37 protein-coding genes, 1 tRNA gene, 6 rRNA genes and 9 pseudogenes (1 of these 53 running past the window's edge) are annotated in these 57671 nt (G+C 68.1%); 18 read left to right on the forward strand and 35 right to left on the reverse strand.

Annotation, left to right across the window (positions count from 1 at the left end; translation table 11 throughout):
- Positions 1-4 precede the first annotated feature (4 nt).
- From rrf (JN350_RS00005) to infC, 21 genes and pseudogenes are all read right to left on the reverse strand, one after another.
- A 5S ribosomal RNA gene (gene rrf / locus JN350_RS00005) occupies positions 5-121 on the reverse strand.
- Between the two features lie 148 nt (positions 122-269).
- Positions 270-3396, reverse strand: a 23S ribosomal RNA gene (locus JN350_RS00010).
- A 429-nt stretch (positions 3397-3825) separates the two neighbouring features.
- Positions 3826-5347: ribosomal RNA gene (locus JN350_RS00015) — 16S ribosomal RNA — on the reverse strand.
- A 1646-nt stretch (positions 5348-6993) separates the two neighbouring features.
- Positions 6994-7110, reverse strand: a 5S ribosomal RNA gene (gene rrf, locus JN350_RS00025).
- A gap of 148 nt (positions 7111-7258) precedes the next feature.
- Positions 7259-10385, reverse strand: a 23S ribosomal RNA gene (locus JN350_RS00030).
- A gap of 429 nt (positions 10386-10814) precedes the next feature.
- Positions 10815-12335: ribosomal RNA gene (locus JN350_RS00035) — 16S ribosomal RNA — on the reverse strand.
- The 16S, 23S and 5S rRNA genes sit together here, the layout of an rRNA operon.
- A 534-nt stretch (positions 12336-12869) precedes the next feature.
- Positions 12870-14155 (reverse strand): annotated as a pseudogene (gene tyrS, locus JN350_RS00040) (tyrosine--tRNA ligase).
- Positions 14156-14309: 154 nt separating this feature from the next.
- Positions 14310-15005 carry a DNA-3-methyladenine glycosylase gene (locus JN350_RS00045; protein WP_205463152.1) on the reverse strand — a complete coding sequence of 232 codons (696 nt, stop codon included), beginning with the start codon at positions 15003-15005 and terminating at the stop codon, positions 14310-14312.
- Complete coding sequence (argH, locus tag JN350_RS00050; RefSeq protein WP_111086277.1) at positions 15002-16438, reverse strand: argininosuccinate lyase; 1437 nt, start codon at positions 16436-16438, stop codon at positions 15002-15004. The genes JN350_RS00045 and argH overlap by 4 nt, the downstream gene beginning before the upstream one ends.
- A 20-nt stretch (positions 16439-16458) precedes the next feature.
- Positions 16459-17654, reverse strand: a pseudogene (locus JN350_RS00055) (argininosuccinate synthase).
- Between the two features lie 9 nt (positions 17655-17663).
- A complete protein-coding gene (argF, locus tag JN350_RS00060) occupies positions 17664-18647 on the reverse strand; it encodes an ornithine carbamoyltransferase (protein ID WP_240347442.1) in 984 nt (327 codons plus the stop codon).
- Positions 18644-19827: pseudogene (locus tag JN350_RS00065) on the reverse strand (acetylornithine transaminase). Before JN350_RS00065 ends, argF begins: the two are co-directional and overlap by 4 nt.
- Positions 19828-19877: 50 nt before the next feature.
- Positions 19878-20930, reverse strand: a complete 1053-nt coding sequence (argB, locus tag JN350_RS00070; RefSeq protein ID WP_111086280.1) for an acetylglutamate kinase — start codon at positions 20928-20930, stop codon at positions 19878-19880.
- Positions 20930-22138, reverse strand: coding sequence for a bifunctional glutamate N-acetyltransferase/amino-acid acetyltransferase ArgJ (gene argJ, locus JN350_RS00075; RefSeq protein WP_240347443.1), 1209 nt, complete (start codon positions 22136-22138; stop codon positions 20930-20932). The genes argB and argJ overlap by 1 nt, the downstream gene beginning before the upstream one ends.
- A pseudogene (locus tag JN350_RS00080) lies at positions 22135-23231 on the reverse strand (N-acetyl-gamma-glutamyl-phosphate reductase). The gene argJ and the pseudogene JN350_RS00080 overlap by 4 nt, the downstream one beginning before the upstream one ends.
- 78 nt (positions 23232-23309) lie before the next feature.
- The gene (gene pheT, locus JN350_RS00085) at positions 23310-25802 is read right to left on the reverse strand and encodes a phenylalanine--tRNA ligase subunit beta (RefSeq protein ID WP_205463153.1); all 2493 of its coding nucleotides are present in this window, start codon (positions 25800-25802) and stop codon (positions 23310-23312) included.
- Positions 25802-26842, reverse strand: coding sequence for a phenylalanine--tRNA ligase subunit alpha (pheS, locus tag JN350_RS00090; protein ID WP_111086283.1), 1041 nt, complete (start codon positions 26840-26842; stop codon positions 25802-25804). Before pheS ends, pheT begins: the two co-directional genes overlap by 1 nt.
- Before the next feature lie 92 nt (positions 26843-26934).
- Positions 26935-27799, reverse strand: a pseudogene (locus tag JN350_RS00095) (TrmH family RNA methyltransferase).
- Between the two features lie 65 nt (positions 27800-27864).
- Positions 27865-28248, reverse strand: coding sequence for a 50S ribosomal protein L20 (gene rplT, locus JN350_RS00100; RefSeq protein ID WP_111086285.1), 384 nt, complete (start codon positions 28246-28248; stop codon positions 27865-27867).
- Between the two features lie 27 nt (positions 28249-28275).
- Positions 28276-28470, reverse strand: coding sequence for a 50S ribosomal protein L35 (gene rpmI, locus JN350_RS00105; RefSeq protein ID WP_111086286.1), 195 nt, complete (start codon positions 28468-28470; stop codon positions 28276-28278).
- A gap of 60 nt (positions 28471-28530) precedes the next feature.
- Positions 28531-29213 (reverse strand): annotated as a pseudogene (gene infC / locus JN350_RS00110) (translation initiation factor IF-3).
- A gap of 288 nt (positions 29214-29501) precedes the next feature.
- Here infC and JN350_RS00115 point away from each other — a divergent pair.
- A complete protein-coding gene (locus JN350_RS00115; RefSeq protein WP_173170823.1) occupies positions 29502-29858 on the forward strand; it encodes a DUF1844 domain-containing protein in 357 nt (118 codons plus the stop codon).
- Positions 29859-30033: 175 nt separating this feature from the next.
- Here JN350_RS00115 and JN350_RS18720 read toward each other — a convergent pair whose 3' ends face one another.
- Positions 30034-30339, reverse strand: coding sequence for a hypothetical protein (locus JN350_RS18720; RefSeq protein ID WP_240347444.1), 306 nt, complete (start codon positions 30337-30339; stop codon positions 30034-30036).
- 77 nt (positions 30340-30416) lie between these two features.
- Positions 30417-30740 (reverse strand): annotated as a pseudogene (locus tag JN350_RS20385) (hypothetical protein); the annotation flags it as partial.
- An 898-nt stretch (positions 30741-31638) separates the two neighbouring features.
- Here JN350_RS20385 and JN350_RS00125 point away from each other — a divergent pair.
- The 4 genes from JN350_RS00125 (at position 31639) to JN350_RS00140 (ending at position 36844) form a co-directional block, all read left to right on the forward strand.
- Positions 31639-32973, forward strand: coding sequence for a CHAD domain-containing protein (locus JN350_RS00125; protein ID WP_205463154.1), 1335 nt, complete (start codon positions 31639-31641; stop codon positions 32971-32973).
- A gap of 85 nt (positions 32974-33058) precedes the next feature.
- Entirely contained in the window at positions 33059-33514 is a 456-nt protein-coding gene (locus JN350_RS00130; RefSeq protein ID WP_205463155.1) for a MaoC/PaaZ C-terminal domain-containing protein, read from the forward strand.
- Positions 33515-33600: 86 nt separating this feature from the next.
- Entirely contained in the window at positions 33601-35472 is a 1872-nt protein-coding gene (locus JN350_RS00135; RefSeq protein WP_205463156.1) for a glycoside hydrolase family 2 protein, read from the forward strand.
- A gap of 151 nt (positions 35473-35623) precedes the next feature.
- A complete protein-coding gene (locus JN350_RS00140; protein WP_205463157.1) occupies positions 35624-36844 on the forward strand; it encodes a hypothetical protein in 1221 nt (406 codons plus the stop codon).
- Positions 36845-36905: 61 nt separating this feature from the next.
- Here JN350_RS00140 and JN350_RS00145 read toward each other — a convergent pair whose 3' ends face one another.
- Positions 36906-37979 carry an amidase domain-containing protein gene (locus JN350_RS00145; RefSeq protein ID WP_205463158.1) on the reverse strand — a complete coding sequence of 358 codons (1074 nt, stop codon included), beginning with the start codon at positions 37977-37979 and terminating at the stop codon, positions 36906-36908.
- A 109-nt stretch (positions 37980-38088) separates the two neighbouring features.
- Between JN350_RS00145 and JN350_RS00150 the strand changes: the two genes are divergently transcribed.
- Complete coding sequence (locus JN350_RS00150) at positions 38089-38472, forward strand: hypothetical protein (RefSeq protein ID WP_205463159.1); 384 nt, start codon at positions 38089-38091, stop codon at positions 38470-38472.
- An 87-nt stretch (positions 38473-38559) separates the two neighbouring features.
- Here the strand turns inward: JN350_RS00150 and JN350_RS00155 are convergent, their stop codons facing one another.
- The gene (locus JN350_RS00155; protein WP_205463160.1) at positions 38560-39387 is read right to left on the reverse strand and encodes a glycoside hydrolase family 25 domain-containing protein; all 828 of its coding nucleotides are present in this window, start codon (positions 39385-39387) and stop codon (positions 38560-38562) included.
- Positions 39388-39602: 215 nt separating this feature from the next.
- Here JN350_RS00155 and JN350_RS00160 point away from each other — a divergent pair, with 215 nt between their 5' ends.
- Positions 39603-39935: a PadR family transcriptional regulator gene (locus JN350_RS00160; protein ID WP_205463161.1), complete on the forward strand. Its 333-nt coding sequence runs from the start codon at positions 39603-39605 to the stop codon at positions 39933-39935.
- Positions 39932-40777, forward strand: a complete 846-nt coding sequence (locus tag JN350_RS00165; protein WP_205463162.1) for a permease prefix domain 1-containing protein — start codon at positions 39932-39934, stop codon at positions 40775-40777. The genes JN350_RS00160 and JN350_RS00165 overlap by 4 nt, the downstream gene beginning before the upstream one ends.
- On the opposite strand, the gene JN350_RS00170 is transcribed toward JN350_RS00165, so the two are convergent.
- Positions 40778-41875, reverse strand: coding sequence for a phosphopantetheine-binding protein (locus tag JN350_RS00170; protein WP_205463163.1), 1098 nt, complete (start codon positions 41873-41875; stop codon positions 40778-40780).
- On the opposite strand from JN350_RS00170, the gene JN350_RS00175 reads away from it, so the two are divergent.
- Positions 41864-42004 carry a hypothetical protein gene (locus tag JN350_RS00175; RefSeq protein ID WP_205463164.1) on the forward strand — a complete coding sequence of 47 codons (141 nt, stop codon included), beginning with the start codon at positions 41864-41866 and terminating at the stop codon, positions 42002-42004. The genes JN350_RS00170 and JN350_RS00175 overlap by 12 nt on opposite strands.
- A gap of 135 nt (positions 42005-42139) precedes the next feature.
- Here JN350_RS00175 and JN350_RS00180 read toward each other — a convergent pair.
- The 4 genes from JN350_RS00180 to galU all read right to left on the reverse strand — a co-directional run bounded on the left by JN350_RS00180 (position 42140) and on the right by galU (position 45118).
- Positions 42140-42215, reverse strand: a tRNA-Ala gene (locus tag JN350_RS00180).
- Positions 42216-42284: 69 nt separating this feature from the next.
- Positions 42285-43382: a hypothetical protein gene (locus JN350_RS00185; protein ID WP_205463165.1), complete on the reverse strand. Its 1098-nt coding sequence runs from the start codon at positions 43380-43382 to the stop codon at positions 42285-42287.
- A 99-nt stretch (positions 43383-43481) separates the two neighbouring features.
- Positions 43482-44141, reverse strand: a complete 660-nt coding sequence (locus JN350_RS00190; protein WP_205463166.1) for a GNAT family N-acetyltransferase — start codon at positions 44139-44141, stop codon at positions 43482-43484.
- Positions 44142-44227: 86 nt separating this feature from the next.
- Positions 44228-45118 (reverse strand): UTP--glucose-1-phosphate uridylyltransferase GalU, encoded by an 891-nt coding sequence (gene galU / locus JN350_RS00195; RefSeq protein WP_123340808.1) that lies wholly within the window; start codon positions 45116-45118, stop codon positions 44228-44230.
- Positions 45119-45233: 115 nt separating this feature from the next.
- On the opposite strand from galU, the gene JN350_RS00200 reads away from it, so the two are divergent.
- From JN350_RS00200 to mscL, 3 genes are all read left to right on the forward strand, one after another.
- Positions 45234-45824 (forward strand): 5-formyltetrahydrofolate cyclo-ligase, encoded by a 591-nt coding sequence (locus JN350_RS00200; RefSeq protein WP_205463167.1) that lies wholly within the window; start codon positions 45234-45236, stop codon positions 45822-45824.
- Between the two features lies 1 nt (position 45825).
- A complete protein-coding gene (locus tag JN350_RS00205) occupies positions 45826-46110 on the forward strand; it encodes an FmdB family zinc ribbon protein (protein WP_205463168.1) in 285 nt (94 codons plus the stop codon).
- Positions 46111-46181: 71 nt separating this feature from the next.
- Positions 46182-46682, forward strand: coding sequence for a large conductance mechanosensitive channel protein MscL (gene mscL / locus JN350_RS00210; protein ID WP_205463169.1), 501 nt, complete (start codon positions 46182-46184; stop codon positions 46680-46682).
- A gap of 141 nt (positions 46683-46823) precedes the next feature.
- On the opposite strand, the gene JN350_RS00215 is transcribed toward mscL, so the two are convergent.
- Complete coding sequence (locus tag JN350_RS00215) at positions 46824-47408, reverse strand: CDP-alcohol phosphatidyltransferase family protein (protein WP_205463170.1); 585 nt, start codon at positions 47406-47408, stop codon at positions 46824-46826.
- Between the two features lie 334 nt (positions 47409-47742).
- Positions 47743-51458 (reverse strand): annotated as a pseudogene (locus JN350_RS00220) (AAA family ATPase); the annotation flags it as partial.
- Positions 51459-51756: 298 nt separating this feature from the next.
- On the opposite strand from JN350_RS00220, the gene JN350_RS00225 reads away from it, so the two are divergent.
- The 5 genes from JN350_RS00225 (at position 51757) to JN350_RS00240 (ending at position 55500) form a co-directional block, all read left to right on the forward strand.
- On the forward strand, positions 51757-52629 hold the full coding sequence (locus JN350_RS00225) for an HpcH/HpaI aldolase/citrate lyase family protein (RefSeq protein ID WP_111086303.1): 873 nt from the start codon (positions 51757-51759) through the stop codon (positions 52627-52629).
- Positions 52630-52639: 10 nt separating this feature from the next.
- Complete coding sequence (locus JN350_RS00230) at positions 52640-53107, forward strand: DUF6264 family protein (protein WP_111086304.1); 468 nt, start codon at positions 52640-52642, stop codon at positions 53105-53107.
- A gap of 108 nt (positions 53108-53215) precedes the next feature.
- Complete coding sequence (locus tag JN350_RS19975) at positions 53216-53872, forward strand: FAD-dependent monooxygenase (protein ID WP_275898006.1); 657 nt, start codon at positions 53216-53218, stop codon at positions 53870-53872.
- On the forward strand, positions 53863-54462 hold the full coding sequence (locus JN350_RS19980) for an FAD-dependent monooxygenase (protein ID WP_275898007.1): 600 nt from the start codon (positions 53863-53865) through the stop codon (positions 54460-54462). Before JN350_RS19975 ends, JN350_RS19980 begins: the two co-directional genes overlap by 10 nt.
- Before the next feature lie 159 nt (positions 54463-54621).
- Positions 54622-55500 carry an aldo/keto reductase gene (locus JN350_RS00240; protein ID WP_205463171.1) on the forward strand — a complete coding sequence of 293 codons (879 nt, stop codon included), beginning with the start codon at positions 54622-54624 and terminating at the stop codon, positions 55498-55500.
- Positions 55501-55585: 85 nt separating this feature from the next.
- Here JN350_RS00240 and JN350_RS00245 read toward each other — a convergent pair whose 3' ends face one another.
- Positions 55586-56062, reverse strand: coding sequence for a hypothetical protein (locus JN350_RS00245; RefSeq protein WP_205463172.1), 477 nt, complete (start codon positions 56060-56062; stop codon positions 55586-55588).
- A complete protein-coding gene (locus JN350_RS00250) occupies positions 56062-56529 on the reverse strand; it encodes a hypothetical protein (RefSeq protein WP_205463173.1) in 468 nt (155 codons plus the stop codon). Before JN350_RS00250 ends, JN350_RS00245 begins: the two co-directional genes overlap by 1 nt.
- Positions 56530-56585: 56 nt before the next feature.
- On the opposite strand from JN350_RS00250, the pseudogene JN350_RS00255 reads away from it, so the two are divergent.
- A pseudogene (locus JN350_RS00255) lies at positions 56586-57550 on the forward strand (NAD(P)H-quinone oxidoreductase).
- Here the strand turns inward: JN350_RS00255 and JN350_RS00260 are convergent.
- A protein-coding gene (locus JN350_RS00260; RefSeq protein WP_205463174.1) for an amino acid ABC transporter ATP-binding protein crosses the window boundary here: on the reverse strand, positions 57547-57671 show its 3' portion. 652 nt of this gene lie beyond the right edge of the window; 125 of the gene's 777 nt are visible here — the last part of the coding sequence; its start codon lies beyond the right edge, outside the window — the gene reads right to left on this strand; its stop codon occupies positions 57547-57549. The pseudogene JN350_RS00255 and the gene JN350_RS00260 sit on opposite strands and share 4 nt — an antisense overlap.

Below are 57671 nucleotides of genomic sequence, written 5' to 3' on the forward strand. Positions count from 1 at the left end.
TTAAGTCCGGCGGCGTCCTACTCTCCCACAAGGTCCCCCTTGCAGTACCATCGGCGCTGAGAGGCTTAGCTTCCGGGTTCGGAATGTGACCGGGCGTTTCCCTCTCGCTATGACCACCGGAACACTATCGACCATGATCTGGTCTCAAACATGTTCCGGCTGCTGCCCACGAGTGGGCAGAGCGGTGTATTCAGTTTGATTCCCGATCGTCTGTCGGGAACCACAAAGTGGACGCGAGCCCCACACGCAAAGGTGCGGGAAATCAGTGTGTTATCAAGTCTTCGGCTTATTAGTACCGGTCAGCTCCACGGGTCGTTAGTCCCCGCTTCCACATCCGGCCTATCAACCCAGTAGTCTGCTGGGAGCCTCTCACACTCAAGGTGCATGGAAATCTCATCTCGAAGACGGCTTCCCGCTTAGATGCTTTCAGCGGTTATCCGGTCCGAACATAGCTAATCAGCGGTGCCCTTGGCAGAACAACTGACACACCAGAGGTTCGTCCATCCCGGTCCTCTCGTACTAGGGATAGATCTTCTCAAATTTCCAACGCGCGCAGCGGATAGGGACCGAACTGTCTCACGACGTTCTAAACCCAGCTCGCGTACCGCTTTAATGGGCGAACAGCCCAACCCTTGGGACCTACTCCAGCCCCAGGATGCGACGAGCCGACATCGAGGTGCCAAACCATGCCGTCGATATGGACTCTTGGGCAAGATCAGCCTGTTATCCCCGAGGTACCTTTTATCCGTTGAGCGACAGCGCTTCCACAAGCCACTGCCGGATCACTAGTCCCGACTTTCGTCCCTGCTCGACCTGTCAGTCTCACAGTCAAGCTCCCTTGTGCACTTACACTCGCCACCTGATTGCCAACCAGGTTGAGGGAACCTTTGGGCGCCTCCGTTACTCTTTGGGAGGCAACCGCCCCAGTTAAACTACCCATCAGGCACTGTCCATGAACCCGATCAGGGTCCTACGTTAGACATCCAGAGTGACCAGAGTGGTATTTCAACAATGACTCCACGAACACTAGCGTGCCCGCTTCACAGTCTCCCACCTATCCTACACAAGCCACACCGAACACCAATACCAAACTGTAGTAAAGGTCACGGGGTCTTTCCGTCCTGCTGCGCGTAACGAGCATCTTTACTCGTAGTGCAATTTCGCCGAGTTCGCGGTTGAGACAGCTGGGAAGTCGTTACGCCATTCGTGCAGGTCGGAACTTACCCGACAAGGAATTTCGCTACCTTAGGATGGTTATAGTTACCACCGCCGTTTACTGGGGCTTAAATTCAGAGCTTCGCCCAAAGGCTAACCCTTCCTCTTAACCTTCCAGCACCGGGCAGGCGTCAGTCCGTATACATCGTCTTGCGACTTCGCACGGACCTGTGTTTTTAGTAAACAGTCGCTTCCCACTGGTCTCTGCGGCCTTCAACGCTCACGGAGTAAATCCGGTCACGTGTCCGGCCCCCCTTCTCCCGAAGTTACGGGGGCATTTTGCCGAGTTCCTTAACCACGATTCTCTCGATCTCCTTGGTATTCTCTACCTGACCACCTGAGTCGGTTTCGGGTACGGGCGGCTGCAACCTCGCGTCGATGCTTTTCTCGGCAGCATAGGATCACTGATTTCCCCTTACGGGTACGCGTCGGATCTCAGGCACACAGACGACGGATTTGCCTATCGTCAGCCCTACATCCTTACACCAGGTTCACCTTACGGATACCATCGCCTGGCTCAGCTACCTTCCTGCGTCACACCTGTTCATACGCTAACCGCACCAGCATGGGGTCGAGCGTTAGACCGGCCACCATCACCCCGAAGGGATCCGGTCGTCCGGGTTAGGACTCTTAGCACCACTGGATTAGCTTGGGCGGTTGTTCGCCGGTACGGGAATATCAACCCGTTGTCCATCGACTACGCCTGTCGGCCTCGCCTTAGGTCCCGACTTACCCAGGGCGGATTAACCTGGCCCTGGAACCCTTGGTCTTTCGGAGGACGGGTTTCTCACCCGTCTTTCGCTACTCATGCCTGCATTCTCACTCGTGTAGCGTCCACGGCTGGATCACTCCGCCGCTTCACTCGCCACACGACGCTCTCCTACCACTCCGCACGACTGAACCACGAAGGCTTGTCAATGTGCGAAATCTACAACTTCGGTGGTGTGCTTGAGCCCCGTTACATTGTCGGCGCGGAATCACTTGACCAGTGAGCTATTACGCACTCTTTCAAGGGTGGCTGCTTCTAAGCCAACCTCCTGGTTGTCTATGCAACTCCACATCCTTTCCCACTTAGCACACGCTTAGGGACCTTAGTTGGTAGTCTGGGTTGTTTCCCTCTCGACGATGAAGCTTATCCCCCACCGTCTCACTGCTGCGCTCTCACTCACCGGCATTCGGAGTTTGGCTGACGTCAGTAACCTGTTGAGGCCCATCGGCCATCCAGTAGCTCTACCTCCGGCGAGAAACACGCAACGCTGCACCTAAATGCATTTCGGAGAGAACCAGCTATCACGAAGTTTGATTGGCCTTTCACCCCTATCCACAGCTCATCCCCTCCATTTTCAACTGAAGTGGGTTCGGTCCTCCACGACGTCTTACCGTCGCTTCAACCTGGCCATGGATAGATCACTTCGCTTCGGGTCTAGAACATGCGACTCAAACGCCCTATTCAGACTCGCTTTCGCTACGGCTGCCCCACACGGGTTAACCTCGCCACATATCACTAACTCGCAGGCTCATTCTTCAAAAGGCACGCCGTCACCCCTACTAAGGAGGCTCCGACGGTTTGTAAGCAAACGGTTTCAGGTACTATTTCACTCCCCTCCCGGGGTACTTTTCACCTTTCCCTCACGGTACTTGTCCGCTATCGGTCATCTGGGAGTATTTAGGCTTATCAGGTGGTCCTGACAGATTCACACGGGATTTCTCGGGCCCCGTGCTACTTGGGATACACATCCGGCCATAACACCATTTCGTCTACGGGGCTGGCACCCACTACGGCCCGGCTTTCAAACCGGTTCGACTATGATGCGCTGTAACCGCCCCAGTCCGGCAGAACTGAGTGACGTGTCCCACAACCCCGACCATGCAACGCCCGCCGGCTATCACACATGATCGGTTTAGCCTCATCCGCTTTCGCTCGCCACTACTCACGGAATCACATGTTGTTTTCTCTTCCTGTGGGTACTGAGATGTTTCACTTCCCCACGTTCCCTCTACCCGCCCTATATATTCAGGCGGGAGTCACCAGGTCACAAAAGCGCCCAGCGGGGTTTCCCCATTCGGAAATCCTCGGATCAGGGCTCGATTATCAGCTCCCCGAGGCTTATCGCAGATTTCTACGTCCTTCTTCGGCTCCAGATGCCAAGGCATCCACCGTTTGCTCTTAGAAACTTGACCACAAAGATTAAAATTGCGATCCGTCATCACCCACAACCATCAGTCCGAAGACCCCGGTCGATTGGATGACGCGAATCAAAGATGCTCGCGTCCACTGTGTAGTTCTCAACATACGATCGGCACCACACTCCCCACCATCCAACGACGATGCTTCATGCAGCCCAACGAAGGACCCGCAGGCCCAACCCCCACCAGACACTCTCATGTCAGCAGGAAGCCTGGTCCCTCAGGACCCAACAACGTGCACCAGCCGAACAGCTCCACCCCAACCCGTCCCAACCCTGCAAGCAGAGCGTACTGAGGTCGGAAGCATCACTCCCAACTGCACTGTCAATGTTCCACCCATGAGCTACCGGCAACCACGTTCGGGTTACTCGGCGCCTGGACCACGCCCACCCCGAAGGGCACACGAGGCCAGATGCTCCTTAGAAAGGAGGTGATCCAGCCGCACCTTCCGGTACGGCTACCTTGTTACGACTTAGTCCTAATCACCGATCCCACCTTCGACGGCTCCTTCCACAAGGGTTAGGCCACCGGCTTCGGGTGTTACCGACTTTCATGACTTGACGGGCGGTGTGTACAAGGCCCGGGAACGTATTCACCGCAGCGTTGCTGATCTGCGATTACTAGCGACTCCGACTTCATGAGGTCGAGTTGCAGACCTCAATCCGAACTGAGACCGGCTTTTTGGGATTCGCTCCACCTTACGGTATCGCAGCCCTTTGTACCGGCCATTGTAGCATGCGTGAAGCCCAAGACATAAGGGGCATGATGATTTGACGTCATCCCCACCTTCCTCCGAGTTGACCCCGGCAGTCTCCTATGAGTCCCCGGCATAACCCGCTGGCAACATAGAACGAGGGTTGCGCTCGTTGCGGGACTTAACCCAACATCTCACGACACGAGCTGACGACAACCATGCACCACCTGTACACCGACCACAAGGGGGCGACCATCTCTGGCCGTTTCCGGTGTATGTCAAGCCTTGGTAAGGTTCTTCGCGTTGCATCGAATTAATCCGCATGCTCCGCCGCTTGTGCGGGCCCCCGTCAATTCCTTTGAGTTTTAGCCTTGCGGCCGTACTCCCCAGGCGGGGCGCTTAATGCGTTAGCTACGACACAGAAACCGTGGAAAGGTCCCTACATCTAGCGCCCAACGTTTACGGCATGGACTACCAGGGTATCTAATCCTGTTCGCTCCCCATGCTTTCGCTCCTCAGCGTCAGTTACGGCCCAGAGATCTGCCTTCGCCATCGGTGTTCCTCCTGATATCTGCGCATTCCACCGCTACACCAGGAATTCCAATCTCCCCTACCGCACTCTAGTCTGCCCGTACCCACTGCAAGCCCGAGGTTGAGCCTCGGGATTTCACAGCAGACGCGACAAACCGCCTACGAGCTCTTTACGCCCAATAATTCCGGACAACGCTTGCACCCTACGTATTACCGCGGCTGCTGGCACGTAGTTAGCCGGTGCTTTTTCTGCAGGTACCGTCACTTTCGCTTCTTCCCTACTAAAAGAGGTTTACAACCCGAAGGCCGTCATCCCTCACGCGGCGTTGCTGCATCAGGCTTTCGCCCATTGTGCAATATTCCCCACTGCTGCCTCCCGTAGGAGTCTGGGCCGTGTCTCAGTCCCAGTGTGGCCGGTCACCCTCTCAGGCCGGCTACCCGTCGTCGCCTTGGTGAGCCATTACCTCACCAACAAGCTGATAGGCCGCGAGTCCATCCCCAACCAAAAAATCTTTCCACCACCAGACCATGCGGCCAGTGATCATATCCAGTATTAGACGTCGTTTCCAACGCTTATCCCAGAGTCAGGGGCAGGTTACTCACGTGTTACTCACCCGTTCGCCACTAATCCACCCAGCAAGCTGGGCATCATCGTTCGACTTGCATGTGTTAAGCACGCCGCCAGCGTTCGTCCTGAGCCAGGATCAAACTCTCCGTAAAAAAATACAGACCCAACACCCGAAGGCATCAGACCGAGTTGATTCTGACTGTTGACTGTCAACTGACAATCTTCAATCCAAAAGGAATTGCATCATGACCCAGTCAGCAAGCCGACCAGGCACGAGGTCAATCAATAAATTGGCATTGACAATGTGCACGCTGTTGAGTTCTCAAGGACCAGACGCACTCCCCACTCCACCCGTCGGGCTTCGTCAGAGAGGCTTTCGTCTCGCAACACCCCCGAGCACCACGATCGAGATCGTGAACTCTTGGGTATCGGTTGCCTGAGCAGGACCCCGTCCGGACTGCATCTCCAGGTGGTTCCACCTGGTGACCGTCTCGGCCGTTCCGTTCTCCGCCTCAGCGGCAACGAGTGACAACATTACGGGGAGGTGAACGGGAGCGCCAGCCGGGCCACTTCCCGGGCGTGTCGCAGGGGGAGCCACGCGCGTCGACGTGCGGGCCCGGACGGTTCGACGCCATAACCCCCGTGAGACCGGGACTCCGGGACTCCGGGACTCCGGGACTCCGGGACTCCGGGACTCCGGGACTCCGGGACTCCGGGACTCCGGGACTCCGGGACTCCGGGACTCCGGGACTCCGGGACTCCGGGACTCCGGGACTCCGGGACTCCGGGACTCCGGGACTCCGGGACTCCGGGACTCCGGGACTCCGGGACTCCGGGACTCCGGGACTCCGGGACTCCGGGACTCCGGGACTCCGGGACTCCGGGACTAGCATCCTCCCCAGCAGCCGGCTGCCGAGCGTTGGCCCCGTGCGAACTCTCCCACACAGTGTGACCACCACGACGCGGCGACATCGAGCAATCGCTCTCAGGGCAAGGCGCAACCACTCGTCACATGAACAGCGCCCTCTGGATCAGCGACCGGAGTCCGCATGAGGGATCCACCTCGCGGTGCGCTCCGCCGGCTCATCAAGCTGCCTCGAGTCCGGAGTCCGGCTCGAGGAGTGGTCCACCGCACGCGAACCACTTCGTCCCGAACCGAGTCACACACGGGAGGCCTTCACAGCCGCCGGTCGAAGGGCGCAACCCCGCCTGGGCCCGCGCCACCTGCGAGTCGAGGCTCGACTCTGAGCGCCACCGATGGCGCGGCTGGCGGACCCTCCCACGCCAGCGGCGCACGCGCTCCGCTTCGTGAGCAGGAATGGTCAGGTGGAATCGGCAGAACTCGACCGCTTCTGCTCACGAAGAGTCAGCGCCTTTACGAGGGAACTTCGAGCTCGTCATCGAAAGAGGCCGGTACCAGATCGTGGCTGAGCCGCGCAGCGACGAGCAGCAGGCCTCTGAACCGAGCGGGACGCTTCGTGAGCAGACATGGTCGACTGGAATCGGCAGGAATCGACCGCTTCTGCTCACGAAGAGTCAGCGCCACTCGCGAGGGACCATCGAGCTCGTCATCGAAAGATGCCGGCGCCAGACCGCTGCTGAGCGGCGCAGCGAGGAGCGACAGGGGCTCAGAGCTGGCGGGCGTTTTGTGAGCAGAAATGGTCGGGTCGCACACCGATACTCGACCATTTCTGCTCACGAACGAGCGCCGAAACGGACACCCACTGCGAAGACCCTCGTGAACGCAGAAAACCCCTGACCAGTGCTGGTCAGGGGTTCCCTGGTGTTGCAACGTTAAGTCCGGCGGCGTCCTACTCTCCCACAAGGTCCCCCTTGCAGTACCATCGGCGCTGAGAGGCTTAGCTTCCGGGTTCGGAATGTGACCGGGCGTTTCCCTCTCGCTATGACCACCGGAACACTATCGACCATGATCTGGTCTCAAACATGTTCCGGCTGCTGCCCACGAATGGGCAGAGCGGTGTATTCAGTTTGATTCCCGATCGTCTGTCGGGAACCACAAAGTGGACGCGAGCCCCGCACGCAAAGGTGCGGGAAATCAGTGTGTTATCAAGTCTTCGGCTTATTAGTACCGGTCAGCTCCACGGGTCGTTAGTCCCCGCTTCCACATCCGGCCTATCAACCCAGTAGTCTGCTGGGAGCCTCTCACACTCAAGGTGCATGGAAATCTCATCTCGAAGACGGCTTCCCGCTTAGATGCTTTCAGCGGTTATCCGGTCCGAACATAGCTAATCAGCGGTGCCCTTGGCAGAACAACTGACACACCAGAGGTTCGTCCATCCCGGTCCTCTCGTACTAGGGATAGATCTTCTCAAATTTCCAACGCGCGCAGCGGATAGGGACCGAACTGTCTCACGACGTTCTAAACCCAGCTCGCGTACCGCTTTAATGGGCGAACAGCCCAACCCTTGGGACCTACTCCAGCCCCAGGATGCGACGAGCCGACATCGAGGTGCCAAACCATGCCGTCGATATGGACTCTTGGGCAAGATCAGCCTGTTATCCCCGAGGTACCTTTTATCCGTTGAGCGACAGCGCTTCCACAAGCCACTGCCGGATCACTAGTCCCGACTTTCGTCCCTGCTCGACCTGTCAGTCTCACAGTCAAGCTCCCTTGTGCACTTACACTCGCCACCTGATTGCCAACCAGGTTGAGGGAACCTTTGGGCGCCTCCGTTACTCTTTGGGAGGCAACCGCCCCAGTTAAACTACCCATCAGGCACTGTCCATGAACCCGATCAGGGTCCTACGTTAGACATCCAGAGTGACCAGAGTGGTATTTCAACAATGACTCCACGAACACTAGCGTGCCCGCTTCACAGTCTCCCACCTATCCTACACAAGCCACACCGAACACCAATACCAAACTGTAGTAAAGGTCACGGGGTCTTTCCGTCCTGCTGCGCGTAACGAGCATCTTTACTCGTAGTGCAATTTCGCCGAGTTCGCGGTTGAGACAGCTGGGAAGTCGTTACGCCATTCGTGCAGGTCGGAACTTACCCGACAAGGAATTTCGCTACCTTAGGATGGTTATAGTTACCACCGCCGTTTACTGGGGCTTAAATTCAGAGCTTCGCCCAAAGGCTAACCCTTCCTCTTAACCTTCCAGCACCGGGCAGGCGTCAGTCCGTATACATCGTCTTGCGACTTCGCACGGACCTGTGTTTTTAGTAAACAGTCGCTTCCCACTGGTCTCTGCGGCCTTCAACGCTCACGGAGTAAATCCGGTCACGTGTCCGGCCCCCCTTCTCCCGAAGTTACGGGGGCATTTTGCCGAGTTCCTTAACCACGATTCTCTCGATCTCCTTGGTATTCTCTACCTGACCACCTGAGTCGGTTTCGGGTACGGGCGGCTGCAACCTCGCGTCGATGCTTTTCTCGGCAGCATAGGATCACTGATTTCCCCTTACGGGTACGCGTCGGATCTCAGGCACACAGACGACGGATTTGCCTATCGTCAGCCCTACATCCTTACACCAGGTTCACCTTACGGATACCATCGCCTGGCTCAGCTACCTTCCTGCGTCACACCTGTTCATACGCTAACCGCACCAGCATGGGGTCGAGCGTTAGACCGGCCACCATCACCCCGAAGGGATCCGGTCGTCCGGGTTAGGACTCTTAGCACCACTGGATTAGCTTGGGCGGTTGTTCGCCGGTACGGGAATATCAACCCGTTGTCCATCGACTACGCCTGTCGGCCTCGCCTTAGGTCCCGACTTACCCAGGGCGGATTAACCTGGCCCTGGAACCCTTGGTCTTTCGGAGGACGGGTTTCTCACCCGTCTTTCGCTACTCATGCCTGCATTCTCACTCGTGTAGCGTCCACGGCTGGATCACTCCGCCGCTTCACTCGCCACACGACGCTCTCCTACCACTCCGCACGACTGAACCACGAAGGCTTGTCAATGTGCGAAATCTACAACTTCGGTGGTGTGCTTGAGCCCCGTTACATTGTCGGCGCGGAATCACTTGACCAGTGAGCTATTACGCACTCTTTCAAGGGTGGCTGCTTCTAAGCCAACCTCCTGGTTGTCTATGCAACTCCACATCCTTTCCCACTTAGCACACGCTTAGGGACCTTAGTTGGTAGTCTGGGTTGTTTCCCTCTCGACGATGAAGCTTATCCCCCACCGTCTCACTGCTGCGCTCTCACTCACCGGCATTCGGAGTTTGGCTGACGTCAGTAACCTGTTGAGGCCCATCGGCCATCCAATAGCTCTACCTCCGGCGAGAAACACGCAACGCTGCACCTAAATGCATTTCGGAGAGAACCAGCTATCACGAAGTTTGATTGGCCTTTCACCCCTATCCACAGCTCATCCCCTCCATTTTCAACTGAAGTGGGTTCGGTCCTCCACGACGTCTTACCGTCGCTTCAACCTGGCCATGGATAGATCACTTCGCTTCGGGTCTAGAACATGCGACTCAAACGCCCTATTCAGACTCGCTTTCGCTACGGCTGCCCCACACGGGTTAACCTCGCCACATATCACTAACTCGCAGGCTCATTCTTCAAAAGGCACGCCGTCACCCCTACTAAGGAGGCTCCGACGGTTTGTAAGCAAACGGTTTCAGGTACTATTTCACTCCCCTCCCGGGGTACTTTTCACCTTTCCCTCACGGTACTTGTCCGCTATCGGTCATCTGGGAGTATTTAGGCTTATCAGGTGGTCCTGACAGATTCACACGGGATTTCTCGGGCCCCGTGCTACTTGGGATACACATCCGGCCATAACACCATTTCGTCTACGGGGCTGGCACCCACTACGGCCCGGCTTTCAAACCGGTTCGACTATGATGCGCTGTAACCGCCCCAGTCCGGCAGAACTGAGTGACGTGTCCCACAACCCCGACCATGCAACGCCCGCCGGCTATCACACATGATCGGTTTAGCCTCATCCGCTTTCGCTCGCCACTACTCACGGAATCACATGTTGTTTTCTCTTCCTGTGGGTACTGAGATGTTTCACTTCCCCACGTTCCCTCTACCCGCCCTATATATTCAGGCGGGAGTCACCAGGTCACAAAAGCGCCCAGCGGGGTTTCCCCATTCGGAAATCCTCGGATCAGGGCTCGATTATCAGCTCCCCGAGGCTTATCGCAGATTTCTACGTCCTTCTTCGGCTCCAGATGCCAAGGCATCCACCGTTTGCTCTTAGAAACTTGACCACAAAGATTAAAATTGCGATCCGTCATCACCCACAACCATCAGTCCGAAGACCCCGGTCGATTGGATGACGCGAATCAAAGATGCTCGCGTCCACTGTGTAGTTCTCAACATACGATCGGCACCACACTCCCCACCATCCAACGACGATGCTTCATGCAGCCCAACGAAGGACCCGCAGGCCCAACCCCCACCAGACACTCTCATGTCAGCAGGAAGCCTGGTCCCTCAGGACCCAACAACGTGCACCAGCAGGCAGCTCCACCCCCGACCCGTCCCAACCCTGCAAGCAGAGCGTACTGAGGTCGGAAGCATCACTCCCAACTGCACTGTCAATGTTCCACCCATGAGCTACCGGCAACCACGTTCGGGTTACTCGGCGCCTGGACCACGCCCACCCCGAAGGGCACACGAGGCCAGATGCTCCTTAGAAAGGAGGTGATCCAGCCGCACCTTCCGGTACGGCTACCTTGTTACGACTTAGTCCTAATCACCGATCCCACCTTCGACGGCTCCTTCCACAAGGGTTAGGCCACCGGCTTCGGGTGTTACCGACTTTCATGACTTGACGGGCGGTGTGTACAAGGCCCGGGAACGTATTCACCGCAGCGTTGCTGATCTGCGATTACTAGCGACTCCGACTTCATGAGGTCGAGTTGCAGACCTCAATCCGAACTGAGACCGGCTTTTGGGATTCGCTCCACCTTACGGTATCGCAGCCCTTTGTACCGGCCATTGTAGCATGCGTGAAGCCCAAGACATAAGGGGCATGATGATTTGACGTCATCCCCACCTTCCTCCGAGTTGACCCCGGCAGTCTCCTATGAGTCCCCGGCATAACCCGCTGGCAACATAGAACGAGGGTTGCGCTCGTTGCGGGACTTAACCCAACATCTCACGACACGAGCTGACGACAACCATGCACCACCTGTACACCGACCACAAGGGGGCGACCATCTCTGGCCGTTTCCGGTGTATGTCAAGCCTTGGTAAGGTTCTTCGCGTTGCATCGAATTAATCCGCATGCTCCGCCGCTTGTGCGGGCCCCCGTCAATTCCTTTGAGTTTTAGCCTTGCGGCCGTACTCCCCAGGCGGGGCGCTTAATGCGTTAGCTACGACACAGAAACCGTGGAAAGGTCCCTACATCTAGCGCCCAACGTTTACGGCATGGACTACCAGGGTATCTAATCCTGTTCGCTCCCCATGCTTTCGCTCCTCAGCGTCAGTTACGGCCCAGAGATCTGCCTTCGCCATCGGTGTTCCTCCTGATATCTGCGCATTCCACCGCTACACCAGGAATTCCAATCTCCCCTACCGCACTCTAGTCTGCCCGTACCCACTGCAAGCCCGAGGTTGAGCCTCGGGATTTCACAGCAGACGCGACAAACCGCCTACGAGCTCTTTACGCCCAATAATTCCGGACAACGCTTGCACCCTACGTATTACCGCGGCTGCTGGCACGTAGTTAGCCGGTGCTTTTTCTGCAGGTACCGTCACTTTCGCTTCTTCCCTACTAAAAGAGGTTTACAACCCGAAGGCCGTCATCCCTCACGCGGCGTTGCTGCATCAGGCTTTCGCCCATTGTGCAATATTCCCCACTGCTGCCTCCCGTAGGAGTCTGGGCCGTGTCTCAGTCCCAGTGTGGCCGGTCACCCTCTCAGGCCGGCTACCCGTCGTCGCCTTGGTGAGCCATTACCTCACCAACAAGCTGATAGGCCGCGAGTCCATCCCCAACCAAAAAATCTTTCCACCACCAGACCATGCGGCCAGTGATCATATCCAGTATTAGACGTCGTTTCCAACGCTTATCCCAGAGTCAGGGGCAGGTTACTCACGTGTTACTCACCCGTTCGCCACTAATCCACCCAGCAAGCTGGGCATCATCGTTCGACTTGCATGTGTTAAGCACGCCGCCAGCGTTCGTCCTGAGCCAGGATCAAACTCTCCGTAAAAAAATACAGACCCAACACCCGAAGGCATCAGACCGAGTTGATTCTGACTGTTGACTGTCAACTGACAATCTTCAATCCAAAAGGAATTGCATCATGACCCAGTCAGCAAGCCGACCAGGCACGAGGTCAATCAATAAATTGGCATTGACAATGTGCACGCTGTTGAGTTCTCAAGGACCAGACGCACTCGCTCTTCGGCTCAGGTTCGAGCTCCAGCCACGAGGCTTGTGTACTTGGCTTGCCACCGGTGTGTCGTCGGACCCGGAGGTCCTGTGGCTCATCCCCGAGGGGAGAGAACCGGTGGGCTTGTCATCCTAAGCGTCGAAGCGATCGAGCACAAGGCCAGATCTGATCTTCAGTGGAGGATGGTCCCGCTTGAGGGCCGACGTGCTCTGGGCTTTCGCTCCAGCCGCTCCGCCGCACCTTTGGGGTGACGAGTAGGAACTTTACGCAGGGCTGGGCGAGTGTGCCAAGCCAGGCCCGATCCCGGGCGTGTCGCGTTGTGCAACACGCGTCGCCCGGGTGCCGGCGCGATCAGGCCAGCGTCACACCGGCGAGGGTCTTCTTGCCGCGGCGGAGCACGAGGACTCCCCGGGCAGGGCGAGGTCCGACAGCGGTGCGGTGGCGTCCTCGGCCCGGACGTTGTTCACGTACACGCCGCCCTGGTCGATCGCCCGCCGGGCTTCACCGAGGGACTTCACGAGCTCGGTCTCCACGAGAGCCCGGGCCACGTCGGCGCCGGCCTCGATGGCGACCGAACCCGGCAGCTCCGCGATCGCCGACCGCAGGGTGACCGGGTCGAGGGCCCCGAGGTCGCCGTTGCCGAACAGTGCGGCTGCAGCGTCGATCGCGGCCTGGGTGGCGTCGACCCCGTGCACGAGCGAGGTGACCTCGAACGCGAGGGTCCGCTGCGCTTCGCGTCGGAACGGTTCGTCGGCGACCGCTTGCTCGAGTCGCTCGATCTCGGCACGGGACAGGAACGTGAACTCCCGCAGGCGGGCGATCACGTCGGCATCGGCCGTGTTGAGCCAGAACTGGTACAGCGCGTACGGCGACGTCATCTCGGCGTCGAGCCAGATCGCGTTGCCCTCGCTCTTGCCGAACTTCGTGCCGTCCGAGTTCGTGATCAAGGGTGTCCCGAGCGCGTGCACCGTCGCCCCCTCGGCACGACGGATGAGCTCCGTCCCCGAGGTCAGGTTGCCCCACTGGTCCGAGCCACCCGTCTGCAGCGTGCAGCCGTACTGCCGGAAGAGCTCGCGGTAGTCGAGGCCCTGCAGGATCTGGTAGCTGAACTCGGTGTAGCTGATGCCTGCGTCCGAGTTCAGCCGCGCGGCGACGGCGTCCTTCTTGAGCATCGAGTTCACCCGGAAGTACTTGCCGACGTCGCGCAGGAAGTCGATGGCGGACATCGGTGACGTCCAGTCCAGGTTGTTCACCAGCCGGACGCCGTTGTCACCGTCCGGACTGAGGAACCGCGACACCTGTCCCTGCAGACGCGCCACCCACTCGGCGACGGTCTCGCGGGTGTTCAGCGTGCGCTCCGCCGTCGGACGCGGATCGCCGATGAGCCCCGTGGACCCGCCGACGAGCGCGAGCGGCTTGTGCCCGGCGAGCTGCAACCGACGCATGGTCAGGAGCTGCAGCAGGTTGCCGCAGTGCAACGACGGTGCCGTGGGGTCGAAGCCGCAGTAGTACGTGATCGGATCACCGTCGAGGGCCTCTTGGAGTGCGGTCTCGTCGGTCGAGACCTGCACCAGACCGCGCCAGCGCAGTTCGTCCCACACCGAGGCGAAGGTGGGGTCGTTCTGCTGGCGCGTCAGGACGTCTTGAGCGGTATCACTGGACACCCCGCCATCGTAGCGGCGGCGCACCACCGACAGCGCGCCGTCGACCGGGAGGCCCGTGGTGCGTCTGGGCCCACGCCGCCGGTTCCGGCGCGACGCGCCAGCGGCGGGCCGGCCGTGCCGGTGGGGATCAGTCGAGGGCACCCTTGTGCCGCCGGTACGTCGAGACCGTCGGGTCGCCCGTCAACCAGAAGCGCCAGGGGTACCGCGCACCGCCGGCGATGCCGCCGACACCGGTGCGCGGTCCGCGCGAGATGCGCGGGACCGGACCCGTCCCACCGGGGCCGGGTGTGGTCTCGGTCAGGAGTTCCTCGACGACGCGGGCCGGCGGGGCGGAGGCGAGCCGCGCCTCCAGGCCGGGTGGCAACGTGAGCACGAACGGACCGGACCCGTCGAGCAGCGAGGTGCCGTCGTCCTGTCCGAGCACCGCGCCGAGGGCACCACCGAGGTTGCCGGGGCCACGCGCCAACGCGACGTCGGCGACCGACGGTCCACGTCGTTCGCGTGCGGTGTCGGCGCCCTCGATCACCTGCGCACCGCGGAGCAGGGAACCGGAGGAGGTGCCGGCCGGCGCGCTCACGACGTTGACGCAGGTGTGGATGCCGTACGAGCGGTACGCGTACAGGGTGCCCGGCGACCCGAACAGGTGGCGGTTGCGCTCGGTCGGGCCGCGGTGGCCGTGCGAGCCGGGGTCGGTGGGGCCGAAGTAGGCCTCGACCTCGGTGATGCGCAGGGTCACTCCACGGCCCGTGATCGTCGCACCGAGCAGCGCCGGGGCGATGCGCGGCGCCGGCTCGGTGAGCATCGCGAGCAGCCCCTCGGTCATCGCGTGAAGGGTGCGCCCTCGGCCAGGTCGTGGACGCGACGCGTGACGGACGCCAGCTGCTCGGCCACTCGGTCTGGAGCGGTCCCGCCGACACCCGAGCGGGACGCGACGCTGCCCTCGATCGTGAGCACGGCTCGGACCCCGGGGGTCAGGTGCTCGGAGACGGACCGGTACTCGTCGTCGGTCGGGTCGTCGAGCTCGATGCCCCGCTGCTCGCAGTACCGGACCAGCGCGCCGGACACCTCGTGCGCATCGCGGAACGGGACACCCTGACGGACCAGCCACTCGGCCACGTCGGTCGCGAGCGAGAAGCCCTGCGGCGCGAGCTCGGCCATCCGGTCCGTGTCGAACGTGAGCGTCGCGATCATCCCGGTGAAGGCGGGCAGCAGGACCTCGAGCGTGGCGACCGAGTCGAAGACGGGCTCCTTGTCCTCCTGCAGGTCGCGGTTGTAGGCGAGCGGCAGGCCCTTCAGGGTCGCGAGCAGGCCCGTCAGGTTGCCGATCAGACGACCAGACTTGCCGCGCGCGAGCTCGGCGATGTCCGGGTTCTTCTTCTGCGGCATGATGCTCGAGCCGGTCGAGAACGCGTCGTGGAGCCGGACGAAGCCGAACTCCTTCGTGTTCCAGAGGATGACCTCCTCCGACAGCCGCGAGACGTCGATGCCGATCTGTGCGAGCACGAACGCGAACTCGGCGACGACGTCGCGGGCGGCCGTGGCGTCGATCGAGTTGTCGGCCGGGCGGTCGAACCCGAGCTCCGCGGCGATCGCGGCGGGGTCGAGGCCGAGCGAGCTGCCGGCGAGCGCACCGGCGCCGTACGGGCTCACGCTCGCGCGGCCCGCCCAGTCGCGGAGGCGCTCGAGGTCGCGGACCAACGGCCACGCGTGCGCCAGCAGGTGGTGCGCGAGGAGGACGGGCTGAGCGTGCTGCAGGTGCGTGCGACCCGGCATGATCGCGGCCGGGTGCTCGTTGGCCTGCTGGGTGATCGCGTCGACCAGGTCGATCACGAGTCGGCCGATGCGCCGCCCGTGGTCGAGCATGTGCATCCGCCCGAGCGTCGCGATCTGGTCGTTGCGGCTGCGGCCGGCGCGGAGCTTGCCGCCGAGTTCCGGACCGAGGTCGGCGATGAGGAGGCGCTCGAGGGCGCCGTGGACGTCCTCGTCGGACTCATCGGGCTGCAGCGTGCCGTCGGCGTGGGCGGCCTCGAGCCGGTCGAGTCCGGCGAGCATGCGCTCGAGCTCGTCCGCCGTCAGGTAGCCGGCCGTGTGCAGGGCCCGGGCGTGCGCGCGGGAGCCGGCGATGTCGTACGGGGCGAGCTGCCAGTCGAAGTGCGTCGACTTCGACAGCGCTGCCAGGGCCGCACTCGGGCCGTCGGCGAAGCGGGCGCCCCAGAGGGCTCCGGTGTTGGTGGCGTCGGTCTTCTCGTCGGTCATGTCGTCCTGCGTCGTTGGTGTCAGTTCGCCGCGTCGCGGCGGGCGGAGATCTTGCTGGGGAGCGACCAGAGTTCGGTGAAGCCCTTCGAGAGGGACTGGTCGAACGTGTCGCCGGTGTCGTACGTGGCGAGGTCGAAGTCGTACAGGCTCTGCTCCGAGCGACGGCCGGTGACCGTCGCGCGACCGCCGTGCAGCTGGAGACGGACGTCGCCGGAGACGTGCTGCTGGGTGTGGTCCACGAAGGCGTCGAGGCTGCGCTTCAGCCCGCCGAACCACAGGCCGTCGTAGACCAGGTCGGCCCACTCCGACTCGACACCGCGCTTGTAGCGGTTCACGTCCCGCTCGAGGGTGAGGCGCTCGAGCTCTTCGTGCGCCGTGATGAGCGCGATCGCCGCCGGGGCCTCGTACACCTCGCGCGACTTGATGCCGACGAGACGGTCCTCGACGACGTCGATCCGACCGACGCCGTGTTTGCCGGACACGGCGTTCAGCTCCTGCACGATCCGCAGCACGCTGAAACGCTGCCCGTCGAGCGCCACCGGGACGCCGCGCTCGAACGTGATGGTCACCTCGTCCGGGTCGCGCGGGACGGCGGGGTCCTGGGTGTAGGCGTAGAGGTCCTCGGTCGGGGCGTTCCACGGGTCTTCGAGGAAACCCGTCTCGACCGCGCGGCCCCACACGTTCCGGTCGATCGAGAACGGCGACCGCTGTGACTGCTGGATCGGCAGGGCGTGCTGCTCGGCGTACGCGATCGCCTTGTCACGGGTCAGGGCGAGGTCACGCACCGGAGCCACGCTGCGCAGGTCCGGGGCGATCGCCGCGACCGCTGCCTCGAAGCGGACCTGGTCGTTGCCCTTGCCGGTGCAGCCGTGCGCCACGCTGTCGGCGCCGAGCTGCTTCGCCGTCAGCGCGAGGTGCTTCGCGATCAGCGGGCGGCTCAGCGCCGACACCAGGGGTAGCGCTTCTGGTAGAGCGCGTTGGCCTTGAGGGCCGGCACGATGTACTCGTCGGCGTACTCGTCCTTGGCGTCGACCACGATCGACTCCACGGCCCCGCAGTCGAGCGCGCGCTGTCGGATCGCGTCGAGGTCCTCGCCGCCCTGGCCGACGTCGACCGCCAGCGCCACCACCTCTTTGCCGGTGGCGTCACGCAGCCAGCCGATCCCGACGGAGGTGTCGAGGCCGCCGGAGTAGGCGAGGACGACGCGGTCAGCCATGCGGTGCGCCTACGCGGTCGCCGCGGCGGTCGCGGCGGTCGCGGCGTTCGCGCTGTGCGCGCCGTTCGCGCCGTTCGCGGCGAGGAGCCAGGCCAGCAGCGCCTTCTGGGCGTGCAGACGGTTCTCTGCCTCGTCCCAGATGATGCTGCGCGGCCCGTCGATGACCTCGGCGGTCACCTCGTAGCCACGGTCGGCGGGCAGGCAGTGCATGAACACCGCGTCATCGGCAGCGTGCGCCATCAGCGCGTCGTCCACGCGGTACCCCGAGAAGGTGTCGAGGCGCGACTGCTTCTCGGACTCCTTGCCCATCGAGACCCACGTGTCGGTGACCACGACGTCGGCGCCGGCGACCGCTGCCACCGGGTCGGTGACGACGAGGACGGAGCCGCCGGTCTCGGCCGAACGGTGCTCGGCGTCGGTGACGACCTGCGGGGACGGCGAGAACTCGGCGGGAGCCGCGACGCGGACGTGCATGCCCGCGGTCGCGCCGGCGAGCAGGTACGACTGCGCCATGTTGCTCGCGCCGTCACCGATGAACGCCACGGTCTGGCCCGCCAGCGTGCCGCGGTGCTCGCGGATGGTGAGCAGGTCGGCGAGCAGCTGGCACGGGTGGAAGTCGTCGGACAGCGCGTTGACCACGGGGACGGTCGTGTCGGCGGCCATCTCCTCGAGACCGGCCTGACCGTAGGTGCGCCAGACGATCGCGGACACCATGCGCTCGAGCACGCGGGCGGTGTCCGACGGGGTCTCCTTGCCGCCGAGCTGGCTGTTCGCCGTCGAGATGATGAGCGGGCTGCCGCCCAGGTCGGAGATGCCGACGTGGAACGACACCCGGGTGCGGGTCGACGACTTGTCGAAGATGACCGCGACGCTCTGCGGGCCGGCGAGGGGCTTCGCACCCCAGCGGTCGGCCTTCATCTGGTCGGCGATGTCGAGGATCGCGGACTGCTCGGCCTGGCTGAGGTCGTCGTCCCGGAGGAAGTGGCGGGTCATGCGGAGGTCTCCTGGGTAGCGGTGCCCTGCTCGGCAGCGACGGCCGCGAGGCTCTGGGCGAGGATCGACACGAACTCGTCGATCTCGGCGTCGGACACGATGAGCGGCGGCGCGAGGCGCAGGCTCGACTCGTTCGGGGCGTTGATGATGAGGCCGCGCTCGAGGGCGGCGGCGTTCACCGCGGCCGCGATCGGGCCGGTGAGCCCGACACCGATGAGCAGGCCGGTGCCGCGGACCTCTTCGACGAGCGGCGAACCGATGCCGACGATGCCGGCCCGGATCCGCTCACCCTTGACCACGGCGGCCGCGACGAGGTCGGCACGCTCGATCTCGGCGAGGACCGCGTTCGCCACGCGGGTGCCGAGCGGGTTGCCGCCGAAGGTCGAACCGTGCTGACCGGCCGAGAACAAGTCGGACGCCCACCCGAAGGTCACGAGCGCACCGATCGGGAAGCCGCCGGCGATGCCCTTGGCCACCGTGACGGCGTCGGGGGTGAAGCCGTGGCCCTGGTAGGTGAACCAGTTGCCCGTCCGGCCGACGCCGGTCTGGATCTCGTCGAGGATCAGCAGCGCACCGTGCTCCTCGGTCAGCCGGCGCGCGGCGAGCAGGAACCCCTCGGGCAGGTCGACGACGCCGGCCTCGCCCTTGATCGGCTCGATGACGATCGCTGCGACCGTGTCGTCGATGGACGCCTCGAGCGCTGCGACGGTGGAGTCGATGTGCTCGACCCCGGGATCATCGGCAGGAAGTCCTGCTGCAGCGCGGGCTTGCCGGTGAGCGCGAGTGCACCCATCGTCCGGCCGTGGAACCCCTGCTTCAGCGCGAGGATGCGGGTCTTCTGCCCGTCGGCGCCCTTGTTCAGGCGCGCGAGCTTGAACGCGGCCTCGTTCGCCTCGGCACCGGAGTTGCCGAAGTACACCCGCCCGGCGTCGCCCGCACCGGTGATGCGCTTGAGACGTTCCGCCAGCTCGAGCTGGGGCGGCGTCGCGAAGTAGTTCGACACGTGCACGAGCTTCGCGGCCTGGTCGGCGATCGCCTCGACCAGGACGGGGTGCGCGTGGCCGAGCGAGTTCACGGCGATGCCCGCCAGGAAGTCGAGGTACTCGTTGCCCTCGACGTCCCAGACACGGCAGCCCTGTCCGCGCTCGAGCATGATCTTCGGCGGGGTCAGGGATCGCATGAGCGACGCCCCGAACCGGTCGTTCCAGGTCTCGGTCTGCGTCTCGCTGCTCACGGCTGCTGCCCCTTCTCGGTCGTGCTGGCCACGTGTTGGCCGGTACTGGTGCTCGTCGACGGTGCTGCGACGCGTCGGCCGATCTCGGCGTGGGTCATCTGGTTCTCGGTGCGTCGGCTCGGGTCCGGGATCACCTCGGTGCCCGCACCGCGCAGGGTGAAGACCTCGAGCAGGATCGAGTGCGGGATCCGGCCGTCGATGATCGTCGCCCCGCCGACCCCGCCGACCACGGCGTCGAGGCACGCGGTCATCTTCGGGATCATGCCCGACTCGAGGGACGGCAGGAGCTCGCGGAGCTCCTCGACCGCGATGAGGTCGACGAGCGAGTCGCGGTCCGGCCAGTTGCGGTACAGGCCGGGGACGTCGGTGAGCATGATGAGCTTCGACGCACGCAGCGCGATCGCCAGGGCACCCGCGGCCGCGTCGGCGTTCACGTTGAGCGCCTGGTCCGGATGGGCGTCGTCGATCGCGATGCTCGAGACCACCGGGATGCGGCCGGCCTCGATCGCGGCGAGTACCCCTGACGGGTCGACGTGGGTGATGTCACCGACGTGCCCGAGGTCGTACTCCTGCCCGTCGACGACCACGCCCTTCTGCTCACCGGTGAACAGGGACCCACCGTCGCCGAACACGCCGACGGCCAGGCCTTCGCCGTGCTCGTTCATCAGGTCGACGATCTCGCGGTTGACCTCGCCAGCCAGGACGTCGCGGACGACGGAGATCGCCTCGGTCGTGGTGACGCGGTAACCGCCGCGGAACTCGGACTCGATGCCCTGTTCCTTGAGCGCGGCCGAGATCTGCGGACCCCCGCCGTGCACGACGACGGGGTGCAGCCCGGCGTAGCGGAGGTAGACCATGTCCTCGGCGAACGCACGCTTGAGGTCCTCGTTCACCATCGCGTTGCCGCCGAACTTGACGACGACGACCTTGCCGGAGAACCGCTTGAGCCACGGCAGGGACTCGATCAGGGTCGCGGCCTTGACGGCCGCGAACTCGTGCTCTTCTTCCTTCGTGAGGGGTGTCCCGGCCCCTTCGGTGTCGTTCGCCATCAGCTGGAGTACGCGCTGTTCTCGTGCACGTAGTCGTGCGTGAGGTCGTTGGTCAGGATCGTCGCCGAGTGCGTCCCGACGCCGAGGTCGATGCGCACGCGGGTGTCCCGCGGTGTCAGGTCGACGGTGTCGCTCGGCTGGTCTGGGGCACCGGCGTGGCAGACCCGGACACCGTTCATGCTGACGTCGACCGCGTACGGGTCGAAGTCGGCGTCCGTGGTGCCGATGGCAGCGAGGACCCGACCCCAGTTCGGGTCGTTGCCGAAGACGGCCGCCTTGAACAGGTTGTTGCGCGCCACACTCCGGCCGACGGTGACGGCGTCGTCCTCGGTCGCGGCGTGCACGACCTCGATCGCGATGTCGTGGCTGGCGCCCTCGGCGTCCTGCTGCAGCTGGCGGGCCAGGTCGGCGCAGACCGCGGTCAGGGCTTCCTGGAAGTCGCCGACCTCGGGCGTCACCCCGCTCGCACCCGACGACAGCAGCACGACGGTGTCGTTCGTCGACATGCAGCCGTCCGAGTCGACGCGGTCGAAGGTGATGCGGGTGGCCGCGCGGAGGGCCTGGTCGAGCTGGTCCGGGGTCTGCACGGCGTCGGTGGTGATCACGACGAGCATCGTCGCGAGCCCGGGTGCGAGCATGCCGGCACCCTTCGCCATGCCGCCGACGGTCCAGCCGTCCTCGGTCACCACGGACTGCTTCGCCCTGGTGTCGGTCGTCATGATGGCCGTGGCCGCGTCCGGGCCGCCGTCGGCGCTCAGTGCGGTGCTCGCCAGGTCGACCCCGCGCAGCACGTTGTCGCGGAACGTCTGGTCACCGACCCCGATGAGACCGGTGGAGCAGACGACGACGTCGCCCGCGCCGATGCCGAGGGCGTCGCCCACCGCTTCGGCGGTCAGGTGCGTGGTCTGGAAGCCGAAGGGGCCCGTGAAGCAGTTGGCGCCGCCCGAGTTCAACACGACGGCGCGCGCGACGCCGTCACCGACGACCTGGCGGGACCAGATCACCGGGTGCGCCTGCGCGCGGTTGCTGGTGAAGACGGCGGCCACGGCTGCGTCGGGCCCGTCGTTGACGACGAGTGCCACGTCCGGCTTGCCGCTGGTCTTCAGGCCGGCGGTCACGCCGGCAGCGCGGAAACCCGCTGCCGCGGTGACGCCCTGGAGGCCCGGTTCGCCCTGGGTGGGCTTGCTCACGTCGGTGAGGTCGGTCACGGTGCGACTCCGTCCACGCTGAGGCCCAGGTTCTCCGGCAGACCCAGGGCGATGTTGGTCGACTGGACGGCGGCACCCGCCGTGCCCTTCGCGAGGTTGTCGAGTGCCGTCACGGCGACGACGCGGCCTGCGGCCTCGTCCACCGCGATGCCGACGAGCGCGGTGTTCGCACCGATGGTGTCCGCGACCCGGGGAACTCGCCCTCGGGCAACAGGTGCACGAACGGCTCGTCGGCGTAGGCCTGCTCCCAGGCGAGCCGCACGTCGCGGGCGCTGACACCCGGGGTGATCTTGGCCGTCGTCGTCGCGAGGATGCCCCGCGACATCGGGACGAGCACGGGCGTGAACGAGATCGTCACGTCGGCAGCACCCGCGACGACCAGGTTCTGCTGGATCTCCGGGACGTGCCGGTGCGTGCCACCCACCGCGTAGGCGCTGGCGGAGCCCATGATCTCGGACGCCAGGTAGGTGTTGGCGAGCTTCTTGCCGGCACCGCTCGGGCCGACGCTCAGCACCGCGACGATGTCGTCCGACTCGACGAGCCCGGCCTGGATGCCCGGCTGGATGCCAAGCGTCACCGCGGTGACGTTGCAGCCGGGGACCGCGATCCGCTTGGTGCCGGCCAGGGCCGAACGCTGCTTGCCCTGCGACGCGATGTCCTCGACCTCGCGCCACTCGTCGGCCGAACCCGGGGTCGGGGCGGCGAGCAGGAGCTCCGGCAGGCCGTAGGTCCAGGCGCCGTGGTAGTCGCCACCGTAGAACTGCGCCCAGGCCACGGGGTCCGTCAGACGGTGGTCCGCGCCGCAGTCCACCACGAGTGCGTCGTCGCCGAGCTCCTCGGTGATCGCCCCCGACTGACCGTGCGGCAGCGCCAGGAACACGACGTCGTGCCCTCGGAGCGTCTCGGCCGTCGTCTTCTCGAGGGTCAGGTGCGACAGCGAACGGAGGTGCGGCTGCGTCGCGATCAACGGCTGTCCGGCGTTCGAGAACGCCGTCACCGTCCTGACGTCGAACTCGGGATGGGCGGAGAGCACGCGCAGGAGCTCACCACCCGCGTAGCCGGAGGCTCCCGCCACGGCGACGGATACGGACATGGGATTCCACCTTTGGTCGGACTGGTCGTCGAGAGAGTCGGAGGCGGCGACCCCGGGCGGTGCTGATCCCGTCGTGGGTCAGTCGCGCAGGGTCGCCCCGAATCGCTCGCCGGCACGTCGGACTGCGCCGTCGCGGGCCTCGGTGGCCTCGGCAGCGGTCAGCGTGCGGTCCGTGGCACGGAAGCGCAGGGCGAACGTCAGGGACTTCTGTCCCTCGTCCACGCCGGAGCCCCGGTAGTCATCCACGAGCCGAGCATACTCCAACAGGTCTCCGGCACCAGCGCGGACAGCATCCAACACGTCACCGGCCGGCACCCCGGCGTCGACGACCAGGGACAGGTCCTGCGTCGCTGCGGGGTACGACACGATCGGCGCGACCGCGACGAGGTCGGGGGCTGCGGCCACCATGGCGTCGAGGTCGAGCTCGACCACGGCCACCACGCGGGGCAGCACCGCAGCGGCGGACAGCTCCGGCAGGAGTTCGCCGGCGACGCCCACGACGGTGTTCCCCACGAGCAGCGACGCCGCGCGGCCCGGGTGCAGGGACGGGTGGGTGGTCTGTGCGACGCGCAGTTCCACGCCGACGGCCCACGCGACCTGGCGAGCCGCGTCGATCGCATCGGCGATGCCGTACTGCTCGGCCGCGACGCCCGCCTGCTTGCCGACGCGGTTGCCGGTGAGCAGGGCGGACACGTGGAACGGCTGTGCGGGCAGGGACGCGTCGAGCGCCGCGAGCGTCGCGCGGTCGGGCAGCGCGGCACCGGCCGGGACCTCGTCGGTGCCGAGCGTCACGCCCGTCACCGGCAGGAACACCCGCGAGGTCTCGTAGAGCGCGACGTCGAGCAGGCCGCGCGACACGTTGCGACGGGCCGCGTCCACGAGGGCCGGCACACCGCTGCGGCGGAGCAGGTTCTGCTCGCTGTCGAGGGCGTTGGCGAGGACGACGCTCGGGCCGCCCTCCGGGTCGATCCCCGGGTAGGCGTCCTGCGTCGCGGCGGAGACGAACGGCGCCGTCACCGCTTCGACCAGCCCCGCGGCGGCGAGGGCCGCGGAGACCCGACGGCGCGCCTGCTGGTGCGGAGTGAGTCCGCGTCCGGGCGGGGCGACGGGGAGCACGCTCGGGATGCGGTCGTACCCGACGATCCGCGCGACCTCTTCGACCAACGTGGTGTCGTCGGTGAGGTCCGGACGCCAGGTCGGCGGGGTGACGGCGAGCTGCGAACCGTCGACCTGCACCGTCGCGCCGATCGCACGGAGGGTGTCCACGACCTCGGCGTCGGTGTAGTCCACGCCGATGAGCTCGGCCGGACGCGAGGTCCGCATGGCGACCGTCGCACGGGGCTCGGTGTCGACGAGCGTGGAACCGAGGGCGTCGGCCGTGCCGCCGGCCAGCTCGACGAGGAGGTCGACGGCGCGGTTCGCAGCAGCCTCGGCCACGAGCGGGTCGACGCCGCGCTCGAACCGACGGGAGGCCTCGCTCGGCAGCTTGTGGCGGCGAGCGGTCCGCGCGATCGAGACCTGGTCGAAGCCGGCTGCCTCGATCAGGACGTCGGTCGTGCTCGCCGAGATCTCGGTCCGGGCACCGCCCATCACGCCGGCGAGCCCGACGGGGCCGTCGTCGTCGGTGATGACGAGGTCCTCGGGGTCGAGCTTCCGCACGGCGCCGTCGAGGGTCTCGAGCGTCTCGCCGACAGCCGCACGACGGACACCCAGGCCGCCGCGGACGGTCGACAGGTCGTAGCCGTGCAGCGGCTGGCCGAGCTCGAACATGACGTAGTTCGTGATGTCGACCGGCAGCGAGATCGACCGGACGCCTGCCAGGGCGAGACGCGACACCATCCAAGCCGGTGTCTTCGCCGTGGAGTCGATGCCACGGACGACGCGGGTGACGAAGGTGCTCGCGCCGACGCGACCGCGGATCGGGGCCTGGTCGTCGATCGTGACCGAGAAGCCCTCGGCCGTGCGGGGTGCGACCCGGTCGACGGGGTCGTGGAAGCTCGCGCCGGTGGCGTGGGCGTACTCACGCGCGACACCGCGCATGCTCAGCACGTACCCACGGTCCGGCGTGACGTTGATCTCGACCGCCGCATCGTCGAGGCCGAGGAGCGCGATGGCGTCCTGGCCGACGTCGGGCTCCATGTCGAGGTCGGCGAAGCGGAGGATGCCCTCGTGCTCGTCGCCGAGACCGAGCTCGCGTGCCGAGGCGATCATGCCGTCGGAGACGTGGCCGTAGGTCTTGCGGGCCGCGATCGGGAACGGTCCGGGCAGCACGGCACCGGGCAACGTCACGACGACGAGGTCGCCCACGTCGAAGTTGTGCGCACCGCAGACGATGCCGCGGGGCTCGGGCTCACCGACGTCCACCTGGCACCAGTTGATCGTCTTGCCGTTCTTCTGCGGTTCCGGGACGCGCTCGAGCACCCGGCCGACCACGACGGGGCCGGTCAGGTCGAACGTGTGGACGTCCTCTTCCTCGAAGCCGACCGACACGAGCGCCGCGTGGACGTGCTCGAGGGTGACGTCCTCGGGGAGGTCGACGGACTCGCCGAGCCAGCGGAGTGGGACGCGCATCAGACCACCGTTCCGAACTGCTGCGAGAAGCGGATGTCGCCCTCGAGGAAGTCACGCATGTCGTTCAGGCCGTTGCGGAACTGCAGCGTCCGCTCGATGCCCATGCCGAAGGCGAAGCCCTGGTACTCGTCCGGGTCGATGCCGGCGGCACGCAGGACGTTCGGGTTGACCATGCCGCAGCCGCCCCACTCGACCCACCGGGCGCCGCCCTTGGCGTTCGGCTGCCAGACGTCCATCTCGGCGCTGGGCTCGGTGAACGGGAAGTAGTTCGGGCGCAGACGGATCTGCGCCTCGGCGCCGAAGACCTGGCGGGCGAAGTGCTCGAGCGTGCCGCGCAGGTGTGCCATCGTCAGGCCCTTGTCGATCGCGATGCCCTCGACCTGGGTGAAGACCGGCAGGTGCGTGGCGTCGAGCTCGTCGGCGCGGTACACACGGCCCGGGGCGATGACGTAGAGCGGGAGGTCGCGGGACAGCAGTGACCGCACCTGCACGGGCGACGTGTGGGTGCGCATGACCAGGTGGCGGTCGACGGGCTCGACGAAGATCGTGTCCGCCATGGCCCGGGCCGGGTGGTCCTGGTCGAAGTTCAGGGCGTCGAAGTTGAACCACTCGTGCTCGAGCTCGGGCCCCTCTGCCACTTCCCACCCCATGCCGACGAAGATGTCCGCGACGGCTTCGTTGAGCAGCGAGAGCGGGTGGCGCGAGCCGGTCGGGCGGTGGGTCGGCAACGCGGTGACGTCGACGCGTTCGGCCTCGAGCCGCGCGCGCTCTTCCGCCACGGCGAGGACCGACTCCTGCTCCGCGATCGCCGCGTTCAGCCGCCCGCGGGCCTGACCGACGAGCTTGCCGGCCGCGGCCTTCTGCTCCGGCGGGACGCTGCGCATCGACGCGTTCATCCGAGCCAGCGGCGACTGCTCACCGGTGTGCTCGGCCCTGGCCTGCTTCAGTTCGGCGACCGTCGTCGTGGCGCGGACGGCGGCGAGTGCTGCGTCCACGGCGTCGGCGACGGCCGATTCGCTGATCTCGAGAGGTTCTGACACGAGACCCAAGCCTACCGGCCGACGGGATACCACCCGCCTGCACCGAGCAGACGGTGGATGACCGTCAGTACCGGCAGGCCTGTGGAGGAGCGTCAGCTCCGGAGTGCGAACGCCGACTCGTACAGGCAGACCGAGGCCGCCGTCGCCAGGTTCATCGACTCCGCCTGGCCGTAGATCGGCACCTTCACCGCACGGTCGACGAGCGCGAGGTCCTCGGTGGTGAGCCCACGGGCTTCGTTGCCGAACACCCACGCGGTCGGACCGTCGAGCATGCCCTCGGCCCGGACCACCGGCAGGTCGTCGCCCGAGACGTCGGCCGCGAGCACGGTGTACCCGAGTGCCTTCGCCCGTGCGATCGTGTCGGCCAGGGTCACGCCGACCGACACCGGCACGTGGAACAGCGAGCCCGTGGTCGACCGGACGACCTTCGGGTTGTACGGGTCCACCGACCGACCGGTGAGGACCACCGCGTCGGCGCCGGCGGAGTCGGCGGCGCGGATGATCGTGCCGGCGTTCCCCGGGTCCCGCACCTCTTCGAGGATGGCGACCAGCCCCGGCAACGCGGCCGGCTCGTCGGTGTCCCCGCGGGCCTCCAGGTCGACGGCAGCGGCAGCGTCACCGACGCGATGGTCCGGGAAGACGTCCTTGACCGACGTCGGGAACTGCTGGCAGACGGCGACGACGCCCTGCGGCGTCACGGTGTCGGCCATCGCGTCGAGGACCTGCTCCGTCACGAACCAGGTGTCGACCGGCGCGTCGTCGAGCCCGTAGCGGGCTGCGGCAGTCGGCGTCACGTAGAGCCTCGCGCAGGAGCTCCGGGGCGTACTCGAGTGCTTCACGCACCGCCTGCGGCCCCTCCAGCAGGAAGAGGCCCGTTTCGGCACGGACGTCCTTCTTCGACAGGGCCGCGACGGCCTTCACGCGTCCGGCACGGGGGTTCTCGAGGAGTTCGCTCACGACCCAAGTCTAGGAACGACGAAACCCCCGCCGTGCGGCGGGGGTTTCGCGAGCAGAAGAACTGACTACGCAGCCTTCGGGGCCGAGGTGTCGGCCGGGAGGGCCTTCTTCGCGGTCTCGACGAGCGCGGTGAAGGTCTCGGGGTTGTTCACCGCGAGGTCGGCGAGGATGCGACGGTCGACCTCGACACCGGCCAGACCCAGACCCTGGATCAGACGGTTGTAGGTCAGGCCGTTCGCACGGGACGCAGCGTTGATGCGCTGGATCCACAGGCGACGGAACTCGCCCTTCTTCGCGTGACGGTCGCGGTACGCGTAGACCAGGGAGTGGGTGACCTGCTCCTTGGCCTTGCGGTACAGACGCGAACGCTGGCCGCGGTAACCCTCGGCGCGCTCGAGGATGACGCGGCGCTTCTTGGCGGCGTTGACCGCTCTCTTTACTCGTGCCATTGCACTATTCCTTTACGATCCGGGGGCTCAGTGGCCGAGGAGCTTCTTGACGTTCTTCGCGTCTGCCTTGGAGAGGACCTGGTCCTCGTTCAGGCGGGCCTTGCGCTTGGAGCTCTTGACCTCGAGGTTGTGACGCATACCGGCCTGCTGCTTCATGACCTTGCCGGTACCGGTGATCTTGAAGCGCTTCTTCGACCCGGAGTGGGTCTTCTGCTTGGGCATGGTGGTGCCTTTCCGTGGGGTGGATGGGAGCCGCGTCGTTGCGGGGTCGGTCTGGGTGACCTACTCGGCGGGAGCGTCGCTCTTGGCCGGTGCCGTGTCCTGCGCGGGGGCCTCGGCCGGGGCCTCGGTCTCCGAGTGGTCCTTCGCGGCGTGCTCGGTGGCACGACGCTCGGCCTTCTGTGCAGCGCGCTTCGCGTTCTGCTCGCCCTTGACGTCGGACTTGTTCTTCAGGGGGCGATGATCATCGTCATGTTGCGGCCGTCCTGGGTGGGACGGGACTCGACGACGCCGAACTCGGCGATCTCTTCCGCGAACTTGTGGAGGAGACGGACACCCTGCTCCGGACGCGACTGCTCGCGGCCACGGAAGAGGATCATCGCCTTCACCTTGTCGCCACCGAGGAGGAACCCCTCGGCGCGCTTGCGCTTCGTCTCGTAGTCGTGCACGTCGATCTTCAGGCGGAAACGGACCTCTTTCAGGTCTGTGTTCACCTGGTTGCGACGGGCTTCCTTGGCCTTCTGAGCGGCTTCGTACTTGAACTTGCCGTAGTCCATGATCTTGGCCACGGGCGGCTTCGAGTTCGGCGCGACCTCGACCAGATCCAGTTCGGCTTCCTGCGCGAGGCGCAGTGCCATGGCGATCGGGACAACGCCGACCTGCTCACCCTGCGGGCCGACGAGTCGGACTTCGGGAACGCGGATTCGGTCGTTGGTACGGGGATCGGTGATGCGGAGCTCCTTCAATCAGGTGGTGGTCGTCCGGGACGTTTGCCCTGGACGACAGCACGAGAGAGGAGATCTGACGCACGGATAGGAACCCGTTCGGCAGCCGCCCTGCGTCGGATCCGTGGACCCGACCGACGCGTGCACCCAGTTGCTGTGCACTCGTGGAGCGGTGGTGACCCGGTAGCCTGGTGGAACGCGGCCGCGGGTGGGAGAGACTCCTCTTTCGTGACACCGTCCGAGTGCTTCAGGAGAACCTGGTGGCACACGGACAGCATCTGCCGTGGGCGAGTCTAGCAGAGGAGCACCGTGACCGACACCCCGATCGACGACGACGGCAGCGGCATCGACGCCGCCAGGGACATCTCGGAGGTGCCGGCCGTCGAACTCATCAACACCGTGGCCGTGCACCTGCTCAGTGCCGCCGCCGTGAAGGTCGGCCTGGCCGACGACCCCCAGGAGCAGACCGACCTGGACGAAGCGCGCAAGCTCATCACCGCACTGGCCGGCCTGGTCACCGCTGCGGCAACGGAGATCGGCGACCACCACGCCCGTCCGCTGCGCGACGGGCTGCGGTCGGTGCAGCTCGCGTTCCGCGAGGCGTCGGCGATCCCGGACGCGCCGGGCGCCGGACCGGGCGAGAAGTACACCGGCCCCGTCAACTAGCGGGCAGCCGTTTCGCGCGGGGCAGGACGTCCCGCGCGTCGAAAGTCGTTCCTTCCGGCCTTCCACGCGCGGCTCGTCTCCCTACGCGCGATTCGGCTTGCTCCCGCACCCGGCGTCGGACGGGAGGCCCGTGGCGGGATCGCCACGGGCCTCCCGTCCGCTTTCGGGTGTGCGGTCAGGACGCGTGGCGGCCGACCAGGCGCGTGACGGCCGCGAGCGGGATGCCGACCCAGTCGGGTCGGTTCCGGGTCTCGTAGACGACCTCGTAGACGGCCTTGTCGAGCTCGAACGCATCCAGAAGCTCGCGGTGCGCGCGGAGGTCAGCGCCGGTCCCCCGCTGGTACCCGTCGAGGAACCGCACGCGTGCCTCGTCCGCCCAGCCCGCTGCGTCGACCGGTTCCGCGTCGTGCGCCAGGGCTCCGGCGACGTAGTCGAACGACCGGAGCATGCCGGCCACGTCGCGGAGCGTGACGTCCGGCAACGAGCGTTCGGCCAGGGGGCGGAGCGGCTCCCCTCGAAGTCGAGGAAGACCCAGCCGCGCGGCTCGGGGGCGGCGAGCACCTGCCCGAGGTGCAGGTCGCCGTGGATGCGCTGCAGGTCCGGCCAGGGCGTCGCCGTCGCCGCCGCGTACACCGCACGGATCGCGTCTGCGTGCTCAGCGACGGCCGGGGCCTCGCGCGCGGCGGTGTCGAGCCGCTCGTGCATCGTCGCGACGGCCGTGGCGCGTCGGGCCTCGTCGGCGGGCTCGGACGGCAGTGCCTCGGCGAGGGTGCGGTGGACGTCGGCGAGCGCCACCCCGAGCTGCTCGGCCCGGTCGCCGAAGGGGGTGCCGGCGTGCGCTTCCTCGAGGGCCACGCGCCAGGCGTCCTCGAGGCCCGGCAGGAACTCCTGCGCGAACGCGAGGTGACCGGTCGCCGTGCCGCTGCTCTGCCCGACGTCGGGCCAGCTCCCCGCAGTGCGCCGTAGACCTGCGGGACGCGCGCGCTGCCGGCTGCGGACAACGCGAGCTGCGTCGTGACGTCGGGGTTGTCGCCGTGGTGCAGGACGCGGAACACCTTGATGATGACGCGGGCGCCGGACTCGGTGTCACAGATGACCGAGGTGTTGGACTGCTCGCCCGTCAGGACGCGGGCAGCGGTGACGGTGCCGATGAGGCGGAGGCTCTGCGGGTCCGCGTCGATGCGTGCGGCGAGCGCCGTGATCCAAGTGTGGTCGGTGGTGGCGTCGACGATGGCGCCGTCGGGGCCACTGGTCACGGGTGACTGGTAGAGGACCGGAGCCGCTGGTGCTGCTGGGGCTTCGTCGAGGACGAGCCGGGTGCCGTCGGCGGTGGAGAGGGTGCGGAGGCGCGGCAGGGACCCCTTCGAGGCGTACCACCGGCGGTCGGCGATCCAGGACTCGAGGTCGTGGTCGCTCGGGGCGGTGGCGCTCGGGGGTGCGGTGGCGCGGGTGTCGGGTGCGGTGTCGCGGGTGTCGGGTGCGGTGTCGCTGGGGTGGCGGGCTCCGTCGCTCATGCAGCGGACCGTACGCGCCGAGTGCTGGCGAGGTGCCGAGTCCGTCACTCATCCCTGCACAGCTCGCGGTTCTGAGCGGTCCGTCCACAGAACGCGCCCGCGCTCGGGCCGCATGGCCACGGGCGGACGACACTTGCGGACATGCCGAGCCAGCACCCCGCCCCCGACACCGCCCGCACCGATCCCCGCCGGAGTTGGCGGATCCCCGACGACCGCCGACTGCCAGCACTCGAGCCCTCGCATCCGCCGTCGAACGGCACGAGCCCGTGACGCTCCGCGAGACCGTGTGGGACTCCGACGAGCGCGTGCTCGCGGCCGAAGGGGTGACGCTCACCCGCGCCCAGGACGGGTCCTGGAGCCTCGACCACGGCGACGGCCCGGAACCGGTGGGCGCGGACCTCGATCGACCGGACCGCGAGCAGCCCCCGCGTGACGGGGTCGAGGTGTTCCTGCGCGGGCGTGCGGTGGCGACGGTCCGCGTCCGGGACACCACGACGACGCTCGTGACCCTGCGCGGCAAGGACGGTCGGGTGCGGGCCGAGATCGCCGACGTCCGCGTGGACGAAGGCGACCCGGACACCTCCGTACTGCGGTCCGCACGGTGGTGGGCGCTGTCGGACGACGGGCGGGACGGCACCACGGCACGAGCGGCCGAGCGGGCCCTGGACGACGCAGCCACCGAGCCACCGGCGACCTCGGCGGTCGCGGTCCCGCCCGCTCCCGTGCTCGCACCGGAGCGGCGCGGCAACCGAGCGAAGCGACCACGCTCGGACACCGCTGCAGCGTTCGTGGTGCGGGCGCTCGAGTCGCTGCGCGCCGACCTCGTCGCGGTCGACCCTCGAGTCCGCGCCGACGACCACGAGTCGGTGCACGACTTCCGGAAGGTGGTCCGTCGGCTGCGGAGCGTGCTCGCGGCGTACCGCGGGGCGCTCGACCGTGAGGCAACCGAGGCACTGCGGGCTGCCCTCGCCGAGGCCGGACGCGTCGCCGGTGTCGCCCGCGATGCCGAGGTCGTGCACGGCGGGCTGTTCCGGTCGGCGGCACGGGCCCCCGACGGCTTCGTCGACGCGCTGACGCTGGACCGGATCGGCGAGCAGGCGGCGGCACTCCGCAGCGCGGCCGCAGCGGAACTCCGCCTGGCGCTGCGCTCGGACGACTGGTTCCGTACCCTCGACGCGCTCGACCAGCTGCTGCTCCGCGCCCCGGCCGGACCGCACGCCGACGATGCCGCCGCTGCCTTCGTCGCGAAGCGCATCGACCGCGAGCGCGCTCGGGTCCGACGACTGGTCGACGGTGGGGCGACGGGTCTCGACGTCCTGCACGAGATCCGGAAGGCGGCACGGCGCCTGCGGTACGCGCTGCAGGCGGCCGGTGACGTCGCCGACCTCGGGAAGCGGCGGCTCGGTCTGCTGCGGCGGGTGCAGGAGACGCTCGGTGACGCCCTCGACGCGGCACACGCAGCCGAGGCCTACCGGCGACTCTCCGGGCCAGCGGCTCGGGACGGCGCCGACACCTTCGGGTACGGGGCGCTGGCGACGGCCGAGCACGCGGTGCTCGAGCGGGGGCTGCGACGATCGCGGAAGGTGCTGGCACGACTGTGAGCGCGGCCGGGCGTGAGGCTCGGCGCACTGCTGGGCGGGCTGCCCCTCGAGGCGCTCGTCGGGCAGCTCTGCGAGAATCGCAGGCGTGCCCCACTACCTCGAGGACCTCGCCGCCGGACAGACCTTCACGACCCCGGGTCGCACGATCACCGAAGCGGACGTCGTGTCCTTCGCCTCGTGGACGAACGACAACAACCAGGTGCACACCGACGTCGAGTTCGCCGGCAAGACCCGCTACGGCCAGCGGATCGTGCACGGGCTGCTCGGCACCTCGCTCTGCCTGGGGCTGATCGCACGGACCGGGGTGTTCGAGGGGTCGGCGGTGGCCCTGCTCGGGATCGACCAGTGGCGGTTCACCGAGCCGGTGTTCATCGGGGACACTGTGACCTGCGAGGTCGAGATCCTGTCGACACGCCTGACGAGCTCCGGCACGACCGGCGTCGTCGAGCGGACGGTCTCACTGCGGAACCAGCGTGGCGACGTGGTGCAGCAGGGACGCATGGACGTGATGGTCCTGACGCGCGACGCCGCGATCGCCTGACGCCACCTCGGGCACTGCCGCACCCGCCTGACGGCAATCGTTGCGACGCCCTTTACAACGATGTACCGGCGCGGGAGCATGGACCCATGAGCACGCTCGACGGCACCGTGGCCGCACCTGACACCGCATCCGCTCCCGCACTCCCCCTCGCCTCGCGGCAGGACGGCACGTACCCCCGGCCGCAGATGCTCCGCACCGCGTGGGCCGACCTCGACGGCACGTGGTCCTTCCGGAACGACGGCGACGACACCGACTGGCGCACCGGGTTCCCCGACGCCCGCGACATCGTCGTGCCGTTCCCGCCCGAGTCCGTCGCCTCGGGCATCGACGAGCCCGGCTTCCACCCGGTGGTCTGGTACTCCCGTGCCATCACCCGCGCCGACCTCGAGGCCGCTGGACACGGCACCGCCGCATCCCGACTCGTCCTGCACTTCGGCGCCGTCGACTACCGCGCCCGCGTCTGGATCGACGGCCAGTTCATCGGCGAGCACGAGGGCGGCCACACGCCCTTCTCCTTCGACGTGACCGACGCATTGACGAGCCCGGAGGCCGACCCCGACGCCGTCCACACCCTGGTCGTCCGTGCCGAGGACGACCCGCACGACCTGACCCAGCCCCGCGGCAAGCAGGACTGGCACGAGGACCCGCACGCCATCTGGTACCGCCGCACCACGGGCATCTGGCAGACCGTGTGGCTCGAAGCCGTGCCGACCGCCTCGGTCGAGTACCTGCGCTGGACGAACGTCGACCACGCCACCGTCCGCCTGACCGTCCGGATCGCGGGCGGCCGCACCGGCGGAGAGCGCCTGCGCGTCGTCGCCTGGTGGGACGAGCGCGACGAGCACCTCGCCACCGTCGAGGCCACGCTCGGCGACACCTCGGACGAGTTCGACGTGGTCGTGCCGATCGCGCGCCAGACGAACGGGCAGGCCGAGGACGAACTGCACTGGACCCCGGACGCCCCACGCCTGGTCGACGCCACGGTCTCGCTGCTCCCCCGCACCGGCGCGACGCCGATCGACTCCGTCGCGTCCTACTTCGGGCTCCGCACGGTCGGGGTCGACGGCGGCACCTTCCTGCTGAACGGCCGCAGCTACGACGTCCGCAGCGTCCTGAACCAGGGCTACTGGCCGGACTCGCACATCGCCGCACCGTCGCGCGAGGCGCTGCGCCGCGAGGTCGAGCTCATCAAGGAGCTCGGCTTCAACGCCGCCCGCAACCACCAGAAGATCGAGGACCCCCGGTTCCTGTACTGGGCGGACCGCCTCGGCATCCTGGTCTGGGGCGAGGCCCCCGGCGCCTACGCCTTCTCGCCGCGAGCCGTCCAGCGCCTGATGCGCGAGTGGATGGACGCCGTCGAGCGCGATGCCTCGCACCCGTCGATCGTCACGTGGGTGCCCGCGAACGAGAGCTGGGGCGTGCAGCACATCGCCACCGACCCGGCGCAGCAGGCCTACGCCCGGTCCCTCGCCGACGTCACGCGGGCGATCGACCCGACGCGTCCGGTGATCTCGAACGACGGGTGGGAGCACACCAACTCCGACATCGTCACGGTCCACGACTACGAGGGTGCCGGCGACGCCCTCGCCAAGACCTACGCGGACGATGCCGCCCGCACGGCCCTGTTCGCCCACTTCGGCCCGGCGGACCGCTGGGTGCTCGTCGGTGGTGCGCAGGACCTCGGCCAGCCGGTGATGCTCACCGAGTTCGGTGGCGTGAACTACCAGCCGGGTGCACAGCGCGAGGACGGCTGGGGCTACACCTCGGCCAGCGACGGCGACGACTGGGTCACCCGCATCACGGCGCTGTACGACGCCATCCGGGCGAGTTCGTTCCTGGCCGGCTCCTGCTACACGCAGCTGACCGACACCATGCAGGAGACGAACGGCCTGCTGAACGCCGACCGGTCCCCGAAGGTCCCGATCGAGCAGATCCGCCTGGCGGTCACCGGTCGCTAGCCGGGAGGCCCGCACTTCGTGAGCAGCAATGGTCGGGTCCGGCAGACGGACCCGACCATTGCTGCTCACAATGCACGCAGGTCGGCTCTCGGCCCGACGCACGGCCGCCCGCTGGAGCGGGCACGGGCCCTGGTCTGCGAGGATCGGGCGGGTGACGAGCGTGGCGGAGACGAGCCGGGCCTCCCGGTCGAGGGCGCACAACCTGCTGACCGGTCCCCGCAGCACGTGGACCGCGCCCCTGCTGATCTGGGCGGCCTCGCGCCTGGTGAGCACGCTGCTGCTCGCGACGATGTACGTGCTGGCGACCGCGAACGACTGGACGTTCGCCTCGTACCGGCAGGACCCGTCGTTCTTCACGTTCTCCGGATCCTGGGACGCCTCGTTCTACCGGACCATCGCGGAGCACGGGTACCCGGCCACGCTCCCCCTCGACGATGCGGGCCACGTCGCACCGAACGCCTGGGCGTTCCTCCCGGTGTTCCCGGCCGTCGTGCGGGCCGTCATGACCCTGACGGGTGCGTCGTTCTGGGTCGCGGGCGTGCTCGTCGCGACGATCGCGGGCGCCGGGGCATGCGTGCTGCTGTACCGGCTCGTCCTCGCGGTGGGCTGCTCGCACCGCGCCCGCTGGGCCACGGCACTGTTCGCGTTCGCGCCGACCGGGTTCCTGCTGCAGGTCGCCTACGCCGAGAGCCTGCTGCTCGTGCTGCTGTTCGGAGCGCTGCTGGCGCTGGTCCGGCGTCGGTACTGGCTGATCGCACCGCTCGGGGTGGTCGCGGCGTTCACGAAACCCGGAGTCCTCGCGTTGGCGGTGGCGCTTGCCGTGCACCTGGTCGTCCGGTGGGTGGCCGCGCGTCGACAGGGAACACCGTTCCCGTGGCACGACCGCATCGCGATCGTGGCGTCCGGGCTCGTCGTCGCGGCGGCGGGCCTGGCATGGCCGGTGATCGCCTCGGCGGTGACCGGGCGGCCGAACGCCTACCTGGACACCGAACTGTCGTGGTGGGTGGGGTTCGTCGGGCGACAGCACTTCGCCCCGCTGACGCCGTGGTTCACGATGGCCTCGACGTGGCTCGGACCGCTCGGCGTCGTGCTGGTCGTCGCGGTGCTCGCCGGCGCGGTGTGGTTCTTCTCTCGCAGGAGCACCAGGGCCCTCGGGCCGGACGTGCTCGCGTTCACGGCGTCGTACGGGCTGTACCTGGTCGCGGTGTTCCTGCCGCAGCAGTCGTTGCCGCGGCTGCTCATGCCGATGGCGCCGGTGCTCGGGTCGGACGTGTTCGTGCGGACACGGCGGCGAGCGGTGACGTGGCTCGTGGTCGGGGTGTGCCTGCAGCCCGTCGCGATCGTGCTGCTCTGGTTCCTCGGGTACCCCTGAGCTGCTCGGGGTGTTCCTGAGCTGCTCGCGGTGCGCCTGAGCGTTGCGCGGGCCCGTCGGCCTACGCGTCGAACGTGTGGAACCAGGCCGTCCCACCCGGGTGCTGCACCGTGATCATCTCGTCGAAGTCACGGTACGGGCCGTCCTGGTTGTGGCTCGCCGACTTGATGCGGATGGTGCCGTCGGGCTCGGTGAAGACCTCGGACACGATGGTGGTGTGGTCCGGCGACCCGTTCGCGTTCCAGTCGTAGAAGACGATGTCGCCGACCTTCACCTTGTCGCGCTCGTCCGAGGAACGCCGGGTGAGCCCGAACTCCGCAGCGTTCGTCTCGAGCCACGGGTCCATCGTCGGGCAGTACGTCCACGTGGCACTGTGCTCGGCGCCGGCAGCCCGGTTGTACCAGTCGGAGCGCTGCTCCCAACCGCGGGCGATGAGCGTCTGGCTGACGTAGTTCGCGCAGTCGCCCCCGATCGGGTTCATGGTGCCGTACTCGGACAGGTTGTAGTCCTTCCAGTGCGCCATCGCGTACTGGAGCTGCCGGTCGACGTCGGTCAGCGCGGCGTAGGCCATCGACGACGTCGCCACGGCGGTGGACGCATCGGGCACCGGCGCTGCCGTGGGGGTCGGCGTCGCCGTGGCCGAGTCCTGCGTCGCGCCGGTCTGCCCGTCGTTCGCGGCGCTGCCGTTGCCGTCGGACGACTGGTTGGCGGACGGGCTCGGCTCGATCGACTCGGTGAAGAGCGCGACGGCGGCGTCACCAGCGGTGTACATCGCCTGGTGCGGGGCCGTGAAGGTGACCTTCGTGGCCGTCGCCGTGACGTCGCGCGCGGCGACCCCGCCGACGGTGACGCCCTTGACCGCGGCGAGGCCGGTGCCCGCGACCGTGACCGTCACGCCGCCGACGAGCGGGACCTGCGCCGGGGTCAGGGACTTCGCGACGGGCTTCGCGGTGGACGTGCTCTTGCTGGCGTTGCCGTCCTCGGCATTGCCGTTCTTGCCGCCGCTGTTCTTGCCGCCGCCGTCCTTGCCGCCGCCGTCCTTGCCACCGCCGGACGAGCACGCGGCGACCGCGAGCCCGATCCCGGCGACACCGGCGAGGGACAGGAGTGCGCGGCGGTTCATCGAGGCAGTCATGACACAGCCAGCGTAAGCGACGCACCTGACGTTCCGACACGGCATGATCGTCTCCGGGGGCGAGCGTCCTCCGTGTCCGCACGGACACGTTCGAGAGGATCAGCAGACCATGCCCGAGAGCCACGACTTCTTCGTCGCGACCGACCCCGAGACCGCCCGCGCACGGGTGCGCGAGGCCCTCGCCCGCGAGGGCTACACCGTCGACGACGCCGAGCAGGGCTCGCTGCGAGCCACCCGCGGCAGCATGGGCCTGACGCTGCTCATCGGCGGGCTCGCGAACGACCGCACGTTCCACACCCGCCTGGACGTGCAGATCATGATCGCCCCGGACGGCCGCACCGTCGCTCGACTGCTGCGCGGCTCCGGCAAGTCCGCGATCAAGGGCGGAGCACTCGGCATCTCACGCGGCAACCGTGCCTTCGAGCAGGCCGCGAACGCCATCCACACCACCTTCGCGCAGGCGGGCGTCCTGACGGACAGCTTCGCGAGCTGACGCTCAGGCCGTGGCGGGTCCGCTCGGCACGATGACGGCCGACAGGCCCGGTGCCAGCTGGCACCGGGCCTGTCGGCCTCGAGGCGATCAGGTGCAGGAGACGTCGCGGTCGATGGTCCTGGAACCGTAGGGGACCTCGACCTGGACCATCGCGATCTTGCCGCCGGACAGGGGTGTCCCGGCGCAGGTCTTCCGTGCCTTGGTGATCGTGCCCTTGCCGATCGCGATCCAGTTCGACCGGCCGCGCAGCGGGCTGCTCGACTTGACCGTGCCCGCGATGGTCTTCCACTGCGAACCGTTCGAGTAGATGCCGATCGTGCGCACGCCACCGGCCTTGAGCCCGACGATCATGCCCTGCATCGCCGCGCGGTTCTGGGCGGTGTCCCGCTGGTACGACAGCCCCGTCTCGACGTCGAGCCACCAGCGGTACGCGGACGGGTTCGCGACGCCACGGCTCTTGACGTCGTCGTACCCGCGGGCGTACCCGTACATGAAGGAGCACGCCAGGGTGACCTGCTTCTTGCCACCCTTGGTCACGCACTTGCCGAACGGGTTGGTGGGCACCGTGCCCTGGTAGCTGTTCGACGTGGGCCAGACCGATGCCGTCAGGCCCGGATTGGCGAACAGCACGTACAGCTGCGTCTTCGGCTGGGCCGAGCCCTCGACCGACCGCCCAGCCCACGCGAGTTGTTCGGCGAGGCACGGGTTCGTGGTGTTGCCGAGGGAACCGTTGACGCCGACGATGCCGAACGCTTGGTCGGTCGGGACCTGGCGGCCGCACTGCGGCCAGGAGATGTCGACGCCGAGCGGCGTGACCGCTGCCGAGGCGGTCGACGAGGGGCCGGCGACGGCGACGCCCGCTGCCACGACGACGGCGGCCGCGAGGGTCGCGACGAGACGAGTGCTACGGAACATGCTCTCCCCTGATCGGGCCGGACAGGCCGGTCTAGGCGGATGCGCCGGACAACACACCGGCCCCGTCCGTGGACTGTGTCGGACGATGCACTGCAGTCGCTCTCGTGGAGGAGCTACGGGCAGCGCTCATCACCGAGTCCCGGAAGAACACCTTGCTCGGCGTACTACGTCCGGCGTACTATGTGCAGCACAGTTCGTAATCGAGAGGAGGTCCGGTGATCAGCGCCGACGCCATCCGCGGGTACGTCGATCTCATTGTGCTCTCGCTCCTGCGGTCTGAGCCGTCGTACGCGTACGAACTCGCGCAGCGGATCAGCACCGTCACCGGGGCCGACTACACGATCAAGCAGACGACCCTGTACTCCGCCGTCAAACGCCTCGAGCTCGCCGGACTCGTGACGTCGTTCCACGGCACCTCCGAGTCCGGCAAGCTCCGCACCTACTACCAGATCACCGGATCGGGCCACGCACACCTCGACGACAAGACCGAGGAGTGGCGCGACACCAAGTCCGTCATCGACCGCTTCGTGGAAGGGACCAACGCATGAACGAGATCGGCGAGTACCTGGAGACGATGTTCCGCCCCTACCCGCAGACCCCTCGCCTGCGGGAAGCGAAGGCGGAGCTGCACGGAATGATGGAGGACGCGTACGCCGGACTCATCGCGGACGGTGCCACCCCGAACGAAGCGATGGTCCAGATCGTCAGCGACTTCGGCAGCCTCGACGAGCTCGCGCTGACCCTCGGCATCACCGCGGACCTGGAACCCCGGGCGGGCGGTCCGACGCAACCCTCCGAAGGTCGGGTCCCCGTGCACGCGCCCATCTCGATGGACGAGGCGAAGGGCTTCACCGAGGCGCACCGTCGGACGGCGCCACGCCTCGGTGCCGGGGTCGCGCTCTACGTCCTCGCCGCGATCCCGCTCGTGCTGCTGCTCGGCGCGTCGGACCAGCCGGGTTTCCCCCTGGACGCCGGCGTCGCGATCGCGATCGGCCTCGTCCTCGCCCTCGCCCTCGGAGCGATCGCGACGGTCACGATCGTGCGGGTCTCGAGCGCGTTCGCTCCCTTCACCCGGATCCAGGAGCGCCGCTTCAGCCCGGACGCAGACGTCATCCGCTGGGTCAACGAGGTCGCCAGGGCGAACGAACGACGTCAGACGAGGTCGCTGACCGTCGGGGTCCTGCTCTGGGTCCTTTCGCCCGCAGCCCTCATCATCGTGGTGCTCGCACCGCCCACGCCGCTCCAGAGCGTCTGGATCGGAGCGAGCACGGCGTTCCTCCTGCTGGTGGTCGCGATCGGCCTGTTCGTGTTCCTTCGTGAGACGTGGGCGAGCAGTGCCGCCGGCGCGATCAACCGCGGCGTCCCCAGGACGGCCACCGTGCCGGTCTGATCACCCCGTCGGGGCGAGGAGCCCTTCGAGGATGGTCGCGTACCGTGCCGCGATGAGCGTCGCAGGTCGCAGGTCGACCCTCGGTTCCTGCGGCTCCACAGCCAGGGTCACCCTCGAATCACCGGCGTCGAGCACCACGGTGACGTCAACCGTCTCGTTCGCCGCGGTCGGTGCGGACGCGGAACCGATCCGGACGGAGACGACCTGCCCGTCGCCCTCGATCCGGACGGGCGTGTGCCGCGTGACCGGGGTCGCCGTGACGAGGTGCCGGTCGATCTGGTCAACGTTCGCGTGGTGGTCCGCCGACTCCGGGAACGGGACGCTCCGCACCCCGTCGTCCTCGTGCACGAGGACCGCCTGCGGAACCCGCGTCGCCGTGAGCCGGAGGGCGAGCATGAACGCGTACACCGCCCGCGCCCGGTGACGCTTGTCCCAGGACACGTCGACGACGATCCGACCGAGGAGTTCCTCGACGCCGTCGAGCTCCGGCACGGCGACCCGCTCGACGACGAGTCGTCCCTTCCCGGACGCTCGGACGCGCTCCGCGAGGGCCCGCAGGTCCGGGCAGGAGAACAAGTCGCCGATGGTCAGCGCGCCGGGGAACGTGGCATCGAGCTGCCCCTTGACCTGCATGATCGTGAGCGAATCGCCACCGATCTCGAAGAAGCTGTCCGTCACCGCGACACCACGGATGCCGAGGACGTCCGACCACACCGCCGCGATGCGCTGCTCGACGTCGTCACTCACCGCCGCGGACGTCGGCAGTGCATCCTCGTGCGAGCCCCGGTCCTCGTCTGCCGGCCACGGCAGCGCATCCGCGTCGAGCTTGCCGTTGACGTTGAGCGGTAGCGCCGCGAGCGGCACGATGTACCGCGGGACCATGTAGTCGGGGAGCAGCCGACGCAGCCCGTCGCGGACCGTCGACGCGGTGACGTGTGCCGCGCCGACGACGAAGCCGGCGAGGACCGTCGGGGAGCCCACGACGCTCCGCGCCACGACGACGACGTCGCGCACCCCGTCGACCTGCGCGATGGCCGCTTCGATCTCGCCGATCTCCACGCGGAACCCACGGACCTTGACCTGGGCATGCTCGGTCACCCGGCCGAGGAAGACGAGTTCCTCGTCCCCGGGCCGATCGTCCGCGGCCGGCGCGTCGACGGGTTCGGAGGCCGCTGGGCCGTGCAGGACGGGCTCGTCGTCACCGCGGTCTGCCTGACCGACGGGTGAGCGCGGACAACGGGTAAACGCGGACAGCAGATGGCTCCGGGCGGCAGGCGACCCAGGGACAACGTGTGCCGCCAGGCGAGCAGCCCCGGAAACGACAACGGCCCTGGGAGACCCGGGGCCGTTGTCTGGACCACTTGGTGGAGCTAAGGGGATTCGAACCCCTGACCTTCTCATTGCGAACGAGACGCGCTACCAACTGCGCCATAGCCCCAAGTGCTCGACCACACTAGCACCACCGTTCGGCCGAACCGAAATCGTGGCCAGTCGGGCGAGCCGCGACTCAGACCGCGCGGCGCCGCCGCATGATCGCGTCGAGGTCGGCCTGCTGGTACGCGTCGTCGTCGAGGACCCCCATGCCGGCCCACTTGCTCGGCGGGGCGGCGGGCTCGTCGGCAGAAGCGGGGGCAGGAGCAGCGGGCGCACCGGCAGGAGCAGCCGGCGCCCGCAGTCCCAGCCGCTCGGCGAGACGCCCCTGGTCGTGGGCGGACAGCAACGCGGCAGCGTCCTCGAGCTCCGGACGCATCCGGGACACGGTGGCGAGCGACGGGTCGGCCTCGCCTGCGCGGATGGCAGCAGCTTCGGCCTCGGCCTCGGCCTTGGCCTCGGCGACGCGCTCCTTGAGTCGCGCAGCGAGCTCGGCGGACGACTCCGGCGAGGCAGCGGGCGCTGTCGGACGCTCCACGTACAGCGGCTTCGGCACCCGGTTCGGGGTCCAGCTGCGGTCCTCCGCGGGTTCTGCGGACTGCTCGGTCGACAGCGGCGGCGCCGGGTCCGTCCACGTGCTCGCGGGCCGGGAGGCACGGGTCGCGCTCGCCTCGGCCGCCGCGACACGGGTCTTCCGTGCCGTCGCCACCTGGTGCAGCTGGGCCAGGACCGCTGCGGACCCACCCGCGGCGAGGAGCCCGGCGACACCGACGAGCCACAGGGCGGGCGACGCGACGAAGACGACCAGCGCGACGACGACGCCGAGCGTGCCGAACAGGGTGGCTCCGAGGCGGGAGCGGCGCATGCGCATCGCGGTCAGGGCGGGCACCGACGACGCACGCTCGAGGACGGGGGCCTGCTCGGCGAGCCGGCGGGTGATCTCCCGCTGACGTGCGGCCTCGTGAGCCCGGACGATCGCGGTGCGCTTGGCCTCTTCGGACCGGGCGACGCGCTGCGCCTCGGCCAGGGACTTCGCGTTCACCTCGACACGGACCTCGTCGGGCAGTTCGGCGGTCTGCGCCAGGATCCGCAGGGTCTGCTGCAAGCGGATCGCGTTGCGTTCGGTGGCGAGGTACTGGCGTCGGGCGGCCCACGAGGGCATCAGGTAGACGAGCCAGAGCACGGCCGCGACGAGCAGGACGATGCCGCCACCCCACGAGCCGATTCCTGCCATGGGGACACGGTAGGGGCGGGCGTATCCCCGTCGCGTGATTGCGGAACGCGTGTTGCGCGTGTCGCGGCGGAATCCGTGGCACGTGCCACGGGCCTCCTGTCAGAGACGCGGCGTGGTGGTGATCGGCAGCGCCGCTTCGTCGCGGGCCGCGAGCGGCACGGCACCGAGGCCGAGTGGCACCTGCCCGCGGACCCAGCGCTCGAGGACGCCCTCGCGGACCTCCTCGGCGACGAGCGCGAAGCAGAAGTGGTCGCGCCAGTCCCCGTTGATGTGGATGTACCGGCGGCGCAGCCCTTCGTACCGGAACCCGAGCTTCTCGACGACGCGCAAGGACGGGGCGTTCTCGGGCCGGATGCAGATCTCGATGCGGTGCACGCCGACCGCGCGGAAGCAGTGGTCGACGGCGAGGGCGACCGAGATCGGGGTCACGTTGTGTCCGGCGGCGTCCTCGACGACCCAGTAGCCGATCGAGGCGCTGGCCAGTGACCCGTAGGTGATGCCGGAGACGTTGAGCTGCCCGACGAACCGGCCGTCGAGTTCCATCGCGAACGGCAGTCCGAGTCCCGCGCGGGCGTTGGCCTGGAGCGCGCGGATGCTGCCGCGGACATCGGTGGAGACGTGTCCTGAGGGGTTCGTGGCCTCCCAGGTGCGGAGCCACGATCGGTTCGACGCGAGCGCGAGGTCGAGGTCGCGCGTGTCACGGAGCCGGAGGGGCCGGATGGTGACCCGCCCGTGGGAGAGGGTCGGGATCGTCGTCATCGCTTGGTTCCTCCGGGGTCCCGCCGCTGTGCGGGACGGGTGTCCCGCCCGGGTCCGTGTGCACGGGCCCGGGCGGGATGGCCGACTCATTCGCCCGCGTTGAACTCCTTCAGCCACGACTTGAGGTCGGGGCCGAGGTCTTCGCGGTCCGAGGCGAGCTGCACGATCGCCTTGATGTAGTCGAGTTTGTCACCGGTGTCGTACCGGCGTCCACGGAACACGACGCCGTACACGCCGCCGGTCCACTCCTCGGCACTCGCCATCTTCATGAGCGCGTCGGTGAGCTGGATCTCGCCGCCCTTGCCGGGCTCCTGCTTCTCGAGGACGTCGAAGACCTCGGGGCGGATGACGTAGCGGCCGATGATCGCCAGGTTCGAGGGCGCCTCGCCCTGCGGGGGCTTCTCGACGAGCCCGGTGATCTTCACGACGTCGTCGGTGTCGGTCGGCTCGACGGTGGCGATGCCGTACAGGTGGGTCTGCGACTCGGGGACCTCGAGCAGCGCCACGATCGTGGCGTTCTTCTCGCCCTGGACCTCGATCATGCGCTTGAGCAGCGGGTCGCGGGCGTCGATGATGTCGTCACCGAGGAGCACGGCGAACGGCTCGCGGCCGACGTGCATCTTCGCGCGGAGCACCGCGTGGCCGAGGCCGAGCGGGTCACCCTGGCGCACGTAGTGCATGTCGGCGAGGTCCGTCGACTGGTTGACCTTCTGCAGCTTCTCGTGGTCACCCTTCTTCTTGAGGGTCTCCTCGAGCTCCGACACGTGGTCGAAGTGGTTCTCGAGTGCGTTCTTGTTGCGGCCCGTGATCATCAGGACGTCGGTGAGTCCTGCGCCGACAGCCTCTTCCACCACGTACTGGATGGCTGGCTTGTCGACGACGGGGAGCATCTCCTTCGGCATCGCCTTGGTCGCGGGGAGGAAGCGAGTGCCCAGCCCTGCCGCTGGGATCACCGCCTTGGAAATCTGGAAGCCCATGCCCCAGACCGTATCCGATCCGGGTTTCCGGGGCATGTCATCGCTACTGGGGACACGGCATCAGCGCGTTTCCCGGCGGGAAGCCGCAACGGATGCGCTCGGTAGACTCCTGCGCATGATCGCTGATCTCGGGAACGAGAAGCGCGCCCTGCGAGCCGAACTCCGGCAGCGGCGGCGCACCCGGACCACGACGGAACGCGACGCGGACAGCGCGGCGCTCACCGCGACCCTGCAGCGCTTCGCCGAGGAGCGCCAGGTGACCTCGCTGGCGCTCTACCTGTCGGCGTCGGACGAGCCGAACGTCCGGCCCTTCCTGAACTGGGCGTTCGCGCACGACATCCGGGTGCTCCTGCCGGTCACGCGCGAGGACGGCCTGCTCGACTGGGCGGTCGGCGACGGCGAGAGCGAGACCGAGACCGAGGGCATCTTCGGCATGCCCGAGGTCGTCGGCGAGGTCCTGTCCCCGATCGCCATCAACGACGTCGACGCGATCCTCGCCCCCGCGGCCGCGGTCGGGCACGACGGCGTCCGGATGGGATGGGGTCGCGGCTACTACGACAAGACCCTCGGGTCCATGGCGAAGCGCCCGCCCGTCTATGCTGTGATCTTCGACGCGGAGTACCTCGACGAGGTCCCGCGCGAACCCCACGACGAACCCGTCGACGGCATCATCACGCCGTCGCGCATCATCACGTTCCGGAGCTGACGTGCCCACCTACTCGTACCGTTGCACCGAGTGCGACAACGCGTTCGACATCAAGCAGTCGTTCTCCGACGCCACCCTGACCGAGTGCCCGGTGTGCGGCGGTGTCCTGCGCAAGGTGTTCTCGCCCGTCGGCGTGACCTTCAACGGCGGCGGCTTCTACCGCACCGACTCCCGCCCGGCGCCGAAGTCCGAGGGCTCGTCGAGCACGCCGGCCAAGTCGGAGCCGAAGTCCACTCCGGCCAAGAGCGAGTCGAAGCCGAGCACGCCGAAGCCCAGCGCCTCCTGACCGAGAGAACTCCTCGCCGATAGGTTGATGGGGTCGCCGTCCGGCGACTGTCCTCGACCGGAAGGAGTCCCGTGAAGGGCTTCAAGGAGTTCCTGCTCCGCGGCAACGTCATCGACCTGGCCGTCGCAGTCGTCATCGGTGCTGCGTTCACCGCGATCGTCACCGCGATCGTCACCAGCCTCATCAACCCCCTGATCGGCGCGGTCTTCAACGCCTCGAGCCTCGACAAGGCGCTCGTCTGGTCCATCCCGACGGTCTCCGGCGGAAGCGCGAAGATCCTGTTCGGCGCGATCATCGGCGCGGTCATCAACTTCGTGATCGTCGCCGCCGTCGTGTACTTCGCCCTCGTCGTGCCCGTGAACCACCTGAAGAAGGTGGCGTTCGAGCGCGTCAAGAACGACGAAGAGCAGACCCCGCAGGACGTGCCCCCGACGGACGTCGAGGTGCTGCTCGAGATCCGCGACCTGCTGCGCTCCCAGAACGGTGTCCCGACGAGCACGGGGACCGGCGCGCACATCGCTCCGAACACCGCTCCCGAGGGACCCGGCATCGGCGGCCCGACGAAGCTCTAGCAGGGGCATCCCCGCCGACGGCGCCGCGATCGCGCCCCTCCACGGCCTTCGCGCCCCGACTCTTCGGAGCGCGATGCCCGTTCGGGGGCGCGATCGTGCGCTACCGGCCGCAGCCGGCGGCACGGTGCTGCCGGGGGCGCGTCAGGCGGCGGTGACCGCTCGGCGCTTCGCGAACATCGCCGTCGCGTACTGGATGCCCGCCAGGACGTGCCCCACGGTGCCGAGGTAGACGAAGACCAGTGCGACGACCCGCACCCACGGCGCGTTCTCATCGACGGCGTGCACGGCCGAGAACAGCAGCACCGGCAGCCCGACGAAGAGCAGCGCGGAGCGGATCTTGCCGGTCCACGTGACGTCGAGGTCCGGGTTGCCGTGGAACAGCACGCTCGACAGCACCACGAGCACCAGGTCGACGAGCACCACGACGGCGACGACCCACCACGGCAGCAGGCCGGTGAGCACGAGCGACAGCACGATCGCGATGATGGCGAGTCGGTCGGCGACGGGGTCGATCGCCTTGCCGAGCTTCGAGCCCTGGTCGAACTTGCGTGCGATGAAGCCGTCCGCCCAGTCGCTCACGCCGATGACGACGAGTGCGACCAACGCCCAGCCGGGGTGTCCGGCGACGACGAGCCACACGAAGACCGGGATCAGCAGCAGCCGGAACAGCGAGATCAGGTTCGGCCAGGTCTGCCAGTCGGGGCGCTGCCGCACGGTGTCAGTCATCGCAGGCCAGGCTACCTGTTACCAGTGCGGCGGGACGTCCCGCCGGAGCTGGTCGTCGTTCTCGCCGTCGCGGTGTCGCGCCGGTTCCGGCGGCGGCGCCGGGTCGTAGCCCGGCACCGGCTGGGTGGTGACGCGTCTGCGACGCCGCACCGGGCCTCCCGACAGGTCGTCCGTGTCGCGTCCGGTCGACGCTGCTGGACCGGGAGGCGCGACTGACGACGCGTCGTCGGCCCGCGTCCACGTGCCCACCAGCTGGTCCGCCTCCGGCGTCACCGGACCGGCGGGCCGGGAGGCCCGCCGACTCGGCCGTTCGGTCATCGGCGTGCGGGGATCGGGGGATCGAGATCTCCTGCGTGGCGCCACGGTCGACGCCGAGCACGGCGGCGACGGTGTTCGCGACGCGGTCCGGGTCGGAGAACAGCTGGAACGCGTGCACGCGGACGTAGTGCCATCCGAGTCGGCGCAGGACCTCCGGGCGGAGGCGCAGTGACTCGCGCAGCGACCCCTTGACCAGCGACGCGTCGGTCTCGATCGTGACGCAGACACCGCCGTGCGCGGCCACCAGGCCGAGCTTGCCGCGGTGCCCGAGCGCGACCGGGATGCCACGCATCTCGAGTCTGCGGGCCAGGTCGACGAGCAGCGGGTCGGAGTCGTCCGGCACGTACTCGGCGGTGGTGCGCGCACGCACCTCGGCCAGGATCTCGGCGAGGGCGACCGTGCCGTGCCCCATGCGCTCGGCCTCGATGTCGGACGGCTGGAAGCACGTCACGATCACCATCGAGCGGCGCGCACGGGTCATCGCGACCGCGAGCAACCGCTCGCCGCCGGGCTTGCCGAGCGGACCGAAGTCGCGCAGGACACGGCCGTGCGGGGTGCGGCCGTAGCCGATGGAGAAGACGACGCGGTCGCGGCTCTGCGCGACCGACTGCTCGAGCGTCGCCACGATGAACGGCTCGGCGCGGTCACCGATGACGAACTCGGTCAGGTCCTTGTGGCCCTGCGCCGCGGTCAGCACGGCCTGCTCGACGCGCACGGCGTGCTTCGCCGAGGCGGTGATGACCATGAGCGACTCGCTCGGACGGGTGCGGGCGTGGTCGATGACGAGTCGGACGACGCGGTCCACCTCGGCGTCGACGCTCTCGACGGCGCCGGACTCGGGGTCCGGCACGGCCTTGCCGTCGCTGACGTAGTCGAGCGCGATCGATCCGTGCCCGAGGAACGAGCCGGCCCACGGCAGCGACTCGATCTTGCCGCCGTAGAAGCGACGGTTCACGAGTTCGGCCAGGTCCTCGCCGCCGGCGCGGTACGACCGCGAGAGCGACAGGGTCGGCAGCAGCGTGGAGAGCTTCGCCAGTGCGGAGTCGGCGTGGAAGGCGTCGAGGGTGCCCTCGTCGACCTGCAGCGCACGGTGCTCGGGGTCGACGGCGATGCGGAACGGCGACGGTGTCTGCGTGACCGGGTCACCGAAGACGACGGTCTGGCGCGCACGACGGACGGCCCCGACGGTCTCGGCGATCGTCACGGCCCCGGCGTCGACCAGGATCACGGTGTCGAACGGCATCGTGTCGGCGATCTGGGAGACCTCGTACGGGCTCGCGAGCCACACGGGAGCGATCGACCGGGACAGGTGGGGTGCGGAGTCCTGGAGCAGGCGCGAGGTGATCGCACCCTCGCGCAGCTGGGTCTTCAGCGCCGTGGCCTCTTCCGGCCAGTCGACGAGCCCGACCTTCCAGTTCTCGGCGAGCTGCCACGCCAGGCCCTGGGAGACCCCGGCCGCGTGGGCGTCGTCGACGAGGCGGAAGTCGGCCTCGACCCGGTCGAGCATGTCGGTGTTCGCGCCGAGCAGCGCCCGGTCGGACTCGAGCATCGTCTCGAGGGCGGACTGCCACCAGGCCAGTTCGAGCTCGGCCGGTACCTGCAGGTCCGGTACGTGGCGGTTCGCCAGGTCGGTGATGAGCGGCTCGAGCTGCAGGTCGCGCAGGGTCTGCATGAGCTCGGTGCGCTCCTGCAGGTTGTGCAGGACGTCGGACTCGGCCGCGAGCTCGGCGATGGTGGGGACGAGCTGGTCGACCGGGGTGTTCGCGAGCTGCCGGTCGCGCTCGGTCCGGCCGAGCGGCTCGTCGAGGCGCGCGAGGTCCTCGGCGACGTTCGAGAACAGCACCTGCACATCCGCGATGCCCGTGGGCACCTCGGGGTTCACGCCAGCGGCGACGTAGCGCTGCCAGAGCACCCGCTGCTGCTGCACCCGGGTCAGGGCCTCGTGCAGGTCGGAGACGTGCACGCCGGGGCGGACGTACTCACGTGCGAGCTTCTTCAGGCGACGACGGTTCGTCGACGACATCGGAGCGCCCTCGCCGCGCGGGGCGGTGGCGGCGACGAGCTCGGACACCGAGCGGTCGAAGACCACCGGCAGGAAGCGGTCGAGGGTGTCACGGATCTCGGTGAGCAGGCGCAGGTAGATGCCGAGCTCGTTGATCGTCGTGAACTGGCGCATGTGCGTCGAGCTCACGAGGTCGTGTGCTCGGCGGAGCAGCGTCGGCAGCCCGTCGGAGTCGAGGTCCTTCGCGATGCGGTGCGCGCGCTGGGCGCCGTCGCTGGTGGAGAACTTCGCGCCGTACCAGGGCGAGTCGTCGGGACCGTAGCGGAACTCACCGAGGTTGGCCGCGCTGACCATCGTCTCGGCGACGCGCGAGCGCCCTCCACCATGGACGCCACGGACTGCTTCGACAGCCGCGCGGTCGTCGACGGCGGGACCGGCAGGAGGGACAGGCGCGAGAGTTCGACCAGGCAGTCGAGCACCGAGACGCCGAAGTCGGCGTCCTTGCGGGTGAGCGAACCGCGGTAGTCCTTCAGGACCTTGCGGAGCCGGACCAGGGCGTCGTCGACCTCGCGCAGGTTCGGACGGGCCGCCTTCTCGTTCCGGGCGATGGCACGGACGACGTCACGGCGCAGGGTCGACGGTGTGACCGCGACGCCGGGCAGCTGGACCTCGCCGAAGCGCGCCGCGATGCCGCGCAGGGTCGCACGGCGCGGGCTCACCACGAGGACGCGCTTGTTCGCGGCGACCAGGCCGCCCAGGGCGTTCACGATCGTCTGGGTGCCGCCGGTGCCCGGCAGGGTCTTGACGACGATGGAGTTGCCGGCCGCGATCTGCGCGATCACGTTCTCCTGCTCGTCGTCGGCGTCGAGCAGCAGGGTGTCGGTCTCCGGGCTGCGCTCGTCGGACGGGGTCTGCTCGACCGGGTGATACGACTGCTCGACCTGCCACTTGGCGCTCGGGTTGCCGGCCAGGGCGTCGAGCACGGGGTGGGACAGGTCGCCGGTGTCCTCGACCAGGCCGGTCGCGACCTCGGCGAAGGTGGAGACCACGAGCCGGGCGTGCACGGAGAAACCGGGGATGTGCGCGGTCAGGCCGCGCAGCCGGTCGATGACGGGGTTCGGCGTGAACGAGCCGTCCTGCTGCGCGAGTGCCACGAAGGACTGCGCGTCGAGGATGACGCCGAACTGCTCGTGCAGCGCATCGGCGAGACCGGGGTTGAGCACGGGTTCGCCGAGGAGCCGGACCTCGAAGTCACGGCCGTGGCGACGGATCGCCAGCGGGCGCAGGAGCACCGGGCCGCGGAACTGCTCGTCGCCGTGCTTCCAGTCGGCCATGCCGATGCCGAGCTTCACGGCGTCGATCCCGCGCACCGTGGCGAGCTCGGTGCCCTTCGCCTCGACCTGGCCGGCGGCGACGCGGGCCGCACGGAGCGCCACCTCGTCGCGGATCAGGCTGGACAGCAGGGTGGTCTTGCCGGTGATGAACTGGGCGAGGCCGCCCGGGTGCGTCGTCGACAGTTCGATGCGCGCGCGGGGGTGGTCGCTGAAATGGGTGAGCGGGCTCGTGCCGCCGACGCCGGTGAGCTGGCCGCGCCAGCCGTCCCACGTCGGTTCGGCCGCGTTGCCCGCCTGCAGCCGGGGATCGCCGAGGCTGATCGCCTGCGGGCTGGTCAGCTGCAGTTCCGGGCGGAGCGTACGGTCCGGTTCGTCGTCGGTCCGGTCCTCGTCCACGTCCTGCTGCTCGTCTCGGTCGTCTCGCTCGTCGCGGTGGTCTCGCTGACCGCGGTCGTCTCGCTCGTCGTCGGGGCGCTCATGGGCACCCTCGACGGGGACGTCGTCGTTCACGTCGTCCTCACCGTCGGTCACCCTGTCCGCTCGCCACACATCCGACACTGTAGGCGGGAACGAGCGCCCTCTCTGGCAATGAACCGAGGTTTCGGGGTTTCCGGTACACGGCGTCAGGCGTCCGATCCGACGCGACAGACCTCCGATCGGCCGTCCGACACGTCCGATGTGGTACCAACGGGGCATGGCCATCGACGACCGCACCACCCCGTCCGCCCCCACGCCGAACCGGCGTCGATCGGTCCCCGCCGAGATCTCCCGCTCGTGGCTGCTCGTCTCCGGCACCGCGACCGACCGGTTCGAGAAGTCGCAGCGGTCCCGCGCCGACCAGATCATCCTGGACATCGAGGACGCCGTCGACCCCGCCGCCAAGCCCTCGGCACGGCAGGGCGTCGCCGCGTGGCTGGCCGGCGGCGGTGAGGCCTGGGTCCGGATCAACGACGTCACGACCGACTTCTGGGCCGACGACGTCGAAGAACTCCGTGGGCTGCCCGGGCTGCAGGGCGTGATGCTCGCCAAGACCGAGTCCCCCGCCCAGGTCACCGACACGTGGCACCGGCTCGGCGGCCAGACCCCGGTCATCGCGCTGGTCGAGTCGGCGCTCGGCATCGAGGAGTCCGTCTCGATCGCGCGGGCGCAGGGCGCGTTCCGGCTGGCGTTCGGCTCGGGCGACTACCGCCGCGACACCGGCACGAGCGCCGACACCCTGGCGATGGCGTACCCGCGGTCGAAGCTCGTCGTCGCGTCGCGCGTCGGCGACCTGCCCGGCCCGATCGACGGCCCGACGGTGGGGTCGTCGCACCCGATCCTGCGCGAGCAGTCCCAGGTCGCGGTGTCGCTCGGCCTGACCGGCAAGCTCTGCCTGGACACCGAGCAGCTGCCCGTCATCAACGAGGTCATCTCCCCCACGCCGACCGACGTCGCCTGGGCGCAGGACTTCCTCGACGACTTCGAGGCCCGCGGCAAGGTCATCCGCGACGGTTCCGACCTGCCCCGCCTGGGTCGGGCGCAGAAGATCCAGCGGCTCGCACAGGCGTTCGGCGTGGAAGCGCGGTAGGACTGCTCCCATGACCTGGTCCAACGTCCCCGGCGGTCCGCCGCAGTCCTCGCCCGGCCCCCAGGACCCGCAGCGCGCGGCCTGGGAGCGCAGCGGCACCACGTTGTTCCCGCCGGCGAAGCTCGCCGACCGGATCTCCACCGTGCTGCTGCTGGCCTTCGGTGCCGTGATGACGATCGTCACCGCCGTCGTCGGCATCATCGCGGTCATCTCGGCGACCGCGACCTGCGATGCCTCGGCCGGGTGCTCGCCCGGCGGGTACATCGGCGGCACGGCCATCGCCGTCGGCGGCGCGTTCGTGATCGGCGTCGCCACGATCGTGCTCGCGATCGGCGCGTGGATCCGTCGGAAGTCGTCGTGGTGGATCGCCGCGGTCGGCTTCGTGCTCGCGATCGCCGTGATCACGTGGGGCGGGGTCGTCTTCGCGAACGCCGCCGACGACGAGACCGCGTCGTCCTCGGTGTCCGCGAGCGCCTAGCCCCGACGCGCACCACGCTTCCGACAGGACACGAGGTGATCACCTCGTGTCCTGTCGTGTTGCGGGTGCGCGCAGTGCGCGGGTCCGACACGGCGTAGCGTCCACGGCATGGTGACGGTGTCGCGGACGACGGTCGCGGTGGTCGGTGGCGGCCCCGCCGGGGTCGTCCTCGGGCTGCTGCTCGCCCGGGCCGGCATCGACGTGCGCGTCATCGAGCAGCACGACGACTTCAACCGGGACTTCCGGGGCGACACCGTGCACGCCTCGACGATCCGGCTGCTCGACGAGCTCGGCCTCGGCGAGCGCTTCCGGGCCCTGCCGCAGTCACGGCTCGACGACTTCTCCCTGCCGATGCCCGACGGGTCGCGGCTGCTGCTCGGCGACTTCTCACGGCTCGATCCCCCGTACGACCACGTGGCGATGGTGCCGCAGTGGGACCTGCTCGACCTGCTCGTCACCGCTGCGCGGCAGGAACCGTCTTTCGAGATCTCGATGGGCCTCGCGGCGACCGGGCTCATCGAGGAGAACGGCGTCGTCACCGGGGTCCACCTCCGCCCGCGCGACGGCAGCGGCGAACCCGAGGAGCTCCGCGCCGACGTCGTGGTCGCCTGCGACGGACGGAACTCGGTGCTGCGCCGAGCAGCGGGGTTCGTGCCGCGGGCGTTCCCGGTGCCGTTCGACACCTGGTGGTTCCGGCTCCCTCGGCGGTCGGGCGACGCGGCGAGCGCCCTGACCCCCGCGTTCTCGGGGAGGACGTGCTGCTGAGCTTCCCGCGGCCCGACTACCACCAGGTCGCCTACTTCGCCCCGAAGGGCTCGGACGCGACGCTGCGGGCCGAGGGCGTCGTTGCCTTCCGGGAGCGGGTGGCCCGGCTCCGTCCGGACTTCGCCGACCGGGTCGACACGATCGGGTCGATGGACGACGTGCACGTGCTCGACGTCCGGATGGACCGGCTGCGGCGGTGGTGGCGGCCGGGGCTGCTGTGCATCGGCGACGCGGCGCACGCGATGTCACCCGCGGGTGGGGTGGGGATCAACCTCGCGGTGCAGGACGCCGTGGCGACGGCCGCGATCCTGGTTCCGTCGTTGCGGCGCGGGCTCGGTGGTGCGGGGCTGGACGGTGCGCTGGCCGCGGTGCAGCGTCGTCGGAGGCCGCCGGCAGTGGTCGTCCAGTCGGCGCAGGCCGTGCTGCACCGCGTCGTGTTCGAGCGGGCCTTCGCCGGACGGCTGCAGGACGGGCCACCGCTGCTGCCCGTGCTGCTCGCCCGGTACGTGCCGCCGTCGCGGGGCCTCTACGCCCGGGGCATCGCGTTCGGGCCGCTGCCGGAGCACGCGTCCAGCTGGGCGCGGCGCTGAGCGACCGACGCAGAACGGAGTGGGTGCGGTGGACGGGACCGGACGGCAGACGGGAGGCGCGGGGCGGGGCCGCCACGGGCCTCCCGGTCGGCGGGCGGTCACCACCACTGCGCGACGCACCCTGTGCGCGACCGCGCACCCCCGGCGCATGCTGGGGCCATGAAGCAACGAGTCATCGGAGACGTGTCGGTCAGCGCCATCGGTCTGGGCGGGATGCCCATGTCGATCGAGGGGCGCCCCGACGAACGACAGTCCATCGCGACCATCCACGCCGCGCTCGAGAACGGTGTCACGCTCATCGACACCGCGGACGCGTACCACCTGGCCGCCCACGACGAGGTGGGGCACAACGAGGAGCTCATCGCCCGGGCGGTCCGCGAGTTCCACGGCGACACCGAGTCGATCCTCATCGCCACGAAGGGCGGCCACCTGCGACCGGAGGCCGGCGCCTGGGCGCAGAACGGCCACCCGGAGTACCTGAAGCAGGCGGCGAGGGCGTCGGCGAAGCGCCTCGGCGTCGAGGCGATCGGCCTGTACCAGTTCCACCGTCCGGACCCCGCCGTCCCGTACGCCGAGTCGGTCGGCGCGCTCGGCGAGCTGCTCGACGAGGGCGTCATCCGGATGGCCGGCATCTCGAACGCGGATCCCGACCAGATCCGGACGGCGAACGAGGTCCTCGACGGACGACTCGCCTCGGTGCAGAACCAGTTCTCACCGAAGTTCCGGTCGAGCGAGCCGGAACTCGAGCTCTGCGACGAGCTCGGGATCGCGTTCCTGCCGTGGAGCCCGCTCGGTGGCATCGCGAACGCCGCCGACCTCGGCACCGCCTACGAGGACTTCGCGTACATCGCACGCGACCGCGGTGTGACCCCGCAGGTCATCGCGCTCGCGTGGGAGCTGCAGAAGAGCGACGTGGTCGTCCCGATCCCCGGGGCGTCGCGGCCGCAGTCGATCCTCGACTCGTTGACCGCACCGACCGTGAAGCTGCGACCGGAGGACGTCGCCCGTCTGGACGCGTCGCAGCCGGCGGCCGTCTGACGCGTCCCCGGCACGACGACGCCCCGCAGTTCCGGTCGGAGCTGCGGGGCGTCGTCGTGTGGTGCTGGTGCGCTGCGACGTCGGGCTAGTTGCTCGGGCAGACCGCCGAGACCTCGTTCAGTGATGACTGCACGTCGGTCTGGGCGTCCTTCGCCTCGGCGGAGTCGCTCGAGCCGCTGGAGGTGAGCGCCGAGGCGTACTCCTTCGCGTCCTCGGTGAAGTCCTCGAAGGCGTCGTGGACGTCGTCGTTGGTGACCTTCGGCAGCGCTGCGTCGAGACGGTCGGTGAACTCGCCGACCAGCTTCGCGCGGGCTGCGGGGTCCGCCGGCGCCGAGGACGACGTCTGCTCGGCGATGAACGACCGGAGCTCGTTCTCGACCAGGGCGCACGCCTCGGTCTTGGTCTGCGCGGGAGCGGCGGCCGACGTCTTCGACGGGGCGGAGGTCTTCGACGGAGCAGACGTGTCCGCCGAGTCGCCGTCGTCCGACGACCCGCCGGAGCAGCCCGCCAGCAGCGCCACGGCGACGAGCGCCGTGGTCACCGCGGTGAGGGTGCGGCGCATCAGGAGTTGCACTCCTTCTGGAAGGCGTTGCCGGCGTCCTGCACCTTGGTGCTGGACTTCGTGAGCGCCGAGACGTCGGCCGACTGCGGGTCCTTCGCGATGTCCTCGATCTGGTCGACGAGGTCGCCGTAGGCGTCCTCGAACGCCTCGCCCTTGTCCTGCAGGGCGTCGTCGGACAGGTCGTCGACGCCGTCGGAGATCTTCTCGTCGAGCTCCTTGAGCTTCGTGACGGCGGCGTCCGGGTCGGACTGCAGGTTCGCGGCCTCGGACTGCACGCCCTCGGCGGCGGTCTTGACCGTCTTCTCGAACTGGGTGCACTGGTCGGCCTTCGACGGCCCGGTCGAGCAACCGGCGAGCAGGGTGAGCGCGAGGCCGGCGGTGGCGAGCGCGATGAGCGTGTTCTTCGGCATGGTGGAGAGTCCCCCTCGATCGGTCCGCACTCCCCGGATGAGGTGCAGATCCGTCATCGAGCGTACATGGGGCACTCACAGGATGACCGGCTGCCCGGCGTACCGTCGAGGGCATGCGCGCCATCACGTTCGACGACACCACCATGTCCGTGACCGACCTGCCCGACCCGGTGCCCGCCGCGGGTGAGGTGCTCATCGAGGTCGCTGCCGCCGGGGTGAACAACGCCGACCTGCAGCAGCGCGCGGGGAACTACCCGCCGCCGCCCGGGGCCTCGGAGATCCTCGGGCTCGAGGTCTCCGGCACCGTCCGGGCCCTCGGCGAGGGGTGACCTCGGTGGCCGTCGGCGACCGCGTGTGCGCCCTGCTGTCCGGCGGCGGCTACGCCTCGCTCGTCGTGGCTCCCGCGACGCAGGTGCTGCCGGTCCCCGACTCGGTCGACCTGGTCGAGGCTGCCGGCCTGCCCGAAGCCGCCTGCACCGTGTACTCGAACATCGGCATGCTCGCCGGACTCCGCCCCGGCCAGACGCTGCTCGTGCACGGAGGCACCGGCGGCATGGGCTCGCACGCCGTCCTGTGGGCGAAGGCCCTCGGCGCCACGGTCATCGCGACGAGCGGCGGTGACCGCAAGGTCCAGGCGTCGCGTGACCTCGGCGCGGACCTGGTGGTCGACCACCGCGCCGAGGACTTCGTGGAGCGCGTCCTGGCGTTCACGGACGGCGTCGGGGTCGACGTGGTGCTCGACGTCGTCGGACCGTCGTACCTGGCGCGGAACCTGCAGGCCCTCGCACCCAACGGGCACATCGCCGTCATCGCCTCGGGCAGCGGCAGCACCGCCGAGCTCGACCTCGGCGCGCTGATGCGGAAGCGGGCGTCGATCAGCGGGACGACCCTGCGCGCCCGGCCGCTCGCCGAGAAGGCCGCGATCGTCGCCGCCGTCCGTGAGCACGTCTGGCCCTTCGTCGCCGACGGCAGCGTCCGACCGGTGATCGACACCGTCCTGCCGCTCGCCGACATCGAGGAGGCACACCGGAAGGTCCGCGACGGCGAGGTCGTCGGGAAGGTGCTGCTGACGCTCTAGGCGTGGACGCGGGAGAGGAACTCGACCAGCGCCGGATGCTGCGGGGCGTCCAGGACCTCGGCGGGGACGCCCTGCTCGACGACCTCGCCCCGGTGCAGGAACACGATCCGGTCGGCCACGT

The sequence above is a fragment of the Curtobacterium sp. 24E2 genome (assembly GCF_016925595.1).
Lineage (GTDB): Bacteria > Actinomycetota > Actinomycetes > Actinomycetales > Microbacteriaceae > Curtobacterium.

Coding starts and splice junctions, on each gene's coding strand:
- JN350_RS00045 (WP_205463152.1), bottom strand. CDS start 15,005: ATGACCGAGGGGCTGCTCGCGATGCTCACCGAGCCGGCGCCGCGCATC.
- argH (WP_111086277.1), bottom strand. CDS start 16,438: ATGACCGACGAGAAGACCGACGCCACCAACACCGGAGCCCTCTGGGGC.
- argF (WP_240347442.1), bottom strand. CDS start 18,647: ATGACCCGCCACTTCCTCCGGGACGACGACCTCAGCCAGGCCGAGCAG.
- argB (WP_111086280.1), bottom strand. CDS start 20,930: ATGGCGAACGACACCGAAGGGGCCGGGACACCCCTCACGAAGGAAGAA.
- pheT (WP_205463153.1), bottom strand. CDS start 25,802: ATGCGCGTCCCACTCCGCTGGCTCGGCGAGTCCGTCGACCTCCCCGAG.
- rplT (WP_111086285.1), bottom strand. CDS start 28,248: ATGGCACGAGTAAAGAGAGCGGTCAACGCCGCCAAGAAGCGCCGCGTC.
- rpmI (WP_111086286.1), bottom strand. CDS start 28,470: ATGCCCAAGCAGAAGACCCACTCCGGGTCGAAGAAGCGCTTCAAGATC.
- JN350_RS00135 (WP_205463156.1), top strand. CDS start 33,601: ATGAGCACGCTCGACGGCACCGTGGCCGCACCTGACACCGCATCCGCT.
- JN350_RS00145 (WP_205463158.1), bottom strand. CDS start 37,979: ATGACTGCCTCGATGAACCGCCGCGCACTCCTGTCCCTCGCCGGTGTC.
- JN350_RS00150 (WP_205463159.1), top strand. CDS start 38,089: ATGCCCGAGAGCCACGACTTCTTCGTCGCGACCGACCCCGAGACCGCC.
- JN350_RS00155 (WP_205463160.1), bottom strand. CDS start 39,387: ATGTTCCGTAGCACTCGTCTCGTCGCGACCCTCGCGGCCGCCGTCGTC.
- JN350_RS00165 (WP_205463162.1), top strand. CDS start 39,932: ATGAACGAGATCGGCGAGTACCTGGAGACGATGTTCCGCCCCTACCCG.
- JN350_RS00175 (WP_205463164.1), top strand. CDS start 41,864: ATGCTCGGTCACCCGGCCGAGGAAGACGAGTTCCTCGTCCCCGGGCCG.
- JN350_RS00185 (WP_205463165.1), bottom strand. CDS start 43,382: ATGGCAGGAATCGGCTCGTGGGGTGGCGGCATCGTCCTGCTCGTCGCG.
- JN350_RS00190 (WP_205463166.1), bottom strand. CDS start 44,141: ATGACGACGATCCCGACCCTCTCCCACGGGCGGGTCACCATCCGGCCC.
- galU (WP_123340808.1), bottom strand. CDS start 45,118: ATGGGCTTCCAGATTTCCAAGGCGGTGATCCCAGCGGCAGGGCTGGGC.
- JN350_RS00200 (WP_205463167.1), top strand. CDS start 45,234: ATGATCGCTGATCTCGGGAACGAGAAGCGCGCCCTGCGAGCCGAACTC.
- JN350_RS00215 (WP_205463170.1), bottom strand. CDS start 47,408: ATGACTGACACCGTGCGGCAGCGCCCCGACTGGCAGACCTGGCCGAAC.
- JN350_RS00225 (WP_111086303.1), top strand. CDS start 51,757: ATGGCCATCGACGACCGCACCACCCCGTCCGCCCCCACGCCGAACCGG.
- JN350_RS00230 (WP_111086304.1), top strand. CDS start 52,640: ATGACCTGGTCCAACGTCCCCGGCGGTCCGCCGCAGTCCTCGCCCGGC.
- JN350_RS19975 (WP_275898006.1), top strand. CDS start 53,216: ATGGTGACGGTGTCGCGGACGACGGTCGCGGTGGTCGGTGGCGGCCCC.
- JN350_RS00240 (WP_205463171.1), top strand. CDS start 54,622: ATGAAGCAACGAGTCATCGGAGACGTGTCGGTCAGCGCCATCGGTCTG.
- JN350_RS00245 (WP_205463172.1), bottom strand. CDS start 56,062: ATGCGCCGCACCCTCACCGCGGTGACCACGGCGCTCGTCGCCGTGGCG.
- JN350_RS00250 (WP_205463173.1), bottom strand. CDS start 56,529: ATGACGGATCTGCACCTCATCCGGGGAGTGCGGACCGATCGAGGGGGA.